Origin of the sequence: Acetobacter senegalensis (assembly GCF_001580995.1) — a bacterium.
Taxonomy (GTDB): domain Bacteria; phylum Pseudomonadota; class Alphaproteobacteria; order Acetobacterales; family Acetobacteraceae; genus Acetobacter; species Acetobacter senegalensis.
On record NZ_LHZU01000119.1, the window covers coordinates 1 to 46,667 of the forward strand.

Consider the following 46,667-nt stretch of genomic DNA (forward strand, 5'->3'; position numbering starts at 1 on the left):
AAGCCAAAGCCAAAGCCAAAGCCAAAGCCAAAGCCAAAGCCCATCGCGCCATTTACGGCCTGTTACGCTCACGGCCTGTCACAGAGCAGCCGCCTCCTGCACTGTCGCAACATCATCGCGCTCAATTTCTTCCGCCAGAGCTTCCAGCATGATGCAACTTTCCTTCACGGCCAGCGGCAGGGTGCCATAGGTCAGCCGCTGTATGATGGGCGTAATAGAACCAGCCGTTTTCCGCAAAAGGTCGCTTATGGCTTCAAGGTCACGGCAATCTTGCTCCGCCTGATCAAGCCTGAACGCCGCACTGCCGGGCAGGGGCATGTGGCGTAAATCATCCTGTAACGGACGCATCTTACTCGTCGGCATTATCAGTCTCGCGTTGCGGCACAAAGGGGGAGGCGCTTCCCCTGTAACGCTGACCACGCCAGCACACACGCATCAGAACAGCCCGGCTTAATCTGCCAAGGAAGGAACCACCGCACACGCTGATCCTCATGTGCGGAATGGCTGATCTGTGTTCTGTTATTCTCGCGCAGTTTCTTTTTCTCTTCTTTCCTAATGCTACTGTGATCTCTGTAATAACAGACCTTCATACAACGCGTATGACGCATCATGCTCTTATAATGAAGAAAAAACATCATCTTTCTAGCGGGTCAAAAAAAATACAACCCGGAGAAGGCCAGATATCATACGAATTTCGACGACAAATTAATGGAGAAAATAAAACAATATTAAAAATATTCTAAATTTTACATCATCATAAATCATACTTATGAATATATACACAATAATTACTGTAATAATTCTGTAACACACATTGCTTTGCTTGATGGCTCTTTATACAGTCCGGCTCAGATACACCACGGATGACGGTTAAGACTGAACATTCCTTCTGCCACGCGTTGACAGTTATGAGCCTGCACGCGGGCCGGGGGATCAGTCCCCATCCTTGGGTCGAACCGTAAGACATAAAGGATGAAAAGACATGAGCGGAAAAAACAAAAAAGCGATCTGTCTCGCCCTGCTCACACTCGCCCTGGCCCCCGCCCTTTCCGGCTGTGCAAACGGAGATATGACCGGCGCAGACGGAAAACTTTCTCTGAACAAGATTGTCTCAAACATCGCGCCAGATGAAGGCACTATTCCAGATCGTGCCCTGTTCTGATTGCACGGTGCTGTTTGAAAAATCAGCAGGAAAGGGCAGGAAGATATATGCGCGGCAGAAAAACGGCTTTGACGGCGCAATACGCAGCCAACGGGGGTAACTCCGCGCAAAGGGCCATCAAAAACTACCTGATCAACTTGACAGATTTTTCAAACAGCTTCCCATTAATTCCCTAAAAAACGCGGAAGGAGACCGATCTTTCTGACACGTGGCGAACGCCCCAGCCCTCTGCCCCTGCCGGGTTCCCGGGGCAGACACATAGGGACAAAGCAGGCACTTTCCTGAGAAAGCAGGATAGAAAGTGCTCCAGATTCCTTTATTTGAAGAGAGACCGCAGGCCACATAGCGTTTCCTGAGGATGTGCGATACGATGCGCTTCCAATATAAAAACAGGAAAGAGCAGCCCATGTCCTGGCATGTGTGGTGGGTGTTTAGCGGTATCGTCTTTTTTCTTTGCGCCGTTCCGGGGCCTAACATGCTGCATGTGCTCAACCGTAGCGCACAGGTCGGGATCAAACGGTGCACCATGACCATGGCTGGCTGCCTGAGCGCATTGGTGGTGGTGCTCAGCCTCTCCGCCGCCGGGTTAGGGGCCGCACTGGCCGCAGCCCCCCGTTTGTTTGGTGTGCTGCGTGTGGCTGGCGCGCTTTATCTGATCTATCTGGGCATCAAGGCGTGGCGCGGGGCAGGGGCCGTGCCGGAAGCAGCATCCCCCTCCATGCAAGATGGCAACGGGGTGGCAGACAATACGGGTGTCTCTCTGGTGCCGGGCGAGCATGGCACCCATAGCGGCGCAGAAACACTCTCTGCCGCCATGGCCAACCCTCATCTGTCCCTGCGTGTTCTGTGGCGTGATGGGTTTTTTGTGGGGCTTAGCAATCCCAAACTGTTACTGTTCGCAACAGCATTTTTCCCACAGTTCATTTCCCCGCATGAGGCTCGGGTGCCACAGTTTCTGGTGCTCATCCTGACCTTTCTCGCGTTGGAACTGTTCTGGTACAGCCTCTACGCTTTTGGCGGAACCAGCCTCTCCCGCATGTTGCAACGGCCTGATCTGCGGAAACTGTTTGATCGCGTCACAGGCGTTGTGTTCATGGGGTTCGGCGGCGTTCTGCTGCGTGGTCGGCTGTGACATCCCGTTCTGCCCACCGTGAAGGGTGGGCAGGCAGGCTCAGGCGCAGCGGGCAGCCTCGCCATGTTCGGCCCTGTCCACCAGATACGGGCCTGCCGCAACAGTTTCCAGTATCAGAAGTGTCAGGCCATTCCGCGCGGAACCGTTTTCCGCAAGCTCGGGCAACGGTAAGTCCGCATTCCCGCCGGTCCAGCGCATCTGCTCGTTTTCCAGACCATGCCAGCCAGACAGATCACTGACTGTCAGATGCTCCCGCACACTGTGCCGGTTTTGCCCGTTCAGCAGCGTAATCTCGCCAATCAGCACACCCAACTGGCGACGATCATCCACAAACGGCCCGATCACATCTGCCGGACGGCTGGTGCGGGAGAGGATACGCACAGCGTGCGTGCCCGGCGGCAGCAGAAAAACCGAACGCCCGTTCTGCGCGCGCAGGGAGCGCACAACGGTGCCTGTGTTGGTCAGCAGGTGCAGGTCAGCATCATGCACCACAGCAGGAGCATCCGCCGAAGTCAGACCGGCCCGCGCGGCAAGAGCGTGGAAAAGCGGCTCCACCCAGGCGCGTGAGACCTCCAGCGGCGCAGCCGCATGCTCAGCCCAGTTCAGGGTGCGGCTACCAAGGCGCGCGACGATGCCTTCCTGCTGAAAGCTCATGCGGTTGCCCGTGTCCAGATAGCTTTCCGTCAACATGCCATCCGCCAGAATGACCGAGTGTTCATCCGTCTCGATATGATAGTAATCGTAAGAAAGGATGCTCCGGTCATAAAAAATGGAGGTGCCATTTACCAGCATCCGCACCGGCACAAACCGGCCGTCAAAAAACAGGCAATGGTCGGGCGTGATCAGCATGTCCTTGTAAGGCACGCCCTCTGCAATGGCATCCTGCTTCACCCTTACCGGGTATCCGGCTTCATCATCCGGCAGATGCGCCCGCACGGTGGCGCGCTTGCACCCCGCCCAGACCACCGGGCGCCCCACGGCTTCCCCGTTGATGTAAGCCACAACCTCATCCCCCACACGGATGTCTTCAACCGCCACATCACCCGTCGGGGTCCGGATCATGCTGCCCGCCAGAAAGCAGACCACAGTGGTGTTGGCGCTATCGGTTGTGACCGTGAAGTCGCTTGGGGTGAGATTGCCCGCCAGCGTTACGGAACTGGAGATCACAAAAGTCTTGTTGCCCCAAGCCGGAATGGTTCCGGTAAGAGAATACGTCCCGTCTCCGTTAGCGGTCATGCTCAGCGTCACGGCGGTAGAGCCGGTTCCGGCAATAACAATCTTGTCGTAGGTGCTCAGATTCTGAATGGAGGGAATCTGGTTCGCTGTGCCACCGTTGAAATCAATGGTCAGCGTGTTGCCCAGAACGGCCCCTGTCGCATCCGTGTTCTGCTTGAAGATAACGGTAGAAGCGATCTCCGATCCGTTAGAACTCTTCAGCGAAGCCCCGTTTTCCAGGGTGATGGTGCCTGTTCCCTTGGCTCCGCCACCAAAAGTGGCAGAAACGCCATTCAGTGTCAGATTACTGCCGGAAGCAAAGGAGGCAGAGCCAAAGCTAAGGCTGCTGCCACTGTCCGCACTATTGAATGTGGCGTCGCCGTTAACAGTCAACGTGCCTGATGAAGAATAGGATGCAGGCAGATCAACAACGGCATCGTTATTGACTGTGATCCCTTCCCATGTGGTCGGAACGCCAGAATTGCCGCCACCGAGATCTGTCCAGTTTTCGCTATTTGACCAGCTTTTGTTGACTGTAGTGCTTGTGCCAATCCAGATTGCCATACGCGTCAATACTTTCCTAACAAACAGTTCGTGCATCACCAATATCAAATAAACGTGAGAAACAGGAGTAATTTGGTCCTTAAATATATTTAATTTTTCCAAACGCAAAAAAGTCGCATTTGCGCGGCAGGCTTTATCGTCCCCGAAAAGGAAAGAATGCTTCTGTCATCAGGAAGAAATGCTGCCGCTGTTTCGCACCACGCACTGTTTCGGGTGAAAGGCCACCCGGAAAAATCAGAAACCGCTCCCCTGAAGCGGCTGTTTTAAGGCCACTCCGTTCCTCCTGCCTGCGGTGGTCAGGGCGCTGAAAGGGCGGGCTGCTGCGGCGGCAAAACCATCATAAAATTGAAATACGCCCCCCCCCTCCCGCCAGTGTTACAGACGCTGAAGCCGGGGAGGGGATAATGCGCTGGATCAAAACACTTAAGATCGGGCTGTTTCTGGCCGCAACAGGCTTTGCAAGCCCCGCCCTGGCGGAAGACGGTGTGGTGCAGGCAACCCTTCCCAACGGATTACGTGTGGTGATTGTGCGCGATGCACTGGCCCCTATGGTGGCCACGCGGCTGGTCTATCTGGCAGGCTCCACAGCCGCCTCAGCCGATTTCCCCGGCACGGCGCACGCGCTGGAACACATGATGTTCCGTGGTACGTCCACCCTTAACAATGATCAGTTAAGCCGTATTTTTCAGGCCACCGGCAGCCGTGCCAACGTCTTCACCGCTTACGAGCAGACGCAATATGTGTTTGATATCGCCCCGGTTGATCTCGGCGTCATGCTGCATATCGAGGCCGACCGGATGCAGAACCTCTCGCTTGATCCAGCCCAATGGGCGCGCGAACGCGGGGCTATTGAGCAGGAAGTCTCGCGCGATCGCTCCAGCTCCGTGATGCGGGCAAGGGAGCAGTTTGACGAAGCCTTGTTTGAGGGCACTCCTTTTGCGTGGAGCGCCCTTGGCACACGCCAGTCTTTTGATGCCACAACACCAGAACGCCTGCGCCAGTTCTATCAGGCATGGTATGCGCCCAATAACGCCATCCTGTTTGTTGTGGGGGATGTTCAGCCCAAAGCCACGCTGAAACTGGTGCAGCAGGCTTTCGGCACAATACCCTCCCGCCCCCTTCCGGCGCGCCCGACAGTTCCCCTCACACAGCCCACCGCCCGCACGCTCACCGCCCCCACGGATGCCGCGGTCGGGCGAATCACCATCGGGTGGCGCGTGCCCGGCCTGCATCAGTCTGATGCCCCCGCACTGGCCATTCTGGCAGATGCCATCTCAAACAGCCGCAGCAAGCTCGGTGTGCTGGGGCTGGATGGCAAAAGTCTCGGAACATCATTCTTTTACGCCGGAACAGCCAATAACGCCGCTCTTACAGCCTCCATTTCTTTCCCCCGTGGGCAGGATCCTGCCTCTTATCAGGCGAATCTGAACGCAGTTCTTGCTGAGTACCGCGCCCACGGTATTCCGGCTGATCTGGTGGAGGCCGCCAAGCGGGCGCGCCTTAAAGGGGCCGAGTTTGAACGCAACAGCATTGCCGGCCTGACCCACGCCTGGACCATGGCCGTGGCGGAATGGGGCGTCAGCAGCCCGGAGGCCCTTACAAAAGCCTATGCGTCCGTCACGCCAGAACAGGTAAACGCGCTTGCGGTTCGCTATCTGGACCCAGATCACGCCATTACCCAGATCTCGCTCCCGCAGGGCAACATTCCTCCCACGCAGGATAAAGGGTTCGGCGGTGCGGAATCGTTTGGGGATAAACCAGTGGGCGCGGTTCCGCTGCCAGACTGGGCGCAATCCGTGCTGACTATGCCACCCGCGCCGCAATGGCCTCTGCCGCGCTCCGTTTCCACCCTGCCAAACGGGCTGCGGCTGATCGTCCGACCTTACCACGCGTCCCATACCATTCAGGTCTTCGGGATGGTCCGCATCAACTCGGCGCTGGAAGAACCCGCTGGCAAGGATGGTGTTGCCTCCCTCACGTCTCAACTTCTGCTCTACGGCACCCCTGAGCATGATCGGCTGAGTATTGTAAAACGATCAGATGATATCGGCAGTTCGCTCTGGATTGGTTCTAGGTTCGGGGCCGCGGCCCAGACGCAGGATTTTCCCGCCACTCTGGCCCTGCTTGCAGACACCCAACTGAATCCCGCTTTCCGTGAGGCCGATCTTGCCACAGTGCGGGAGAAACTGGCGGTTGCCCGGCAAGGCCTGTTGCAAACCCCGAACCACATGTTCCAGCGCGCAGCACTTGAACGCCTGCTGCCACCCAATGATCCGCAATTACGGCAGGCAACACCCCAGACCATCCGCAGCGTGAACCGGGATGATGTCACGGCATTTTTCCAGAAAGCCTACCGGCCTGATATGACGGTTATTGAAGTGATTGGGGATATCGAACCCGATGCTGCAAAAGCGGCGGTCATGGCCGCGTTCGGAAACTGGCATGCAAGCGGCCCCAAGCCGGATGTGGTTTTTTCCCCGCTTCCCGATATCCCGACTGTCTCCCTCCAGATGGAGGGAGAAGGCCGCACACAGGATATGGTTGAATTCCTCCAGCCGGTTGGGCTCCGGCTGGGGCAGCCGGACACAATGGTGTTTTCTCTGGGGAACCAGATCCTGAGCCTCGGTTTTCCCTCCCGCTTCTATCAGGCGCTGCGGGTTAAGACCGGATATGTCTATGGCGTGCGCAGTGCGACCTCCGTGGATGAAACCCGAGGCACCTTTCAGGTCTCGTTCGGGGCCGATCCCGCCAAGGTGCCGCTGGCAGAAACCCTGACGCGGTCTTTGCTGAAGGATATGCAGACAACCCCCGTCAGCACCGCAGAACTGGCGCGGGTCAAAGGGGGCTATCTTCGCACCCAGCCTTTCGGAACAGCTTCACTCAACAGCATTGCCAGTCGCGATCTTTTCCTCATCAGCCACGATCTGCCTCTTGATCAACCCAATCGTGACATCTCAACCGTGGCCGCCGCCACGCCGGAACAGATCCGCGCCGTGTTTGAGCGGGAGGTTCACCCAGATGCCCTCTCCACCTTCATTTATGGGCCCAGGCCGCCCGAACCAGCACCCGCTATAGCCGCCGGGCAAACCACACCACACGGCCAATGATCTGCACCATCTCGGCCGGAACTTCATAAGGAGAAAAGCGCGGATTTTCAGATTTAATGCGGATCATGGGTTCGGTGGCCTCATGGGCCCGCTCCACCCATTTGCACACCACGCCATCGCCATCAAACAGCACAAAAATGCCGGGCTCTATAATGGACACCTTGCGGGTATCCACCAGCACCATGTCTCCATTCTTGAGCATCGGCTCCATGGACTGGCCTTCAACTTCTATCACCCGCAAATCCGCCGGGTGGGCGCGCAGGGTGCCGCGCACAAACTCTTCCTCAAAAAACTTGGGGCGCCCCAGAAGCTGATCTTCCACATACCCGCCGCCACCCATGCCCGCACGCAGTGAAATGAACGGCACCGCCACATAACCGGGCGGGTTCAGTTCCACACACACGCTGGGCATATCCGATGGCGGGGTATAACGGGCGGGCTTATCCTGTTCGGCCACCCCGCGCGCATGGGCAGGAAACAGCAGGTCCCGCGCCGTGCAGCCCAGAATGGCCGCAATCCGCTCAAGCTTCTCGCCCCCCGGATTGCGGGATTTCCCCTTCAGAATATCGCGCACGTAGGTATCGCCCACGCCAGCATTGCGGGCCAGAGCCTTCTGGGTCAGGCCCAGCAGCGCCATGCGCCGTTCAAGTTCATCAGCAACAGGGGAGCGTATCATAGGGGGAGGTATCCCATAAGAACGAAGCAAGATCAAAAAGGGATATATCACACCATTTCTGCTTGACCAAGAGGGACTGGTCACACTAGCGTTCCCCTTAAGCCTCCCACCTCAAGGCCGGGGGCTCCTGACCAGCTTTCATAACGGAAAAGCCTCCATGCCTGTTCTTCAGCCTGTGCGTGAAACACCTCTCTATCATATTGATATGTCTTCCATAAATCCGCGTTCTGCTTCAGTGTCATCACGACCAATGGCGCAACCGCGCGGCACTGCTTCGTCCACGCACGGCCTCCCCCGTCAACAGGCATCGGCAGCCTCTTCCACCACGGAGGATATGATGCGTCACACCCGCTCTCTCATGCCGTCAAGTGGGTGTGATTTATCCCTCTCCGAATCGCCTCATCCCACCGCTGCGGCAGATGTCGCGTGTCAGGCCGCAGCCCGTCCGGGCACCAGCGTCACCCTGCTTGAGCAAATGGTCGCCCTGCGGCGCGCCGGGCGTTCCCTGCGTCAGATCGGCCGCCACACAGGCCGCTGCATGGAAAGCGTGCGTCAGGCGCTCATGCGGTACGAACACGCCCGCCTTGCCTCCGCCCCCTCTGCAACAGATGAGGACGAATGGAACGAACCCCTGCGGGATGCCGAACCCCTTCCTCCCGGCCACCCCATCGCCCTGCGTGGCCTGTGGCGTGGGCTGGAACACTGGCAAACAGATGAACCGCCCCCCACAAACGCCAGCCCCGCATCCGGCCACCAGACCGCCATGCGCCACAGAAAGACGCACCACACAGATGCGTGTCCGGGCAATGAGAGCCTGACCCCAACCGGTCACAGCGTGTCCAGATGCCCCAACGCCATGCTTCACAACACGCGTGCGCATAACGGCACTTTTCCTGAAAAGGCACAGGCATGAGCAAGCGTCTCTGGTCCAAATTCTGGTGGCAGGATTATGAACGAGACCCGGCACTCCGCCTGTGCTCGCTGGCCGCGCAGGGGCTGTGGATGCGCCTGCTGTGCCTGATGCATGAGGGCGAACCCTACGGCCATCTATGCGTCAATCACCGGCCCCTGCATTCGCGCCAGCTTGCGCTTATGCTGGGTGTGGCAGAACGGCAGATCGCGCGCCTGATGGCAGAACTGCGGGACGCCGGGGTGTTCAGCACCACGCCTGAAGGCTGTATCTACAGTCGTCGCCTGTTGCGCGATAAAGCAGTGTCAGACCAAGGGGCTGCATGGGGCCGCACGGGCGGTAATCCCAGCCTGAAAGCCGCCAGCCAAACACCTGCATCTTCACCGCCTTCCACACAGCCCGCGGGTGTGGGGGAGGGGTTAAGCCCGCCCCATAAACACCAAGAAGCAGAGGCAGAGTCAGAAGCAGACTGTACCCTCACTGCGTTCGGGCCGAACGATGATGTGCGTTTGCATCTTTTTAAACACGGGCTAAGTTTTTTGCAGAAAGCAACAGGGCGGCCAGAGCGCTCAACCCGTGCCCTTCTCGGGAAATGGCTGAAAATGCTGCATGATGATGCCGCCTGCCTGCTGGCAGTGCTAGCCGAATGTGCGGCATTCAACCCGGCAGAACCTGTTTCATGGATAGAAGCCAAGGTGCGTGCCCGCGTGGCCGAACTGGCCCAGCCCATGGCTCATCCCGCTTCTGCCTCACCCCATGCTCAGCGGCTGGCCGCATGGCAGAACGTGCCCGATATGGAAGGCGTGTGATCATGCTGCATTTCTTCGCCGCACAGTCGGAAAACGCCGGAGCCTGCTTGCCAAATGCCAGCACCCCAGCGGCTACGTCGCACGCTGGAACACGCAATGCGCCGTGCGCTGCCAGAGCGCCATGGATGGATCAGTCAGAAAACGCAGAAAATACTTTGTTACAAGCATCTTTTTCCGGAACACCCCACACATCTCCGGCACTCCAACCCACCCGCTATACGCCTGCCACACCTGCCCTGCGTGCCGTATTTGCGGCACGGGCTGCTGGCGTACCGCTCACAGTGCGCGATGTTTCGCCGGACATGATGGAGGCCATACGGCAGCAATGGGGGCTCGTGCAGCACGCGCTCCAGCCTGTTACAGAACTGCATGTTGCTGCGTGGCTGAAAAAACTCAGTCAGCTTGTCACCAACCCGCCGGGGGCTGAAACCGCCGCCAGCCAATGCCGCGCCATTTTTGAGGTGTGTGGTGATATCCCGTCAGGCGCATGGGGGCGGGACGCCCGCCTTGCATGGGCACGGCAACCACCCCGCAACGGCTACCCCACCGGCGCCCGCTGGCCCAGCCCCAACGAACTCCGCACCCTGCTGCTGCCCTTTGCTGAAACCATCAGGCGGGATGCAGAAGGATGCCGCGCTCTGCTCCGCCTGCACTCCCAGAGTGACGCCACACTCCAAAGCACCATATCCCAGACCACAGCACCCCAAACCCACGCCACGCCGCCCATCCATTAATTAGGCCTGCATCTGCACTCAACGCCCTCCATCCTTCACTCCAAAACCAAAACCAAAACCAAAACCAAAACCAGAGCCAGCATCACAGAACCAGCATCCCATGCCTTTTCCAGCACACCCGGCATCGCAGCCGTCATCTCTCATAACCAAAACCCGCGATCAGCACCCACTGGTTCGTATTCCACATTTTGCCCGGTGCGACACACCACTAACCTGCCAGCCAAACCATGTCTCTCAGCCGGAAGCACAGAAGCACCATTCCATAATCAGCCTCACAGCACGCACCAGATAACCGGACCACACACCCCTCTACCTCCTCGTAGCGCGACCTCTGCACCAGCCAATCCGAACATTACTCTCCACAAAGAGAGTGAAAACAAACAGATGAGAAAGGATTTTTCATGACACTCAGGAAAAACCGCACCACTGCCTCTTCCCTGCGGTCCGCCACACCACCGTCTGTCATGGAAGTGGCACCCACACCAGAACGGCTGACCCATTCTGAATTTGTGGGCACGCACCCCATGCGTGTGCGCCGTACCGTGCAGGCGCTTCTGAACGCGGGGGATATCACCCAATCCGCCGCCGATTCCGCTGAACGCTGGTATCAGGATTATGTGTTTGGTTATTGTGATTATAAGGAGTTTTCACAGGACCACCGCCCAAGCACTCTTACAAAACATGATGCAGTTTCCTGGCAGATGGTGCGGGGCAAAGCTGTTGCGCGTATTACAAGCGTGCGGGAAGCGCTTGGCCTGTGCGCCCACCAACGCTTACGCATGATGCTGGTAGATGAACTCTCTTTCCGCGCCATGGGGGCAGCCCTGTTTCCGCAACTCTCCGCCAGTTCCGCCCAACGCAAGATTGCCGCCCAGTGCGCCCTGTTGCTTGAGCAACTGGAAGCGTTTGAAGAAAACGCCCGCAAAGCCGCAAAACAAGCCCGCATGGCGCGCAAGGCAGCCGCGCCTGCCACCACTTTGCCCTCGCCGTAGCACAGCGCAAGCGCTCGTCTGGCCCAAGGCTTTTCATGTCGTGAAAGGGGGACATATGTCTCGCTTCGCAGTGCTTTCTGCTCTGGCGTTCTTATGCGCAGCACAGGCGCACGCAGCAGCAACATCATGCCCGGGTACCAACACGATTGAGATGAACCAGTGCGAGGGCGATGCACTGGCGCAGGACGAAGCAACGCATCAGAAATATGCCAAGGCCGCACTTGCGTTTCTTCAGAAACAGATCACCGATACAAAAGATGATGACACAGTAAAGGTTCTGAAAGAGAGCCAGAAAGCCTTCCAGCACTCAGAAACCGCATGGAAGGCTTATCGGGACGCTGAATGCGGCGCCGTATTTACAAACTGGCAGCAGGGTACACTCCGGGTCATGATGCAACTGGGGTGTGAAAGACGCCTGACCCGCCAGCGCACATACACCATATGGCAGAACTGGCTGACGTTTCAGGACAGCACCCCACCCGTGTTGCCCAGCCCAGAGACCGACCTTCCGGGTGATAATACTCACAACAGATGAAACGTCAGTCCAGTCCGGCTGGCGGAGCTTCTTGTGGAGCCATACGTTGGATTTTTCTCTCCACGCCTTCCGACCTCAGAAGGGAGGCTTCAAATTTACGGTTTCACCCTTAAAAAACGCCTGACTCCACCTCAAGTAAGGGCCTAGCCAACGCGCCTCTTTTTTACTCACGGAGAATCCTCATGCCCTGGACACCTGATGACGCCCAACACCACACGCACAAGGCCACAACGGAAATGCTCCAGTCCCTATGGGCAAAGGTTGCCAATGAGTGTCTGGAGCGCACGGGGGATGAAGGCCGTGCAGTGCGGGAGGCCAACGCTGTTGTCGCCCGCACCGCTGCCCGCCACCCGGAGGATGATTAAGGCTGCATCTGTGGCTGGGGTTCCGGGGCGGCAGCCTGCTGCGGTTGAGGCTGTTCCGGCACACCGGCTACCCGCCACACGGCATTGCCCACATCATCCGCCACCAGCAGCGCGCCGGTGTGGTCCAGTGCCAACCCAACCGGGCGGCCATGGGCATGTTTTTTATCCGCGGTCAAAAAGCCCGTCAGAACATCCACCGGCGGCCCATTGGGTGCACCGCTTTGAAACGGCACAAATATTACCTTGTAGCCACTTTTCGGCCTGCGGTTCCATGATCCGTGCTGGGCAACAAACAGCCCATTCCGCCAGATTTCCGGTAAGGTGCTGTTCTGTCCGAACGCAATGCCCAGGCTGGCTGTATGCGCGCCTACCGCATAATCCGGCACAACCGCCTTGCTGACCAGATCATGGTTCTGTGGCTGCACGCGTTCATCCACATGGCCACCGTAATAGCTGTAGGGCCAGCCGTAAAAAGCGCCTTCCTTTACAGCCGTTATGTAATCGGGCACCAGATCGCTGCCAATTTCGTCACGCTCGTTCACCACGGCCCACAGCGCACCGCTTTGCGGGTCCCACGCCAGACCGTTCGGGTTACGCAGCCCGGTGGCGTACGGTGTCATCTCACCCGTGGCAAGCGTCAGCCGGTTAATGCGCGCACGGCCTTCTTCCGCTGGCAGCCCGTTTTCCCCCACATTGCTGTTAGACCCCACCGTTACGTAAAGATACTGTCCATCCGGGCTGGCCAGAATGTTCTTGGTCCAGTGGTGATTATAGCCTGAAGGCAGATCCACCACCTTTTTCCCCGCAGCCGTGATGGATTTTTCACCGTCCTGATACGGAAAACGCCAGATGGCATTGGCGTTGGCCACATAAAAACTGTCTCCCACAAGCGCCATGCCAAAGGGCGAATAAAGCTTGTCCAGAAACACGGTGCGCTCATCCGCCACACCATCTCCATCCGTGTCGCGCAGCAGCATAATCCGGTTGGGGCTGGGCGTATCCGCGCCCGCCATACCCTGTATCAGCCCCGCAATCCGCTTTTTCAGGCCGGGTGCATCCGTGCCGGGGCTGTTGGTTTCCGCCACCAGAACATCCCCATTGGGCAGGGTGTAAAGCCAGCGCGGGTGGTTCAGCCCTCTGGCAAACGCCTTGACCGCAAGCCCCGTGGTGGGGTGGGGGGCTTCATCCTCTTTCCACCCAACGGGGCGGGCAATGTTCACCGTGGGCACCAGGGTGGCATTGGGCTGCGGCAGTTTGGGGCGGGAACCCATGCTCTCGCTTATGGGCAGTCTGGCCCGTTCCGGCCGCATCACCACGGCATATGTGGCTGTTCCCAAAGCCAGAACAACAAGTCCTGCCGCCAGAAGATACCGGCTTGTTCGGTTCATGATGGTGTATCCTTTGCAGGGTGCCGTGTCAGGCTGCCTCCGCTATCCCCTGAATGAAAGGGGATGGGCGCCTGCGGGCCTTATGGAGCAGAGAAAGAAAAACTTTAGGGCATAAACGGTGTTTCTTTCATTGCGTTCCACATGGCCGTTGCAAAAAAGCCCACGCCAGGCCACGACTGCGTCTTCAAGGGGAAAGACGGAATGCAGCGTGGCCTGGAGCCGTTACACTGGCGCGCCTGCAGAAGGAGGGAGAGCCAACGCGCCAGTGTAAAGCCGGGAAGTGACTGCCGGGCAGGGGCTAAACCCGGCATGCCTGTGGGAGAGACAGGCAGGGAGTGGGCTTCAGATCCTGTGGTTGATCCACAGCGTTGTTGTGTCAGACACCCTCTTGTGCGGGGCTTGAGGTCATTATGTGGATTTATCTAAAAAACGCATATCACTTATCTGTGTAATAACATGAGAACGCACCATCCTCCCCGCACAAACCGAAATGAAATGTGCCCTAACAGCCAGAAAAAACACAAAAACCCGTTTTCTCTTCACAGGTCTGTTAGGCTCAGCCCCGCTTTGATCCACGCCTGAAAAACGCAGAATCCATCCCGCCAAAAGGCGTTTGCCAGCGCGCGTGGTCAGGCTTAGAGAACGGTCATCCTCACAAAAAAGCCGCCCGGAGCCCTCCCGCTCCACTTGCCCCGCTCTCTGTTTTTTCAGGAGTTTGCATGCCTGTGTCTGCATCCCCTGCGGCCCTTGCGTGTGGAGACGTTGTGCGAACCTCCCACACACGCTGGGTTATCATGCATCATCAGGGCACGCACCTGTTGCTCTGTCCTCTCCAGCCCGCGGGGGCTCCCCGTCACCGCGCGGATGTCCCCCTTCCATGGCAGGATGGCCTGCACCTCGGCTGCATGGGGGACTATGTCGTGCAATGCCGCCCGGTACGCCGCCTCGCAGGGCAGGGGATGCAGAAAATAGGCACTCTCAGCCGTTCCTGCTTCCGCCACGCCCGCGCCGCTCTGGCAACGGAACTGCTCCAGCGCCGTACGGAAACACCGCATAAACCGCCCTACGCTCTGGCAGCCTCCCATATCCGGTTGCCCCGGCATCCGCTCCATATCGTGTTTTCCTGACTGTTCATGGCCTTATCACGGAAAAACCCGGACCCCTCCGTTTTGCAGGAAGATCCCCCAGCCCGTCCGGCAACCCTTTCACCACAGCCGCCCGCCATGCAGACAAGGGAAGACACATCTCTTTTCCCCCACGGCGCACCTGCCACACAACTTCCCACCAAAAAGCCAGCCCCTCGCAAACGGCGAACAACCCGTTCCACCACCTCGGCCCACTCTGTTGCAGCCACGCCCGCTTTCACAGCGACAGGCGCACCACAACCCCGCGATGCCGGTCCTGATCTCTCCTTATCCCCTCAACCAGCACCTTCCGAACCCAGTTCACTTGTTCCGCCAAGCAAGGGCTCGTCTCTACTCTTGCCTCTGCTGCCCGATACCCCCACCATTCCCTCAGCCTCAGCCTCAGCCTCAGCCTCAGCCTCAGCCCGCGCCTCCGCGCCACTCTCCACCCGGCCCACAGAAAACGCTTCCCGCCAGCCGTCCTCACGCACCCAAGCATCGGAACCAGCGCCACCCACTCCACAACCATCCACGCAGACCGTCGCTCCACCACCACAACCGCCTGCCGCTGAACCATCCGCTCCCTTCGCGTCTTCTCCTGCACCTCTTCCGTCGGCTGCACCGCCCGTCACGCCGCTGGAAATTTTCACCCGTGTCATGCAGGGGGACGAGACCATAACGGACCGACAGTTCGATGCCGCAAAGGTGGCAGCCCCTTACCTGCACCCCAAACTTGCGGGCCTGTCCATGAACGCGGTTGTGCGCAAAGGTCTTGAAGATTTCACGGATGATGAACTCAATGCCCTTGCACAGGCAGGTCAGTCAGAACGCACAGGCTGAACTGAAAAATCGCAGTCATGCACGCCAGAATCTGCTGGATTTCACCCGCTACACCATGCCCGGCTACCAGTCTGGAGCTCACCACCACCTGCTCTGTCAGAAACTGGATGCAGTGGAACGTGGCACCATCACACGTCTGATGGTATTCATGCCCCCACGGCATGGAAAATCCGAGCTTGTCAGCAGGCGTTTTCCGGCATGGTATCTTGGTCGTCACCCCCATAAACAGGTCATATCCGCATCCTATGGAGCCACGTTGGCGCAGGATTTCGGGCGTGATGTGCGTAATCTTGTGGCCTCCCGCCGCTTCCACGCTCTGTTCCCTTCTGTCACGCTGGCGGCAGATAGCGCCGCGCGTGATGTCTGGCATACCAACGCGGGCGGCGTTTATGCCGCAATGGGCATTGGCGGCGGCTTGACAGGCAAGGGCGCGCACCTCGCCATTGTGGATGATCCCATAAAAGACCGGCAGGAAGCGGAAAGCCCAACCCGCCGCGCCGCCGTGTGGGACTGGTATCGCGCCGTGCTGCGCACCCGCCTTATGCCCGGCGGTGCCATCGTGCTGGTCATGACCCGCTGGTCCCCGGATGATCTCGCAGGCCGCCTGCTGGATGACATGCAGAATAACACCGGCGAGGCATGGGATGTCCTCTCTCTTCCTGCCCTCGCTGGCCCGCAGGATGCCTTGGGTCGTCCCATTGGCGCGTCTCTGTGGCCGCAGGCCTTCCCGGCAGAAGACCTCGCCCACATCCGCCTGGCCATCGGCGCGCGGGAGTGGAGCGCGCTCTATCAGCAAAACCCCACGCCAGCAGAAGGCGCTTTGTTCAAAACAGCTTTCATTTCCGTGGTGGATGCCATTCCAATAGGGTCTTTCCCCACCCAATCTGACCCCACTCATCCGGCCCGCCCTTTCACGACTGATCGCGCACCGACCCCCATGTCTGGCAAAGCCACCGTTCGCCGGTGGGATCTGGCCGCCACGCGCGCCAGCACGCGCCCCAATGCGGACTGGACGGTGGGCGTCAAAATGATGCGGCTGTCAGATGGCCGCTTCTGCGTGGCGGATGTCGCCCGTCTGCGCGGAGACCCCGCACAGGTTGAAGCCGCCATCCTCGCCACCGCCGCGCAGGACGGCCCGCAAACCGAGATCATCCTGCCCCAGGACCCCGGACAGGCAGGCGTGGCGCAGGCCCGTTACCTCACCGGTAGACTAGCGGGCTACCGTGTCCGCACCGTGCGCGAAAGTGGAGACAAAGCCACCCGCGCAGCACCTTTTGCAGCACAGGTCAATGCCGGGAATGTCCTCGCTTTGCGTGCCGCATGGACCCCGGCTTTTCTGGAAGAACTCGCAGCCTTCCCCGCCGCCGCACATGATGATCAGGTCGATGCCGCCGCCGGAGCCTTCACAGCGCTCACAGAAACCACACCACTCCCCACCTTCAACCGCACTTTTCTGGCCCGAATTTGAGAAGGAAAATAGGAAACCTCTTTGTCACAAAATTGGAAATCAAGAACTCTTGTTTCCTCTTCCATGGCTGTGGCATTTAGAGAAACGGAATCAAAGCCAGGAGGGCGCGTGCGTGATTGTGGTTGTGGAAGGAATGAGTGCCGCAGGAAAAACCACATGGTGCTGTCAGGCTGCGGGTGACACCCTCTTGCCAGAAACCTTCCCGGCGGACCGGCACAACCAGCCGCTGGAGGGGCCAGAGGTCGCTGCATATTGGGTAGAGTGGAACACCCAGCGTTGGCGTAACGCTCTTACTCTTGAAGCCTCCAAAGGCATGGCTGTTTGCGATACAGATCCGTTGAAGCTCCATTATAGTTGGGGCCTGTGGCAGCTTGGTGAAAAACAGGAGGCAGACTGGCAATTCTCTTTGCAGGAAACCCGGCGCGCCATTGCGCAACACCAGCTTGGCTTTGCTGATATGGTCCTTGTCAAACCCATTGATGCCTCTACCGCACGGCATCAAATGGAAACGGATACCACCCGCACACGCTCCCGGTTCGACCTCCATCTCCGCCTGCAAAGGTTTCTTATCGAGTGGTATAGCGCCCTTGAGGCAGTCTTTCCCACGCGCGTAAAATGGGCGCTCCCCGAGGATTTCAAAATCCCGCCTGTTACTGTGAACCCAGGCCGGTATGATCTCAAAGCGTTCGACGCCTTCATCGCCTCGCTGCCCAAACCGCTGTCGTCCTAAAAAACAGACCAACCCGGCAGGAAAAAGTTTTCCCTTGCATTCGTCCGAACATAGGCGCATCAAAGGTGCAGCGGGTGCTTTTATCCGAGTTATTGACGCATGTTGCGTTTCTCTTTCTCCTTAAAAGTTATGATTTCGTGTGTGTTTTGTGCACGACCGCTATTGTTTAAGAAGGAGCCTTGTTATGGCAACAGGCACCGTAAAATGGTTTAACCCCACAAAGGGTTTCGGTTTCATTCAGCCCGACAGCGGGGGGCAGGATGCGTTCGTTCACATCTCTGAACTTGAGCGCGCTGGTATGCACACCCTGACCGAAGGACAGCAGGTCTCTTACGAGCTCGAAGCTGGCCGTAACGGCAAAACATCTGCAGTGAGCATCAAAGCAGCGTAACGCTGCTTTTACTCACACGCGTGATGTGAAGAAAGCCGCCCTTCGGGGCGGCTTTTTTTTATGTCTGCTTTCTTAAAAAAACGGGCTATGCGGCCTTCCGCAGGAAACGTTGGGCACACAGCTTGGCGTCTCCCGGCAGACCATCAACGCCATAGAGGCCGGGCGCTATGACCCAAGCCTGCCTCTTGCCTTCCGGTTTGCCCGCTTTTTCGGCACCTCAATCGAGGCGTTGTTTGACTATGATGGGGAAGATGCGTAGGCGTTGTTACTCCTGCAAGCGGGCAAGCGCCATGTCCCGCAGCATGTTCTGGCGTTCAATTTCCGCGTCCCGTTCGCGGCGTTTGCGCTCACGGATTGCGTCCATTTCCGCACCCAGATGCGCTTCGCCACGCTCGGCGGCCAGTTTGGCCTGCCGTTCCCGCTCGGCATAACGGGCGCGCTGCTTTTCATCCCGCTCATCGTAACAATGCGGGCAGCTTACCCCATGCTCATACTTGGGTGAGGCCATTTCTTCCGCCGTCAGCGGCGTGCGGCAGGCATGGCACTGTTCCAGAGAACCCGGCTCCAGCCCGTGCTTGACCGTCACCCGCTGGTCAAACACAAAACATTCACCACGCCACAGGCTCTTTTCTTCCGGCACAGTTTCCAGATATTTCAGAATGCCGCCCTGAAGGTGATACACCTCATCCAGCCCTTCAGCCTTCACAAAGGCCGTGGCTTTCTCACACCGGATTCCCCCGGTGCAGAACATGGCAATACGCGGTGTGCGGCCCTTGGCCAGCAGTTCCTCGCGGTGGGCGCGGAACCAGTCTGGAAATTCGCGGAAGGTCTTTGTCTTGGGGTCAATCGCCCCAACAAACGTGCCGGTTGCCACTTCATAGTCATTGCGCGTGTCAATCAGAATGGTGTCCGGGTCTTCCAGCAGGGCATTCCACTCCTCGGGCGGCACGTAATGGCCGACGTCAGACCGAGGGTCCAGCCCCGACACACCCATGGTCACGATCTCTTTCTTCAGCCGCACCTTCATGCGCAAAAACGGCATGGCGGGCGCACGGGAGAATTTAACCTCAATCTCCGCACAGCCCGGCATGGCGCGCACATGGGCAAGCACTGCGGCAATGCCCTCATCCGTGCCAGCAATGGTGCCGTTTATGCCTTCATGCGCCAGCAGCAACGTGCCCTTTACGCCGTTGGCCACGCACACATCCTGCAAGGGCTCGCGTAATGCGGGCAGATCCTCAAAGGGGGTGAAGCGATACAGCGCCGCTACACAGAAGGGCAGATCGTGCTCGCCAGCGTGATCACCTTGCGCCGCGTGTGCTGTTCCGTTCCGTTCGTTACCATCCGGCGTCACGTCAGATACCGCAGCCGCCACACCAGTGCTGCTGGCAGGCGTCCGCGCAGCAGGGCCAGCCGCCGGTGTGGTCGCGGTTCCACAGGCAGGGTCGGCATGGGGGGCGTTCTTGGGGTCAGTCACGGCAACAACTATCCACTGGTAGGATTGCAGGCCACTCCGGGCGCGGCACATGCCGGCCCCTGCTGCAATCAGGGTCACGTCAGGCCATCAAAAGGCACCCCAGACTTACTCCTCCGCCCATGGGCAGGACAAGAGGCAACAGCCGCCCAAACGCCACAAAAAGCCAGCCCGCGCCCTGTTTGCACCCCCGCCTGCAACGCCGCGTGCCGGCCTGCGTTGTCACCATCTTGTCATGAAGCTCTTTTCTTTTTCGCGGCATGCTTCATATGGAGAAGAGCAGTGTCAGAAAGGACCGACCATGCAAGATACCGATGAAGTTGTCGTAGGCTACCTGATCCAGCGCGAAGACAATGATGGGGAAATCACCTTCTGGGACCCCACCAATGAATGGCTGGAAGACCCCAACGAAGCCAAACTGTACGAAAAACAGGAAGAAGCTGAAGCCGACGCAAAGTCCCTTCAGGATGGCGACACCACCGGCACTGTCACCGTCGAACTCGTGTTCGAAGCAGGCGATGATGATGACTGGGATGATGAAGAAGACGAAGAAGAAGAAAACAAGAAGGCCTGAACCGGCTCTCCTTTTTCTCGCCACGTCAGCCTCTCAGGCGTGGCGCACGGGGGGCAACCCCCGTGTCCGGTTCTGTCACCGGCCCAGCAGCCGGGAGACAAAACTGCTCCGCCTGATGGTATGGGGCACAATGGGCGATGTATGGCGGATAATCCTGTCAGCACTCTCCCGCATGGTAATGCCCGCAAAACTATGTCCAATCACCCACGCCCCGACAGAGGCCGTAACGCCCTGAATGCTGTGGTCCGCAAACGCCTGATAGACTTTGGGGTAAGCCCCGTAAGTGCCGCCTTCCGCACACAAAATCCGATCCGCCTTTAGCAGCCGCACGTTCTCGCCCCCACGGGCATGGATCGGCTTTTCCACATACCAGCCTCCGGGCCGATGCGCCGTTACGGCCGCAGGGTCAAACCCTGCTGGCAACAGGTTGGGGTGCTCCGGGTAACGCTGCCACAACACAGGCAACAATGCCTTGTTGGAGAGCAGGGCCGTCCAGGGCGGATTCAGAAAAACGCACCCACACTGCGCCAGATGCCGCGCGCCAGGGTCACGAAACATCAGCTCCCACGGATACATCCGTAACATGCTACGCACCACGCGGCCCTTGTGCAGCAGGTGGCCACGGGTGCTGATCTCAAGATCCCGCAACTCGCACTGCACGGCCTCCAATCCGGCCTGCTGCGCCCAGTCCCGGTAATAACGGGCATGCACCGCATCTTCCGTATTGTCAGGGTAGGGCACAATATGCAGCGTCTGGCTCACGCGCGCTTCGGCCCGCAACTGGAGCAGCCGCGCCACAACGCGCCCGGCATCAAGCGGCATCTGCTCCGCCTGCGGCGCAACCTCTGCCCGCCACAGGCTCTGCATGCGGGTGCTTTCCGGCACTGTGGCCGGGGTGTCTGCATTATATTCAATCAGCTTGGGCTGACCATCGCACCAGGCAAAATCAAACCGCCCCAACAGAAACGGCTCATCCCGCCGCCAGGATGCCCGCACAACATCCTGCACCAGCGGCGGAATATGAAACACATCCAGCCCGCCCGGTGTGCTGATCGCGTCGTCCACCACACGCAGGCATAATGTGTGCAGGTCTTCCGTTACCCGGCGCAAAGTCTGCACCGCCTGGGAGCTGAAGTCGTAACGCACATCTTCCCGCCAGGCAGGGCTACCGTCTTCATTGCGAAAATACGTATAGCCAATCTGCCGTGCGCGGGCCTGCCAGTCCGGTCGCGGGGCGGAGGGAAGGCGGCGCAGAGTACCCATCAGGTCAGGTTACTCTCCGCCTCCCGCATGGCCCGCGGCCCCTTCGCCAAATCCCGCATGGCCAGCAGACTCCTCGCCAGCACCGCCACCACGTCGGCCTTCTCCCTCATCACCCTCGTCGGCCCCATCATGTCCATAACGGCGGGAAGAAACAAACACCCCATGGCCACCGCCTCCATGCTGTTCAGTGTCGTCACAATCCTCAGGCCGTCGGGCCGGGTCCGCCTGAGCGCAGGCTTCCGCATGCTGCCGTTGCGCGGCCTCTCTGCTGCGCTGAAAATTCCCAAACCCGATCACCCCGATTGAACCCACCAGCGCACCCAGCACCACCGTCCAGCCCAGCACACGTCTTGAAAGAGGGTCTTTCTCCACCTTATGTCTCTCCGTTACGGCGTACCGTGAAGTCAAACACAACCGCCTTGGCCAGATAAGGGGCGGCAAACGCCTTGAAGGCATCATGGGCGGGGTCATAATGGCCGTGACCCTGCACAATAGGGCGGCCCACATAATAATTCCTGTCCCCTTCTGATCGGAACGTGACCAGATACCCGTAATCCAGCCCCAGATCCGCATTTTCCCCACTGGTCTGCGGCCCAGCTTCCAATGCCTGAATGACAGCGCTGCCATCAGGGCGGCGGGAAGCCTGAGCCAGCGCCAGAAAACGGCGCGTCACCTCCTGCCGCTGTGCCTGCGTGGTCTCTGGTCTGAACTGAAACATCACCATATGCCGCACCACACCGGGCCGAAAATCCGGTGCTGTAAAGCGGTCTTCCCCAACCTGCCGCACAAGAGCCTGCACAGCCTGCGCGGCTTTATCCAGCGTGGGCACAGCAGCAGCGCGCGCCATATGCGGGGCCACTACGGGCACACCTGTTATCAGAGCCCCAACCATCAGGGAAGAAAGTGCAAACATGCGAGAACAGCGCATCATCAAAACGGAAAAACCTTACGTGTTGCAGAGAAACCGGAGCACAGCTTAAAGGCTGTTTCAAAACGTACCTAGCGCAATCGGGTCTTCCTTTTTAAGGCACGGTTTTAAAAATCAGCAGGTCAGAGCAGGCGTGGCGGTTTCCACCTGAAAGTCTTATCTGTCTGCTCCACTATCCCCGTTTCATGGGGGCCAAGCGCTCTTTATCAGCCACAGAACACCCACGCCTTTTTCACCGCCAGATTTTTTTTGGAAGCAGCGTCTCAGGCGTATTTCTTGCCACCGTCCTGCCTTTGCCGAGAAAGATGCCCTGACCCTGTCTTCCACCGGCATACGCCATCCCACGCCTTACGGTGCTTTTTTGATAAAGCCCGCAATCGAGTCCACCACGCCGGGGGCCAATGGCAGGTTGGGGTCTGCATAGGTCGCAAGATTTTCGCGCGGAATATCGGAAGAAACCGTTTTCAGCACATGGTTTGTGTCCGGCAGCAAAACCAGCTTGGCTGCCGGGTCTGCCGCCTTGAGCTTCTGCGCATCCTCCACACCCACCTGCAAATCACGCTCGCCCTGTATAATCATCACCGGCAACTTGATTTTTGCAATCAGGTCCGTAGGGTCATATGAAAACGCGCTTATCCAGAACCCTTGTATGCTTGGCCGGAACATTGCGCGCAGGCGCGGGGGCTCCGTGCTCACATCCACCTGCTGCCCACTGGCCAGAGCATCAACAATCCGGTTAACCTGAGAAGACAAAGGCGTTTTAGCCATCTGGGCTTTTAACAGGTCATTGGCACGCCTGCCGCTGGTTGCCACCAGCACAACACCGCAAATCTGTGCCGGGTTGTCCGCTGCCGTGGCCAGCGCAATCAGCCCGCCTTCACTATGGCCCATCAGCCAGACACAATGCGCGCCCGTCTGTTTCTGAATACTTGTCATCCAGTTGCGCGTGTCCTGAACGTAATTGTCAACGGTCACACTGTCTCCGTTGGCAACGGCGGCCAGGCTCGCAAACAATCCCCGCTTGTCCACACGCACGCTGGAGATACCCTGCGCCGCCAGCCCTTCCGCCAGCAGCTTATAGGTGGCAGCTTTTACCCCCAGCGGATTATTGCCATCGCGGTCTGTCGGGCCGGAACCGGGCAGTATCAACATCACGGGGGCATTGTTCCCCGCGCGGGTCAGGGTGCCTTTCAGCAGCCCAAGCGGGCCGGGGGCGGAAATATCCTCATCTGTCGCCGCGTGGGCCAAGCCGGATGCCCCCATCAACGCCCCAGCCATCAGGGCACCCACCACACGCGTTCTCAGCTTCACGCCATCTCTCCCAATCGTCACGCCGCCAGTGCTGGAGTATCACCCGGTTTTTCACAAAAACGAAACCAAAAAATACGTGGTCTCATATCTGTCACACATCAGCATGTGCCCGATGAGCACACAATAACATTCAAAAAACACCCACGCTTGGCTTAACGAGCGGACCATTGCTGCCTCCACAGGGCACCCAGCACTGTCTCCCATAGCGCTTTTCGGCACACGCAAAATTGCTGCATTTCTTCCTGCCAAGCCCCGGGGAGAAAACCGCTCAGTCGGCTCTCCGCCTCCGCCTCGTTATCCGCTTTCCGTCCATGCCATTCCATCACGCAAGAGGGCACATGCCGCCATTTTTTCCAGCCTGTCCTGCCAGCCCGCAGCAGCCTGACCCAGAAAAAAGTCTGCCCGAAGCACAGTCGGAAAACAGGCTGCCTCAAACAACAGGACCATTCAAAAGCTTTTTCAAACGGCTTTCACACGCCTTGCCGCACACACGCACGTTTCAGCCAGACCGACGGGAACCCACGTTCACGCCCCCTCTTGGCCAGCACCTACGCAAACCTGCTGCAAATGGCGTTTTGCCAAACGGTATGGCAGATGCCTTGCGTTCTTCCAACGCACCATCTCCTCCGCAGGCGCAGTTTCGCCCCTATCAGCCCCCCAAAGGCGTGCGCGGCGATAACCGCACTCATCTGGCGTTTGATAGCGCCGCCAGCAGCCAGCCCACCACACTGGCCTGGCTGCGCAACGCCGCAGGGGAGGGAACGGTTTTTCCCGGTTATCCGCATCTGGCTGAACTGGCCCAGCGGGCGGAATACCGGCACATGGTGGAAGTGATCGCCACGGAGGCCACGCGCGAATGGATTGTGTTCCGCACGCGGGGCGCAACCACCAAACAGGCCCGCATTGCCGAAATCGAGGCTGAATTCACCCGCCTGAACGTGCGTGATGTGCTGCGCCGCATGGCGGAGTATGATGGCTATTACGGCATGGGCCTGCTGTATGTTGATACCGGCCTCAGCCAGACAACCGGCGGGCGTGAAACCCCGTTGCTTCTCAAGCCGGAAACCGTGCGCAAGGGCACCCTGCGCGCCCTTGTGCCCATAGACCCCGTATGGACCACGCCAGACAGTTACGGCACGGCAGATCCCCTCAGCCCGGATTTCTACCAGCCGACCCACTGGTGGGTGCAGGGCAGTCTGATCCACAGTACACGCCTTCTGCGCTTTGTCTCGCGTGATGTGCCGGACATTCTTAAACCGGCTTATAATTTCGGCGGTTTGTCCCTCAGCCAGATGGCCCAGCCCTATGTCAATAACTGGCTGCGCACCCGTCAGTCCGTGTCTGATCTGCTCAACGCCTTTTCCATCGTCGCGCTCTCAACGGATATGGCCGCCTACGCGCAAGACCCAGAGGGCCTGCTCAGCCGAGTGGAAGCCTTCAACCGCTTCCGGTCCAACCGCGGCACGTTCGTTCTGGATAAGGAGCGTGAAAAACTGGACCTTCTGGCAGCACCGCTCTCCGGGCTGGACCGCTTGCAGGCCCAGGCGCAGGAACAGATGTGCAGCGTTGCGCAGGAGCCGCTGGTCAAGTTCACGGGCATTACCCCCAGCGGGCTCAACGCCTCGGCAGAAGGTGAAATCCGCGTTTTTTATGATCGCATCCACGCCTTTCAGGAAAACGTCTTCCGCACCCCGCTTACCACCATCCTGCACCTGATCATGCTCAACCTGTGGGGCGAGATTGACCCGGATATCACCTTCAGCTTTGCCTCCCTGTGGCAGATGGATGAGGCCACACAGGCTAACGTGCAGAAAACCCGCACGGAAATTGATGCCCAGAACATCCGCGCCGGCATCGTCACCCCTCAGGAAGCCCGCAGCCGCACCGCCCATGATCTGCACAGCCCCTATGATGGCATCCCCGCAAACAGAACGCCCCATTTCTAAACGTTCCGACGATACTTTTTTGTCACGCTTACCCTTTTTTCAAAATGCAGCTTCAGAAGCAGGCTCTGCCATATCGGCACGGCAGTTCCTTCCGGTTTCCCGCTCCTTCCTCCGGTACCTTGCATGACCTTTCAGTCCCATGTCCCATCTCTATCCGCGTCAACGCCAGCTCCTCTTGCTTCCCCACAGTTAGCGCGGCCATTCACATCGATTACCACCAGTCCCGCTGCCTCCACTCAGCCGCAAACCGCAGAAGCCCCGGGGCCGCCGTACGGCACAGTCGAGTTTGCGCTGGACCGGTCCGTGCGGCGCATAGATGCAGATGGCCACCTGCATATTGCGGCCTGCATCCTTTCCGCGGCCACGGTCTGCCCCTATTACGGGCACGAAATCCCGAACGCCGCAGCCCTCGGCCTTGATCCGAATGCGCTATATCAGGTGTATCGGGACCCAACAGCGCTACAGGCCGCAGCGGCCAGCATGGCGGGCAAACCCATCCTCATGCGGCACCAGCCGGTTTCCGCGCAGGCCCACCCCAGCATGCTGACAGTCGGCGCAGTGGGCAGTGATGTTCACTTCACCCCGCCCAATCTGATCGGCAGCCTGACCATCTGGCAAAGCGCTGCCATTGCCGCCATTCAGAGCGGCCAGCAGAAAGCCGTCTCCGCCGGATACCGCTACTGCGCTGTCTCGCAAACGGGCACGCATGACGGCACGCCCTACACCCTTGTCATGGCGGATATCGTCTTTAATCACCTCGCCCTTGTCACGGAACCTCGTGTCAAAACCGCCATCATTGGTGATGCGTCTCCCGCCAATTCGTCACGCGCAAACGGCAAAAGGCCCCACACCGGCGCACCGGGCTCCGGTCCGTCGTCCATGGCTGGCGCGCGTGCTCCGGCCATCCAGCCATCCTCGGCCTCTGTTCCCTCGTTCATCGCCGCATCAGGCGGCACGGACCCGTCCAGTCCATCGCAGCCCTGCCTGCAACAGGGCGCCCTCACATCCAACAGCACAAGGCAGGCCATGCCCACACACGCACACGCCACCTCTCACGCCCATCCGGCCGCATCTTCCTCCGTGCAGACAGACGCTTCAGCCATTCCGGCTGCTGCACACACGTCCACGGCTACACCGTCTGAAGCCACCGCCAGAACCGTATCTTCCCTGCCAGCAGCAGCACCATTGGCAGGTTCAGGAGGTACCCAACCGCACTCTACCACCATACCGTCCTGCACGGCGGCTCAGCCCGCCCTCAGCATGGATGCCGCCATCGCGCAGGCCGTTCAGCAGGCCGAGGCCGGGGCCATGCGCCGCATGGAAGCCCTGCATACGGCCCGCGCCGCAGTGCGCCCGTTTGTGGGGGATGTCACAATGGACAGTGCCGCCGCTGTCTATGGTTTTGCCCTGCGTGAAAACGGAGTGGACACCACCGCTCTGCCAGAAGCCGCGCTTCAGCCGCTGTTCCAGCAGTTCGCGCGCCTGCATGCGCAAACGCAGGCAGCAGGGCAGGGCGCTGCACTGGGAATGGATTCCTCAAAAACCGTTTCCTTCCGTGAAGAATTCGGTCTCAACCGTATTACGGTGAAAGCATAACTCATGGCGTTTCAGACACAGATCACCAGCCAGCCCGCGCCTGCCGTGCCGGGAGATTTCGCCTCTCTCAACCCCACCGCCACCTTCCCGGCAGGCGATGGCGCTCTGGTGGCCGCCAGCGGCGGTTGTGCAGTAGGCGCGTTCGGGTGGGTGCAGAGTGATGGCCGCAGCGTGGCCAACACCCCGCCCAACGGCACCACCACCGCGCCAGATGGTTTTGTGCATCGTGACCTTACGGGCCAGGTCACCAGTTTTTCTGATGAAGCCAGCCTGATCATTCCGGAAGGCTTTCCCGTAACCCTGTTCACGGCGGGGGATTTCTGGGCCACCAGCACCACTGCCGCCACACCGGGGCAGGCAGTGTTCGCCTCCACCACCAACGGCAGTATTGCCACCGGCACGGCGGGCAGCACAGTGCCAGATGCCGTGCAAACGTCTTTTGTCACCGCCTCCACCTGTAGCGCGGGTGAACTTGTCAAACTCTCCACATGGAGCCACGCAGTATGAGCCTCTTCCCTTCAGAACTGGCGGAACTCAACCGCCTTGGCTTCATCATGCCGCAGGCCCGCGGCATGATCGCCAACGCGCTGCTGGCAACAGATGCCATGGCGCTGGATGCCCAGCCTACCCTGTCCACCAGTGCCAATGCCGGTATTCCGGCTTTCATGAGCGCATGGGTTGATCCGGCCCTCATCAAGGTGGCCTTCGCCCCCATGCGCGCGGCAGAACTGCTGGGCGAGGTCCGCAAGGGCGATTGGGTTACCCGCACCGCCATTTTCCCCATGCTTGAAACCACTGGTGAAATCAGCAGTTATGGGGACTGGAACGCAAACGGGCAGGTCAGCCTCAACCCTTCCTACCCTGAACGTCAGTCCTACCATTATCAAGTCTTCCTCTTCTGGGGGGAAATGGAACTGGCGCTGGCAGGGCAGGCGCGCCTGCAATGGGTGGCCAGCCTGCGTGAAGCCGCAGCCCTCAAGCTCAACAAGTTCCAGAACCAGACTTACTTTTTTGGTGTCAGTGGCCTGCGCCTGTATGGCTACCTGAATGATCCACGCCTACCCGCCGCCATTACGCCCGCCATCAAGGCCGCAGGCGGTACAACGTGGGATACCGCCACGCCGGAAGAACGGCAGGATGATGTGATCGCCCTCATCAACCAGCTCCGTAAACAGACCGCCGGGCTGGTGGATACGGAAACCCCCATGGTGCTGGGCCTCTCCCCCACGCGCATGGGTCTGCTCACCCGCCGTAACAGCTTTGGTCTTTCTGCGGCGTCTCTGCTGAAAGATACCTACCCCAATCTGCGTTTTGTGCAGGCTGTCGAGTATGGAGATGTAACCGGAAGCACCGTGCAGACCATGCAGATCATGGCCGAACATGTGGACGCCCAGAAAACGGCGGAAACCGCCTTTACGGAAAAACTGCGCGCCCACGCCGTGGTGACAGATGCCTCCGCCTGGAAGCAGAAACTCTCGCAGGGCACATGGGGCGCCATCATCTACATGCCCGCTGGCATTGCCACCATGACAGGCCTGTAAACCACACGCCCACAAGGGGATGTTTTACACAGAGCTTTCACAATCCCTCTGAAAAAAAACATCTCCTTCCCTAAAACTTTCCCGAACAGACGGATCTTCCCTATGGCATCACCCGCAACCGTTACCATCGGCTGCAAACTGCCCAATGGCCTTGTTCTGGCATTGGATGAAACCCGCCACACACTGGCTGGCACACGCGCTTCCGCCGTGGTGGGTGGCTACGGCCTTACCCCTGTCCCGGCAGATTTCTGGGCAGCGTGGTCCCGCCAGTATGCAGCGTTTCCGCCCTTGCAGCAGGGGCTGATTTTTGCACAGCCCACGGTGGATAAAGCCGCAGCGCAGGCGCGCGAACACGCCGCCCTTCGCACCGGTCTGGAACCCATCAACCCGCAAACTCCGGCCCCCGGCATCATCCCCGCCTGAATAAACCTGCCAGAACGGATACGTCATAATGCCCAGTGCCCCTTTTTGCCTCACCCTCTGGCAGCAGAGATACCCGGCCCTGTTCGCCAGTGTGGGGGCGGAAGGCGCACAGGCCTGTTTCAGTCTCGCCAGCCTGTTTCTCCCCAATGATGATACGTCTCCCGTGCGCAATCTCACCCAGCGGGCGGAATTGCTCGGGCTGATTACCGCCCATCTGGCCCAGTTAGGGCTTGGCTCAAGCGCCGCTCCCACACTGTCTTGCCCTGCCAGCCCTCTTTCACAGGCCAACGGAACACCTTCGGCAGGATGGTCGCAGGCCACCGCATCCGGTGGTCCGCAAATAGTGGAAACACCGCAAAGCCAGCCCACACTCGTGGGCCGCATCACGTCCGCGCGCATGGGCAGTATCGAGGTTCAGGCCGATGCAGGCCCGGTATCAGGCTCTCAGGGATGGTGGATGCAAACGCCTTATGGTGCTGTCTATTGGGCGGCCACCGCCTTCCTCCGCACAGCCCGTTATGTGCCGGGATAATATAAATTCGCGCTATTACATTTTACAGAAACAGGTTTTGTAAAATGGTCAAGGACAGGACTTTATAGTCCTTTTGCACCGCAGAGCCCTTTGGTCTCTGGATCAGATACCTGCCCATCAGGATGCAAAACCTGTTTCCACCCATCAAAATTGCGCTCCCTTTTGCGTAGTGGGCCTCTCATCCACCGCTCCCAAAACCCCTGCGGGTGCTCCGCCAGCGTTTTCGTCCGCTATCCCTTAGGTTTTTCACAGACAGGACACCTGCATGATCCTTACGCTGCAAGGCGGAGCACAGGCGCGTACCCTCCTGCGCATGCTGGCCGCCGGATCGTCCCGGCCCGGTGCTGACACGGCTCCCGCCGCGCAGGGGAACCAGCCCTCGTACGCAACAAGTCCCTCGGCTTCAACCGGCACACAGTATGCGGAAATGTCTGGTTCACACACCCAGAATCCCAACCTGTCAAACACGTCATTCCAAAGCACAGCACGCAACCCATCATCCGGTGCAGCGTCCACGTCCTGCACCGCATCAGTAAAAGCAGGGTTTCTACGGGGCAGATCTTACCCGAATGGCACGCCGGTCGCTGCCATTGCTGCCGTGCAGGAATTTGGTGCTGTCATCCGCAAGGCAACATCCCGGAGCGGTGCCGTATCCATCGTTATTCCGCCCCGGCCATTCATGCGGGCGGCCGTGGCGCAGGATGCTCCAAAATGGAAAGAAATCTTCCGTCAGGCTCTTGCTGAAAGCCTCGCAGCGAGCCACCAACCAGAGGCTACACGCCGTATTCTGAACACGCCCACCACTGCCTTGCAGCGCACCGGCCAAGCCATGCAGGCCAGCATCACCCACGCCATTCAGGCCGTCCATACGCCACCCAACAGCCGGGCTACCATCCACCATAAAGGGTCTGATAAACCGCTTGAAGACACAAAAACACTTCTAAACAGCGTCTCTTTTCAGGTGCAGTCATGAATGGCCTGTTCGGCATCGCGGCAGCGGCAACCACGGCTCTGCTGCCATCAATCCTAGCCACCTTGCGGGTGCAGGATGGCACCATCACGCTGCCAGATGGCTCCGTGCAGCCGTGCTATACGGATGTGCTTGTCACTATCAAGGTGCAGGCCGCCACCAGCGCGGATCTCATACAAACGGCTGGGCTCAACCAGAGTTCTGAAAACCGATTGGTCTATCTGCCCGGTCTTATCAAAGGGCTGGACCGTACCCATCAGTTTGGGGGAGACAGTCTGTTTTTTGAAGGCGCGGAATGGCTGGTCACAAGCCAGCCCGAAACATGGGGAGGCGGCCAATGGTCCAAACTTCTCGTCACCCGGCAACTGTCATGACCATCCAGCCCGTTACGGCCAGCATCACCACGGCGCTAAGGGAGTTCCTCCGTGCCGTTTTGCCACTAGGTCTGCCGGTGCAACTGGCACAGCAGAACCGCACCGTCGCCCCCGCAGGCCCGTTCGTTCTGCTTACTCTTCTCACACGCCAGCCACTCGCCACTGTTGCCCAAACAGAAACAGAAGCCATAACGATCCTGAGCGTGCCGGAGGAGGTGAGGGTGCAGGTCAGCATCTTCGGGCCCGGCGCGGGGGATAACGCCCAGAGTATCGCTACCCTGTTCCGCACGGACTGGGCATGCCGTTATTTTGAAAACCTGTTTCAAAATAATAAGGAAGAACAGTCATTAGACGCAGAACCGTCCCTCGGCACAGCCGCAGAGTGGCTGGAAAAATACGCTCCCGTCGCACCAGAACCTCCCGCTGCCGCTCAGTCCCATCCTCTCCCGGGTGAAGCCCCGAAACCGGGCAGTGAACGCCCTCTTACACCCTTATCACGCACGCCCCCTCCCAGCGCGGAGGCGTTTCCTCAAAACGCTCCATGCCAGAATACAGGGCCTTGCAACGCCTTTCCGGCATCGGTGCCGGCACAACCGGGCGCTCCATGCTACGCACCGGCCCGCATTGTCCCACTTTATGCCGGGCCGCCACGGCAGATGCCTTTTGTAAATGGTGAACGCCAGTTTGAAGAACATTGGCTTCTGGACCTGCATTGTCAGGTGCGCACCACTCTTACGCTTCCCACCACCACGGCCAGCGCCGCCAGCCTTGCGCTGATATGCGCAGATACCCTCACGGATGAGCCCCCTGCATGACCCTACCCATCAGTTCCCTTGTTTCCGTCACGCCGGGCGTGATCTCCCCCGGTGGCACCGTCAGTCTGCTGACCGGCATGCTGTTCTCCACACATGCCGCGCTGTCCTCCGGCGTTTCAGTGTTCACCTCGGCGGCGGATGTCGCAACGTTATGTGGCGCTTCCAGCCCGGAAGCCGCCATCGCCAGCGTGTATTTTTCAGCCTATACCAACGCGCAGGATACGCCTGAAAAACTCTATATTTTTCAAATTCCTGCCACCCCGACGGATGCAGAATACGGCACTTACCTCAGCACTGCTGCTGTAACGGTGAGTGACTGGGCACCCTTCCTGTTTGCACAGGAACCCTCAGCCGCTGCAAAAACACAAATCGCTACCTGGATGGCCGCCAACCCCAACCGATACTGGGGTGTTGTGCCAGATGCAGATGCCACGATCCTCAGCCCCAACGCCACCGACAGTTTCGGTTCAACCGTCAAGGCGCAGTCCACGCCCGGCATGACCTGCCTGTGCAATAAGGATGGCACGGGCCTTCTGGCCGGGGCGCTGTGTCTGGGCTGGGCGGCCAGCCTCAACCCGCAACGCACGGGTGGCCGTACCACCCTGATGTTCCGCAACAATGGCGGCGTGACCCCGGCTAACCTCACGCCATCTCAGGCAGAGGCCCTGCTGGCTAACGGCTACAGCTTTTACGGCAGCTATAAAAGCACGGACAGCACATTCAGTTTTCTCAATAACGGGGCGGTCTCCGGTCCGTTCGGTTGGGCAGATAGCTACATCAATCAGATCTGGATGAACGCCAGCTTCCAGTCAGATCTGCTGACCCTGTTCTCCAGCGTTGGTCAAATCCCCTATACCACACAAGGGGATTCCCTGATCGCCACTGCCGTGCAGGGCACCATTGATACCGCTCTGGCGTTCGGGGCCATCCAGCCCAATGTCACCCTTTCCGCGGCGGAGGCACAGGCCGTCAACGCACAGGCAGGCCGCACCATTGATAGCGTGCTCTCTACCCGTGGCTGGTATCTGCTGCCCGGCGCGTCCTCCGCTTCCGCCAGCACCCGCGCCAGCCGTGGCGCCGTGCAGGGGCGCTTCTTCTACACGGATGGAGAGTCCGTGCAGTCCATCACTCTGGCATCGGTAGAGGTTCAGTAATCATGGCCGATTATGATATTACAGCCGCCAACTCGGTTTTTACCATCACGGTTCCGGGTCTGTATAACGCGCCCATAACATTGCAGAACTACGCCGCAGACCGTGCTTTTGAAACAGAAGCGCGTGAACTGGCTGAAACGGCCATGAGCATTGATGGTTACCTCAATGCAGGCTGGGTGCCCAACCCCGTAACGCAGACCATTGCGCTGGCCGCCAGTAGTGAAAGTGCTTTGGTATTTGAAGCCATTGTCATGGCGCAGGACTCCCGCCGAGGTCTGTACCGCATGGGGGCTGAAATCCAGATCCCGGCCATTGGCCGTAAATATACCATGGTGCGTGGCCTGCTGCGGTCTATTGTCAGCATTCCCGGCGCAGGCCGCGTGCTGGAAGCCCGGCATTTTGAAATCACGTGGGAGCGTGTTCTGCCCGCCGCCATTTAAGCGGCAGAAAGGAAGAGCCCATGAAAACCATTGATTACACACATAGCAAACCCGGTGCCGATCACGGCAAACGCTTCTGCCTGACCCGCATGGATGCCTTCGCTGCAGATCAGTGGGCGCGGCACGCTCTTCAGGCTGCCATACGCGGTGGCGCACGCATTGGGGCTGATCTGGCAGAGGCCGGTGTGGCCGGACTAGCCAGTCTGGGGATAGAGATTTTCGGGTTCATGGAAGAAGCCGATCTTGATAAAGCCCTCAACCGCCTGATGCAGTGCGTCACCATCCGCCCCGACCCCGCCAACCCGGATCTGACCCGCGCCGTTATTGCCGCCGATTTTGAAGAACCGGAAACACTGGGCATGGTGCGTTCTGAAGTGTTCCGTCTGCATGTGGGTTTTTTACTGGCCGCCGCACACCAGCTTTTCCCCGTTGTGGCGGCCCTGCTGGGAGAAACAACGCCCCGCCCGTCCACTGCGTAAACATCTCTTCTGCGCTGGCCATGGTTCTGTCCTCCGGCCTGGCGACCCTGCGGGACCTCAAAACGGTTTATGACAGTGAAGACCTTTATACCCTTCTTGAAGTGGCCTCCGTCACGAACTGGAACACGGCGCAGGCCCGCAATACGCCCTAAAGCCACATGGCCTCCTTCTCTGGCGGCTGGTAGACCAGTTTTAAAACATCTAGCAAGGAACACCCATAATGTCTGAAACCGTGCTGGATGAACTGGTCATCCGTCTTGGGCTGGATACCTCTTCCCTTCAGTCAGATGCCAGACAGGCAGTGGGCGTTCTGGATACCCTGACCCAGAAAACGCAAACGATCACCAGCCAGAGTGAAAAAGCCAGCAAGCAGGCAGCCTCCTCTTTCAGCCAGACGCGAAAGGAAGCACTGGGCCTGCTGGGTGTCTTATCCGGCGGCCGAGGGCTTGCAAGTCTCCTGAAACAGATGCAGGGAGCCTCTCAAAAAACAACTCTTAGCGGCTCTTCACAACAGGGAGGAGGAGCAGGGCAGTCCTCCCGTTCCGGTTTTGCACGTGGAATTAACCGTTTTTCACACGCACCACATACCATGCACGCGCCGGCTTCATCCCGTGCCAGCAGGTCAAAAGGTCCACTGCTTCCGCTGCAGAGAATGCAGCAACAGCCGTCAGCATTTTTTACACCCAGCCCTCTTTCCGTTCCCGAGCGACATTTCCAAGTGCAGGCTCCGTCAAGGCCTTCACAACAGGCTCCCGCTTTTTTATCGTCTCATGATCGGTCTCTATCCACCACCAGCGCCCTTGTACGGCCAGCGTCCCTGTCCTCCCGTGTCACCCTCCAGCACACGACAGTTCTAACGCAACCTACTTCGGTTTCAGGTAGGGCGTATAACGGCGTTCTCCCAACAAAGAGTCTGACAGAAGCTCTGCGTAGTACGGTAAGCGCGGCTATGGCCTTATACCGACCTCAGAGCCTCCGCACGCCCCGTCCTCTCTTTACGGCCTTCTCCGTCATCCGGCAGGCAAACCCCAAAAGCCGTGGAGAAACTTCCCCTCTTTCCTTCAACAGAATGCAGAATCCGGTAAGCTCTTTTCCAAACGCTGCCGGGTTGATGCCACCTACCACAAAACAGCAGACTGACTGGCGCAGACGACAGCCTTCCCACAATGGAATACCGCCCAATTCCGTCAGAGGATTATCATACAGCAAGGCTGCATCCCCTTTCGAGACTTTCGGGAAAAACCATCGCCCACTAAGCGGGAAGTCTCCATCCAGTCGTACTAACCATCTTTACAGATACCAAAATCACACCTTAGCCATGCAGCACGTGCCCATGGTGCCCTCGGTGCCAGAACAGCGGCTCTCGGCTCAGGCACGTCGGCAATTTTCCCTGTTAGAGCCATCGTCTTCCAGTCGGACAAATTTCCCGCCAGCACCGAATGCACGCCTTGCACCAGTCTCTCCCATGCTGGAAAATAATCTGCTGCATCAGGGCGTTTTCCTGTCCTCTGATGCACTAAAACTCATGCAGCCATTTCTGCCCGGCTCACCTATGCTGCGTGCAGCCAGCAGCGCGGCAGCAAGCGTGCCCGCACCGCAGGCGCCCGTGCAGAACACCACGCATATCGGGTCTGTCACCATCAGCGTGCCATCCGGCAACCCGCAGAAGATCGCACAGGCGCTGCGTGGCCTTGGTGGTGGAGACAGCCATACGCTGACCAGCCTCGCTACATACGGGGCCGTATAATGTCTTTTCCGTTTTTATAAAGGATTTTCCTACATGCCCATGGTGCCGGTTACGCTGCCATCCGTCTGGACTGTGCCGGTGGCAGCAGGCGTGCCGCTTCTGCTGGGGCAATCTGTTACGCATGGGGTGCAGGCGGCGGCGTCTGTCAGTATCGGCACGGTGCTGGATGATCTGCTCATCAGTCAGGCGGCAGGGCAGTGGGGCATTTTCAACAGTGCGGGCCAAAGTGTGCTCTCCGCCGCGCGCGTGCTCTCCGTGGCAGGGGAGAGTGAACACCATATTGCCACAGCCCCTTTGGAAGACGGCAGTTTTCTGTCCTACAGCAAGGTTGCTACGCCCCGAACGCACAGGGTGCTGATGGTGTGCGATGGTTCGGAAACAGGCTTGGACTCTCAGGCTCTTTCAGCGTTGCTGCCTCAGGCAGCCTCATCGCTTGCCGGAGCAGAGGGATTATATGTGCGCAAGGCGTTCTTCGCGACTCTTGCCGCGTTGGAGGCCGACCTGTCACTTTATTCCGTCATTACGCCAGAGCGGAAATATGAGAATGTCAACATTACCGGCCACCGCTGGCTGCGCGATGCGCGGCACGGTATTACCATGCCAGTTGTGGAAATCACTCTTCAGGAAGTACGCGTGTCTGCCACGCAGAGTTTCACAACAACTCAGCAGCCGCAAGGGCAGCGCATGCTCTGCGGTGGCGTTGTGCCCTCCCAGTCATCCCCTACGCTAACATCCAGCAATAGCCTCTATGAGAGCGTGGTAACAGACGAGACGTCTCAAAACATAACCGGCTGGGCCAACCTTGCAGGATCTCCGCTATGAGCACGTCTTCTTCCTCGTCTGGCAGCACCGCAGATCTGGTAATGATCCCCCTTGCCAGCACCGCCGCCCAGATGCTCCGGGTCACACTTTCCGGCCAGAATATTCAGATCGCCGTGCGTCAACGTTCCACAGGGCTGTATGCAGATTTCTGGCTTGCCAACACCCGATTGCTCTCGGGCGTGTTGTGTCAGGACCGCACATGGCTTGTGCGTGATGAAGCCATTGGCCTGCCGGGAGATTTCACATTTGCTGATACCCAGGGCACGCAGGACCCCACCTATGATGGTCTGGGCAGCCGCTACCTTCTCCTCTACCGTGCGGGATGGACGTAGCAGCAAGTTCCGATAAGCCTATTTCCGTTTGCGCGCGCCTGTTTGATCAGTGCTCTCTTGTGCACGGACCACCGTCTGGCGCGTGCGGCATAGTCTCATGATATATGGCGCGTTTCACGTCTTGCCGTCTCTTCCTATTTTCCCCACATTGTCGTGCCGTCGTGCGGAGAGTATGCGGTGCCGCGCCTCAGGCCGCTTCAACCGGCGGGGCCCCCACCCACACAGCCTATGCGCTCCTCCAGTGCCGTCTGCTTCATGCGTGATGCAAAGCCTCTGCGCGTCCGGCTTCTTCAAACACGGTTGGCATATTCATGGCCCAGTCAGGCTCTTTTACGTCACGCGCGTTGCGCATCACTTTCCGTCTGCTGACAAATGCCTTTGGCCCAAGCGGCGCAGATACCGTCACGCTTACCGGCCTGCGGGTAACGGCAGATATCACACAGGCGCAGTTTCCAACAGGAGAGATTGCAACCTTGCGGATTGAAGGTCTCTCGCCCGATCTGATGAACCGCCTCAGTCTTGCAGCACCTGACCCAACCAGCCAGAGTGCGAGTGAAGTGCTGGTGGAAACGGAGGAGGGGACCTCTCCCGCCGCACTGGTGTTTCAGGGCGGTGTCACACTGGCCTATGCGGACTACACCAACGCACCGGATGTCGCCTTTATGGTGCAGGCATTTTCAACAGCATTGCCCAATGCCATGGCGGCCACCCCAACCAGTTTTCGTGGCGCGGTGCCTGTTGCGACCGTACTGGCAACCGTTGCCCGGAAAGCCGGGCTGACACTCTCCTGCAACGGGGTTGGCGGCACGTTCCATAACCCGTATCTGGATGGCAGCCCCGGCCAGCAACTGGCTTACTGTATGGATATGCTGCCCATGCGGGTCAGCCTCGGGCGCGGGCAACTGGCAGTCTGGCCCGCGCGCATGGCGGGAAACGCCCCGCTGGCAGATCTACAAGCAGAAGGTTCAGGTGCTCTGTCAGCCTCAGAAACAAGCGTTGTACAACAGGCTGTTTCTGTATCATCCGAAACGGGCCTTATTGGATACCCGTCCTGGTCCGCAGGCGGGCTGGCTGTGCGGATGTTGTTTAATCCTCAGGTCAGTTTCAATAGTGTGATCAGCCTGCAAAGCCGCTATCAGCCTGCCGGGTGGGGGGCGCAGTCTGGGCCCGTTACCACCGGCCTTTGGGTCGTCACGCAGGTTCGCCACAGCCTGCAAAGTGAAACCCCACACGGGGCCTGGTTTACAGACATCGTGGCACAGGCGTTTCAGGAGCACACGGCATAATGCCTCTTACTGCCAGCACATATCCCGTTCTTAACCGGGCGGATGCCGCAGCGTCTGACTTCAATGCACTGAACCGGGTTGTGGCACGGCTATTGTCCGCGCGGCGCACAGTGGTTGTGGTGCAGGTCAAGGCTGTTTCCGGTAGCGGGCTGAACCCCGTTGGTTTTGTGGATGTCCAGCCCATGGTGCACCAGCAGAACGCGGCAGGCGCGGTTACGCCGCATGGGGTGCTGTATCAGGTGCCCTATTTTCGGTTGCAGGGTGGCAGCCGCGCCGTGATTGTGGACCCCGCCGTGGGGGATATCGGGCTGGCCCTTGTGGCGGACCGCGATATCTTCAATGTCAAAACGGCCCGAACCCCGGCGGCTCCAGGTTCCTTCCGCCAGCAGAATATGGCGGATGCACTCTATCTGGGCGGGTTTCTGAATGGCGCACCACAGACATATGTGTGGCTGCATGATCAGGGCGTCACTGTAAAAACCGCAGGAACGGTGGATATTACAGCCCAGAGCCTGACCCTGAATGGGGACGCCACAATCAACGGGGCGCTGCATGTTTCAAAGGATGTCACGGCTTCAGGCATTTCCCTCACGCAGCATATTCATCCCGGTGTGCAGCCGGGTAGTGGCACAACGGGAACCCCACAAAGCTGAAATCCGGGCACGGTTTCAAAACCGTGCCCGGATCATCACACTCTGTTCTAGCGTTTTAGCTAAACGGTTCTTTAGCCTGTTAACGCGCACCGTAACGTCAAACGGTGCGCAGGAAAATCAGGCGTCAGACTGCATGCACTTTTGCCTCACGCTGCCAGAAGCGCAGGGCGCGGCAGGTTTTGACAAATTCCGGAACCGAGGAGGGTTTTTCCAGCGTAATAACCCCTTCATCCAGCGCATCATCCGTCAGGCCCGCCTTTTTCAGCAGCGGAGCAGCTTCAGGCACATGCGCAATGAATTTTGCATGCGCATAGGCATCCGTCACAAAATCCTTGGCGTCTGCGTCGTTCGCAAGCTGTTTGGCTCCGTCTTCAGAAAGCAGAAGCACAACCGCATCATACAACACAGATGGGCCGCCCGGCACCCGCTGCCCTGCCGGAACATGGCGACCGCTTGATGTCTTGATCCCGCCAATCTGCGGTGCCACCAGTTCCAGATCAACGCCTTCAGCCTTGGCGGTTTTTTCCAACGCTTCCAGAATGGCTTCATCCGCACCGTTGGTAATCAGCACACCAATTTTGCGGCCTTCAAAGGTTTTTGGACCATTTTTCAGAATGCTCAGGGCAGGGGACTCTGGCAGGTCAATCACCTTGCTGGCAGGTGGTGCGGCGTCTGGCAGTTTTTCCAGCCCCAACCCGTCAGCCACGGCCTGTGCCAGTCCCTTGTCAATATTCAACAGGTGAGAGACCACGCGGGCACGAATAGCCGGTGTTTCCACCTTGCTGAGTTCAAAGGTAATGGCCTGCTGAATATGCGTCTGCTCCACCTCGGTCTGGCTTTTGTAGAACTGCCGCGCCTGACTGTAATGGTCCGCAAACTTTTCTGACCGCACACGCTCTTTCCGGCCCTCTACGTCCTGCGGATAAGACGTAAAGCCTTTCTGCGGGTTTTCACGCGGGCCACCGGCTTCTCCGCCCCAGGAGTTGGGCTCATAATTCACCCGCCCTTTAGGGTTATGCATCGCGCCGTGGCCATCCTGCTGAAAATGATGGAACGGGCATTTAGGCGCATTGATGGGAATATGCGTAAAGTTCGGCCCACCCAGCCGCTTCAACTGCGTATCCAGATAGGAGAAATTGCGGCCCTGAAGCAGCGGATCATTGGTAAAATCAATCCCCGGCACCACGTTCTGGGTGCAGAAGGCCACCTGCTCGGTTTCCGCAAAGAAATTATCCACCATGCGGTCCAGCACCAGCCGGCCAACAGGCTGCACGGGCACCAGTTCTTCCGGAATCAGCTTTGTTGCATCCAGAATGTCAAAATCGAACGTGTCAGCAAATTCATCGTCAAAAAGCTGCACACCCAGTTCCCATTCCGGGTAGTTGCCTGCCTGAATGGCGTTCCACAAATCACGACGGTGAAAATCAGGGTCAGCACCGTTTATTTTGACGGCCTCGTTCCACACAACAGATTGCAGCCCCTGTTTGGGCTTCCAGTGGAACTTGGCAAAGGTGGATTTGCCATCCGCCGTGACAAAACGGAACGTGTGAACGGCAAAGCCTTCCATAAAGCGGAAGGACCGCGGAATTCCCCGGTCAGACATCACCCACATGATCATGTTCATGCTCTCAGGGGTGAGGGAAATGAAGTCCCAGAAATTATCATGCGCGGATTGTGCCTGCGGAAAAGCGCGGTCCGGCTCTTCCTTCACGGCATGCACCATGTCCGGAAATTTGATGGCGTCCTGAATGAAGAATACGGGAATGTTGTTGCCAACAAGATCCCAGTTGCCTTCCTTGGTGTACAGCTTGACCGCAAAGCCACGCGCATCACGCGCAAGGTCAAAAGATCCCTTGCTGCCCGCCACGGTGGAAAACCGCACAAACGCGGGCACACGCTCGCCCACACGCTGCAACACATCCGCCCGTGTGATGTCAGACAGGGAATGGGTCAGTTCAAAAAAACCATGCGCGCCATAGCCACGGGCATGCACAACCCGTTCTGGAATACGCTCATGGTCAAAATGGAAAATCTTTTCTCTGAAATGAAAATCTTCCAGAAGGCTTGGGCCGCGTGCGCCTGCTTTCAGTGTGTTCTGATCATCCGCTACAGGCACGCCCTGCTGGGTGGTCAGGGTTGGCACGTCACCGTGGGCGGTCTGGTGTGTTTCGCCACCTGCGCCGCGCTGTACCTTTTCTTCGCCCAATGTTACGGGTTTGCGGTCTGTATCCGTCGTGCTCATATGCCTGCGCCTTCCCTTTAAAATCCTGAAACATGCGGAACCCCACGCAGAACACGGCCCGATGAAGCGGAGTATTCCCCCTCCATCAGTCGTTTTCTGCCGGGTGCAGTCTTCTCCTCTGCGTCGCTCCGGGGTGCCGGGGTGTGATGTGCTGAAATGGGCCCGTCAGCCGTGCGTTATGTCGGGCCTCTAACGCGTGTGTCCTCGTCAGAGTTTCCTCTCTCCCGGCAAAGTCAGCCATGCCCCAGGCGCAAGGCTAAGGCGGCGCATGGCCTTTCTTCCCTCAGAAAACAAAGAGTTTATGTCATGCAAACATTGCTGCTTGACTGCGCAACGTGGGACCTGGCGGTTAATGCCGCCGGAAACATAGCCGTGGCCTCCGCCCCCTATGCCGTGGCGCAGAATGTGGCCTGTGCAGTCCGGGTGTTCCTGGGCGAGTGCTGGTACAACACCAGCCTTGGGCTGCCCTATCTCAGCAATATTCTGGGCCGCACCCAGTCCGCCGCTCTCTTCCGGGCAGATGTGGAGCAGACAGCCCAGAGCGTGCAGGGCGTGGCCCGCGCGGTGTGTGTGCTGACAGCCATCAGCCCCCAGCGCCGTCTCTCCGGCGTTATCCAGCTTATTCTTGCAGACGGGAGCCAGACTGTTGTCAGCCTCTGAAACCGCACAAACCACCAGCACAGGCCAGACCACATCTGGCGGCACAACATCCGTCCCGGCTCCAGTGCTGGATGCCACAGGCTTCATCATGCCGGAGGAGCCGGACATGCTGGCTGGCGTGCTGGCCGATCTGAACGCAGCCTTCGGCAATACCCTCAATACGGATCTTTCCACCCCGCAAGGGCAACTGGCCATGTCGCTCACCGCCATTCTGGGGGATGCGTATGATCAGTTTCTGGCACTTGCCAACGGGGTAGATCCGGCCCGTGCCTCCGGCCGGATGCAGGATGCCATCGGCCGCCTTTATTTCATGTCCCGTCTGCCTGCCACCGCCACGGTTGTCACCTGCCTGTGTACGGGGGTTGCCGGTACTGTTATTCCGCAGGGCGCGCTGGTGCAGGATGCGTCAGGCAACAGTTACGCGGCAGATGCCGCCATCACGCTGGATGCCACAGGCACCGGCAGCGGCACGTTTTCCTGCACGCAGGCGGGCGAGGTTGTTTGCCCGGCGCAAAGCGTTGGCATCAGCCAGTCTCTGGCCGGGTGGGCAACTGTTACCAACCCAGTTGCCGGGGTAACGGGCAGCGCTGTAGAAAGCCGCACTGCGTTTGAAGAAAGACGCCGCGTATCGGTCGCCGCCAACGCCATCGGTCCGCTGGATGCCATATCCGCCGCTGTGCAAGCCGTTCCGGGCGTAACTGATGCGTTTGTCACGGATAACAGCACGGCTTCGGCCACCACGATGGGCGGTGTTACGCTTGCGCCCTATAGCCTGTATGTCTGTGCCAACGGCGGCGCCGATCAGGCCATTGCGCAGGCTATCCTGCGTAAAAAGCCACCAGGGTGCGCTTATACCGGCAGCACGACCGTTACCGTGACAGACCCCAACAGCGCTTATAATACAGCGCCAAGCTATACCGTCAGTTTTCAGCGTGCCACCCCCACACCGCTTTTTGTAAAAGTGACAATGGTGGCGTCTTCCACCGTGCCCTCTACGGCCACAACAGCCGTGCAGGCCGCCATACAGGCCGCATTTTCAGGGGATGACGGGGGCAGCCGCGCGCGTATTGGGGCCACGCTGTATGCCAGCCGCTTTTATGCGAGTATCGCAGCACTGGGCACGTGGGCGCAGATTGCGGATATCACGCTTGGTATGACCGCCACGCCAACCGGGTTCAGCGCGACTTTCGGCATCAGTCAGGTGCCTACGCTTGATCCGGCAAATATCAGTGTGGTGTTTGCCTGATGCAGAATGTGCAGAAAACCGTTCTGTCCCAATATGCATGTTCTCCTACCCTGAATGCCCTGATTGCGGCCTGGAACCAGGCGTTTGATCCCGCTACGCTGATCGAGACGTGGTACCAGCAGATATGGAACCTGGAAACCGCCCAAGGGTACGGTCTGGATGTCTGGGGTCGGATTGTAGGCGTGCAGCGCATTCTGAGCATAACATCAGACACATTCTGCGGGTTTGAAGAAGCGGAAGATCTGACAGAGGACAGTTTCAACAGTGCTCCGTGGTATTCCGGCACTGTCTCAAGCGGCAATTATCGCCTGTCTGATGATGGGTTTCGCCAACTGATCTACGCCAAGGCCATGGCCAATATTACAGATGGCTCCATTACCAGCCTGAACGCCATTCTCATGACACTGTTCGCAGGGCAGGGGGATGCCTGGGTGTCTGATCATGGCGGCATGAGCATGACTTACACGTTCGGTTTTGTGCCATCTGCGGTGCAGATTTCCATTATCCAGAATTCCGGTGTCCTGCCTCGCCCTGCGGGTGTGCGGGTAACCTACGCCATTAAAGGCTGAGCATGAAACAATCTGATTTTCCTGAACGGTTTGCAAAGCCCATTGCGGATTCCGCCAGTGCAGGCAACCTTGCCACCATTCCGGCCACACAGTCCACTGTGGGCGATGGCACGGCGTCTGTCTCCCTTGGCTTTCCGCCAGAAACCTTTATCGGGCGGTCCGCTGGTGGGGTGCCCCCACGCGGGCAGGACATGAACGGTTTTCTGCATCGCCTCTCTGCCGTGTTGCAGGCTTATCAGGCGGGCATGATCGGCCAGTATGATGCCACTTTTGCTTCTGGCATCGGCGGCTATCCTGCCGGAGCCGTGGTGGCAGGTGCAACGCCGGGCACGTTCTGGGTGTCCACCGCAGAAAACAACATGACCATCCCTGGTGCAAATGGGGCGGCGTGGCAAAATCTTTTTGCAAATTATCTGCCTCTTGCCGGGGGCAAGCTGCAAGGCTCCCTTGCCATAGGCAATGCCTATTCCTTTGACGGTGCGGGCGGCTACAGCATGCTGTATCGTCTTTCATCCGTTGCGTCAGATGGTGTGCTGGATGTGTATTCCAACGTGGGGGGCACCCGCGTCAATGTGGCGCGCATCAGCGCGGATGGGTCCATTGCCATATTTGGAGGCGGCCATTTTTCAGAAAATGGGCAACAGGTAGCAACCCAAAGCTGGGCCAACGCACAATTTGCCACCCCCTCCTGGGTCAGTTCACAATTCGCAACATCGGCGTGGGTTTCTGGCCAGTTTGCTACCTCATCATGGGTAAACGGCACCTTTGAACGTGCTGGCGTATGCCTGACACTCTCAAACTACAACAATGATTTTGCCACAAATGATGACCGGATCATCAACCTGCCATACGGGAACATGATGCAATGCTTCAGTGTGGATAACGTTTCTTCCGGGCGAATCACTTTTCCGGTGGCGTTTTCCGCAGCGCCCCAATCCATTCTGGTGCAGGCGGTAACGGGCGGTGTGATCTCGCACTATCATTGCGTGTGGGAACCAGATGCCGCTGGCTTCACCCTGAATCTATATGGCTCCTACAACGCTATTTATGTTGAGGCAAAAGGGAAGAAATAACCATGTCAGATAAGGGGATTTCCAGTTCTTCTCTCTCCGTTGCCGCGCAGGTGCAGGCAGCCTACCCCGCACGCTATTACGCCGGGTATGATGCCACTGCCACACAGCCCGCCCCCGTTACCGCATGGTATGACACATGGAGCATGAGCAGTGTGGAGAGCCTTCCGCCCGCAAGCCAGCTTGTGCCCATCAGCGCGGCAGACTGGGCGAACACCACCGGCTTCCGTCTGCCAGCCGGAAAAGCGGTGCAGAATGGCGGCATTGTGGATTACACTGCTCCGCCGCTCCCTTTGGCCACTCAGGCTGCCAATGCCCTGCAACAGGCAGCCACCACCAGTTGGGCAGCCTATGGCATGTATGGCGAGACGCCGCCCGCCGCCTGGCAGACCTATCTTGCCAGCCTGCGTGTACTGGCCAGCGGGGCAGACACCACCAGCACGCAGCTTCCTGCACAGCCCGCACTGAGCGCCGCCGCCATGCCCGCACCGGGGGTAAGCGTCAGGGCTGTTCAGAAAACACACTCTGAAGGAAACGCTGTTTCGTGTCTTGAACAGGCTCCAGTACCGCACCTGACGCAGCCAATACCGACCACAGCAGGGCAGCACGCATGATTGCTCCCTTGCCTTCCACCGGCTGGCAGCCCGCACCGGCCCGCACCCTGCCTGTGGCTGTGCCTGCCAGCCTGCGCCTGCGTGGACTGCTGGGGCAAACCGTTGCTCTGGCATGGGCCCCAAAAGCGAGTGCCGACACGCTGGATTTTACGCTGGATGCCACTGAATGGCTGCGCGGCACGGGGGATTACCTCGCCAGTGTTGCCGCCAGCGTGCCTACGGCCTCCGGGCAGGAGACGGATATGCGTGTGCTGTGGGCCACTTTGGTCAATGGCATGGCGTGCCTGTTTCTCAGCGGCGGTGCTCCCGGCACGGTGCAAACGGTTCTGGTCAGTGTTACCACACAGCAGGGCCGTAGTCTCAGTCAGCCGGTTTCCATAGCCATTCACTCCACCAGCCCGGCCACACCGGCCGCCACAGCCCCCAGCCTGCCAGATGGCACGGCGGTGCCTCCAAATGCCCTTGCACTTTCCAATACGGTCATTCTGACAACGGAAAGCGGGTGCCCCTATCTTCTAGCCTGAAGGACACAACCCCCAATGTCCGGGTCTTCCACCACGGCGGCCACCCTAAGTGGCACGCCGCTTTCCGCGTTGCCGGTGCAGGCCCAGCCTGCGGCAACTGATCTTGTTTTTGGTATTTTCAACGGGCAGGGGCAGTTTGTGCCCCAGGGCAAGATCTGGTCCGGCGCGGTTGATAAAACAGGCGATACACTCTCCGGTTTGCTGGCCTGTCCAATTGCCCCATCTGCCCCTGCGCATCTGGCCAACAAAGCCTATGTGGATGCCATGAGCGGGCAGGTGCAGGGGGCAGTCTCCACCCTTGTGACACAGGCGCAGGATGCCGCAACACAGGCCGGGCAGGCGGCCTCTGGCGCGGCGGGTGCTGCCGCCACCATTGTAGATGCGCAAAAAGGCACCCCCAACGGGCTTGCGGCACTTTCCGCATCCGGCAACCTGCTTCTGGGTGGGCTGGAATGTCTGGGCGTGCGGAATGGCCATGTGCTGATGACGCTTGAACTCCCCACCACAGACCCCGGCGTAGCGGGCGCATGGTGGAACAATGGCGGCTATATCTGCATCTCTCAGGAAAACACATGAGCATGAAATCTGTTCTTAAAGCCCGTATTCTGCTCAGTGCCTGTTCCGGGCTGCTTTTGGTGGCCTCTGTTCATACAGTTGCCGCCACGCGCCCCAACCATCTGCTACCCCAATACCAGCAGAGCGTTCCCGCAGTGCGGGCAGCCCTCCATGGTCCGTTGCCGTCCGTGCAAACCGCGCCAGTATCGTCGCCAGAAGGACCCGGCACCTCCATCACTGGCACACCTGTAAGCCAGTCACGCAAGGCGATGCTGAAACATGCTGTGGAAACAGCGCCCGGCGTGAAAAAGAGCTTGCAGAAACGGCTTCTTTCCGCACCGATCGCCGCCACAGCCGCCACAGCCGCCACAGCCGCCACAGCCGC

The 46,667-nt window shown here is 58.9% G+C and carries 52 protein-coding genes and 1 pseudogene; 42 read left to right on the forward strand and 11 right to left on the reverse strand.

The features are described 5' to 3' along the window. Positions 1–78: 78 nt before the first annotated feature. Complete coding sequence (locus AD948_RS06155; protein ID WP_156478960.1) at positions 79–363, reverse strand: hypothetical protein; 285 nt, start codon at positions 361–363, stop codon at positions 79–81. 619 nt (positions 364–982) lie between these two features. Here AD948_RS06155 and AD948_RS06160 point away from each other — a divergent pair. Both AD948_RS06160 and AD948_RS06165 read left to right on the forward strand, forming a co-directional pair. Beyond that, complete coding sequence (locus tag AD948_RS06160) at positions 983–1,162, forward strand: hypothetical protein (RefSeq protein WP_058987301.1); 180 nt, start codon at positions 983–985, stop codon at positions 1,160–1,162. A gap of 406 nt (positions 1,163–1,568) precedes the next feature. Next, a complete protein-coding gene (locus tag AD948_RS06165; protein ID WP_061471140.1) occupies positions 1,569–2,294 on the forward strand; it encodes a LysE family translocator in 726 nt (241 codons plus the stop codon). A 39-nt stretch (positions 2,295–2,333) separates the two neighbouring features. Here the strand turns inward: AD948_RS06165 and AD948_RS18635 are convergent, their stop codons facing one another. Then, positions 2,334–4,073 carry a Hint domain-containing protein gene (locus AD948_RS18635; RefSeq protein WP_061471141.1) on the reverse strand — a complete coding sequence of 580 codons (1,740 nt, stop codon included), beginning with the start codon at positions 4,071–4,073 and terminating at the stop codon, positions 2,334–2,336. A gap of 404 nt (positions 4,074–4,477) precedes the next feature. Here AD948_RS18635 and AD948_RS06175 point away from each other — a divergent pair, with 404 nt between their 5' ends. After that, on the forward strand, positions 4,478–7,180 hold the full coding sequence (locus AD948_RS06175) for a M16 family metallopeptidase (RefSeq protein WP_061471142.1): 2,703 nt from the start codon (positions 4,478–4,480) through the stop codon (positions 7,178–7,180). On the opposite strand, the gene AD948_RS06180 is transcribed toward AD948_RS06175, so the two are convergent. Further along, a complete protein-coding gene (locus tag AD948_RS06180) occupies positions 7,143–7,856 on the reverse strand; it encodes a LexA family transcriptional regulator (RefSeq protein WP_006559616.1) in 714 nt (237 codons plus the stop codon). The genes AD948_RS06175 and AD948_RS06180 overlap by 38 nt on opposite strands. Before the next feature lie 157 nt (positions 7,857–8,013). Between AD948_RS06180 and AD948_RS06185 the strand changes: the two genes are divergently transcribed. The 6 genes from AD948_RS06185 to AD948_RS06210 all read left to right on the forward strand — a co-directional run bounded on the left by AD948_RS06185 (position 8,014) and on the right by AD948_RS06210 (position 12,201). Further along, entirely contained in the window at positions 8,014–8,769 is a 756-nt protein-coding gene (locus AD948_RS06185) for a hypothetical protein (RefSeq protein ID WP_061471143.1), read from the forward strand. Then, on the forward strand, positions 8,766–9,575 hold the full coding sequence (locus AD948_RS06190; protein ID WP_061471144.1) for a hypothetical protein: 810 nt from the start codon (positions 8,766–8,768) through the stop codon (positions 9,573–9,575). The genes AD948_RS06185 and AD948_RS06190 overlap by 4 nt, the downstream gene beginning before the upstream one ends. Positions 9,576–9,577: 2 nt before the next feature. Further along, positions 9,578–10,309, forward strand: coding sequence for a hypothetical protein (locus AD948_RS06195; protein WP_061471145.1), 732 nt, complete (start codon positions 9,578–9,580; stop codon positions 10,307–10,309). A gap of 401 nt (positions 10,310–10,710) precedes the next feature. Next, positions 10,711–11,301, forward strand: a complete 591-nt coding sequence (locus AD948_RS06200; protein WP_156478961.1) for a hypothetical protein — start codon at positions 10,711–10,713, stop codon at positions 11,299–11,301. Positions 11,302–11,356: 55 nt separating this feature from the next. Further along, positions 11,357–11,836 (forward strand): lysozyme inhibitor LprI family protein, encoded by a 480-nt coding sequence (locus tag AD948_RS06205; RefSeq protein ID WP_061471146.1) that lies wholly within the window; start codon positions 11,357–11,359, stop codon positions 11,834–11,836. A 182-nt stretch (positions 11,837–12,018) separates the two neighbouring features. Beyond that, positions 12,019–12,201 carry a hypothetical protein gene (locus tag AD948_RS06210; protein WP_006559624.1) on the forward strand — a complete coding sequence of 61 codons (183 nt, stop codon included), beginning with the start codon at positions 12,019–12,021 and terminating at the stop codon, positions 12,199–12,201. Here the strand turns inward: AD948_RS06210 and AD948_RS06215 are convergent. Next, positions 12,198–13,589, reverse strand: coding sequence for a PQQ-dependent sugar dehydrogenase (locus tag AD948_RS06215; protein ID WP_006559625.1), 1,392 nt, complete (start codon positions 13,587–13,589; stop codon positions 12,198–12,200). The two genes, AD948_RS06210 and AD948_RS06215, sit on opposite strands and share 4 nt — an antisense overlap. Positions 13,590–14,308: 719 nt before the next feature. Here AD948_RS06215 and AD948_RS06230 point away from each other — a divergent pair. From AD948_RS06230 to AD948_RS06255, 6 genes and pseudogenes are all read left to right on the forward strand, one after another. Further along, the gene (locus AD948_RS06230) at positions 14,309–14,716 is read left to right on the forward strand and encodes a hypothetical protein (RefSeq protein ID WP_050942382.1); all 408 of its coding nucleotides are present in this window, start codon (positions 14,309–14,311) and stop codon (positions 14,714–14,716) included. 42 nt (positions 14,717–14,758) lie between these two features. Next, complete coding sequence (locus AD948_RS18640; protein WP_248845939.1) at positions 14,759–15,553, forward strand: hypothetical protein; 795 nt, start codon at positions 14,759–14,761, stop codon at positions 15,551–15,553. Continuing rightward, positions 15,501–17,021 carry a phage terminase large subunit gene (gene terL / locus AD948_RS06240; RefSeq protein WP_061471148.1) on the forward strand — a complete coding sequence of 507 codons (1,521 nt, stop codon included), beginning with the start codon at positions 15,501–15,503 and terminating at the stop codon, positions 17,019–17,021. Before AD948_RS18640 ends, terL begins: the two co-directional genes overlap by 53 nt. A gap of 112 nt (positions 17,022–17,133) precedes the next feature. Next, positions 17,134–17,751 (forward strand): hypothetical protein, encoded by a 618-nt coding sequence (locus tag AD948_RS06245; RefSeq protein WP_156478962.1) that lies wholly within the window; start codon positions 17,134–17,136, stop codon positions 17,749–17,751. A 184-nt stretch (positions 17,752–17,935) separates the two neighbouring features. Beyond that, complete coding sequence (locus AD948_RS06250) at positions 17,936–18,142, forward strand: cold-shock protein (RefSeq protein WP_006558930.1); 207 nt, start codon at positions 17,936–17,938, stop codon at positions 18,140–18,142. 100 nt (positions 18,143–18,242) lie between these two features. After that, a pseudogene (locus AD948_RS06255) lies at positions 18,243–18,401 on the forward strand (helix-turn-helix transcriptional regulator); the annotation flags it as partial. Between the two features lie 6 nt (positions 18,402–18,407). On the opposite strand, the gene trhO reads toward AD948_RS06255, so the two are convergent. Then, a complete protein-coding gene (gene trhO / locus AD948_RS06260; protein ID WP_061471177.1) occupies positions 18,408–19,424 on the reverse strand; it encodes an oxygen-dependent tRNA uridine(34) hydroxylase TrhO in 1,017 nt (338 codons plus the stop codon). 274 nt (positions 19,425–19,698) lie between these two features. After that, positions 19,699–19,845 (reverse strand): hypothetical protein, encoded by a 147-nt coding sequence (locus tag AD948_RS18120; RefSeq protein ID WP_156478963.1) that lies wholly within the window; start codon positions 19,843–19,845, stop codon positions 19,699–19,701. Between the two features lie 72 nt (positions 19,846–19,917). On the opposite strand from AD948_RS18120, the gene AD948_RS06265 reads away from it, so the two are divergent. After that, the gene (locus tag AD948_RS06265; protein ID WP_035378501.1) at positions 19,918–20,190 is read left to right on the forward strand and encodes a hypothetical protein; all 273 of its coding nucleotides are present in this window, start codon (positions 19,918–19,920) and stop codon (positions 20,188–20,190) included. Between the two features lie 75 nt (positions 20,191–20,265). Here AD948_RS06265 and AD948_RS06270 read toward each other — a convergent pair whose 3' ends face one another. The 4 genes from AD948_RS06270 to AD948_RS06285 all read right to left on the reverse strand — a co-directional run bounded on the left by AD948_RS06270 (position 20,266) and on the right by AD948_RS06285 (position 23,692). Next, positions 20,266–21,453 (reverse strand): glutathionylspermidine synthase family protein, encoded by a 1,188-nt coding sequence (locus AD948_RS06270; RefSeq protein ID WP_061471150.1) that lies wholly within the window; start codon positions 21,451–21,453, stop codon positions 20,266–20,268. A gap of 9 nt (positions 21,454–21,462) precedes the next feature. After that, positions 21,463–21,825 carry a hypothetical protein gene (locus AD948_RS06275; protein WP_156478964.1) on the reverse strand — a complete coding sequence of 121 codons (363 nt, stop codon included), beginning with the start codon at positions 21,823–21,825 and terminating at the stop codon, positions 21,463–21,465. A 1-nt stretch (position 21,826) separates the two neighbouring features. Beyond that, the gene (locus tag AD948_RS06280; RefSeq protein ID WP_248845940.1) at positions 21,827–22,384 is read right to left on the reverse strand and encodes a Dabb family protein; all 558 of its coding nucleotides are present in this window, start codon (positions 22,382–22,384) and stop codon (positions 21,827–21,829) included. A gap of 345 nt (positions 22,385–22,729) precedes the next feature. Further along, entirely contained in the window at positions 22,730–23,692 is a 963-nt protein-coding gene (locus AD948_RS06285) for an alpha/beta hydrolase (protein WP_248845941.1), read from the reverse strand. Between the two features lie 338 nt (positions 23,693–24,030). Here AD948_RS06285 and AD948_RS06290 point away from each other — a divergent pair, with 338 nt between their 5' ends. The 18 genes from AD948_RS06290 (at position 24,031) to AD948_RS06370 (ending at position 38,802) form a co-directional block, all read left to right on the forward strand. Next, a complete protein-coding gene (locus AD948_RS06290; protein ID WP_248845942.1) occupies positions 24,031–25,638 on the forward strand; it encodes a DUF1073 domain-containing protein in 1,608 nt (535 codons plus the stop codon). Between the two features lie 123 nt (positions 25,639–25,761). Further along, positions 25,762–27,234 carry a DUF2213 domain-containing protein gene (locus tag AD948_RS18645; protein ID WP_248845943.1) on the forward strand — a complete coding sequence of 491 codons (1,473 nt, stop codon included), beginning with the start codon at positions 25,762–25,764 and terminating at the stop codon, positions 27,232–27,234. Positions 27,235–27,237: 3 nt separating this feature from the next. After that, positions 27,238–27,741 (forward strand): structural cement protein Gp24, encoded by a 504-nt coding sequence (locus AD948_RS06300; RefSeq protein ID WP_061471153.1) that lies wholly within the window; start codon positions 27,238–27,240, stop codon positions 27,739–27,741. Then, a complete protein-coding gene (locus AD948_RS06305; protein ID WP_061471154.1) occupies positions 27,738–28,775 on the forward strand; it encodes a major capsid family protein in 1,038 nt (345 codons plus the stop codon). Before AD948_RS06300 ends, AD948_RS06305 begins: the two co-directional genes overlap by 4 nt. Positions 28,776–28,877: 102 nt before the next feature. Further along, positions 28,878–29,198: a hypothetical protein gene (locus AD948_RS06310; RefSeq protein ID WP_061471155.1), complete on the forward strand. Its 321-nt coding sequence runs from the start codon at positions 28,878–28,880 to the stop codon at positions 29,196–29,198. 28 nt (positions 29,199–29,226) lie between these two features. After that, on the forward strand, positions 29,227–29,730 hold the full coding sequence (locus AD948_RS06315) for a DUF4054 domain-containing protein (RefSeq protein WP_061471156.1): 504 nt from the start codon (positions 29,227–29,229) through the stop codon (positions 29,728–29,730). Between the two features lie 265 nt (positions 29,731–29,995). Then, positions 29,996–30,703, forward strand: a complete 708-nt coding sequence (locus AD948_RS06320; RefSeq protein WP_061471157.1) for a hypothetical protein — start codon at positions 29,996–29,998, stop codon at positions 30,701–30,703. Next, positions 30,700–31,074, forward strand: coding sequence for a hypothetical protein (locus tag AD948_RS06325; RefSeq protein WP_061471158.1), 375 nt, complete (start codon positions 30,700–30,702; stop codon positions 31,072–31,074). Before AD948_RS06320 ends, AD948_RS06325 begins: the two co-directional genes overlap by 4 nt. Further along, positions 31,038–31,889 (forward strand): phage neck terminator protein, encoded by an 852-nt coding sequence (locus tag AD948_RS06330; RefSeq protein WP_156478965.1) that lies wholly within the window; start codon positions 31,038–31,040, stop codon positions 31,887–31,889. The genes AD948_RS06325 and AD948_RS06330 overlap by 37 nt, the downstream gene beginning before the upstream one ends. Next, complete coding sequence (locus AD948_RS06335; protein ID WP_061471160.1) at positions 31,886–33,043, forward strand: DUF3383 family protein; 1,158 nt, start codon at positions 31,886–31,888, stop codon at positions 33,041–33,043. Before AD948_RS06330 ends, AD948_RS06335 begins: the two co-directional genes overlap by 4 nt. 2 nt (positions 33,044–33,045) lie before the next feature. Further along, positions 33,046–33,483, forward strand: a complete 438-nt coding sequence (locus AD948_RS06340; protein WP_006558949.1) for a phage tail fiber protein — start codon at positions 33,046–33,048, stop codon at positions 33,481–33,483. 20 nt (positions 33,484–33,503) lie between these two features. After that, positions 33,504–33,962 carry a hypothetical protein gene (locus tag AD948_RS06345; protein ID WP_061471161.1) on the forward strand — a complete coding sequence of 153 codons (459 nt, stop codon included), beginning with the start codon at positions 33,504–33,506 and terminating at the stop codon, positions 33,960–33,962. Positions 33,963–33,982: 20 nt separating this feature from the next. Beyond that, complete coding sequence (locus tag AD948_RS18860) at positions 33,983–34,114, forward strand: hypothetical protein (RefSeq protein WP_006558951.1); 132 nt, start codon at positions 33,983–33,985, stop codon at positions 34,112–34,114. A gap of 68 nt (positions 34,115–34,182) precedes the next feature. Then, on the forward strand, positions 34,183–35,709 hold the full coding sequence (locus AD948_RS06350; RefSeq protein WP_061471162.1) for a hypothetical protein: 1,527 nt from the start codon (positions 34,183–34,185) through the stop codon (positions 35,707–35,709). A gap of 33 nt (positions 35,710–35,742) precedes the next feature. After that, positions 35,743–36,531 (forward strand): phage baseplate protein, encoded by a 789-nt coding sequence (locus tag AD948_RS06355; protein WP_061471163.1) that lies wholly within the window; start codon positions 35,743–35,745, stop codon positions 36,529–36,531. Further along, on the forward strand, positions 36,528–36,863 hold the full coding sequence (locus AD948_RS06360; RefSeq protein ID WP_061471164.1) for a phage baseplate plug family protein: 336 nt from the start codon (positions 36,528–36,530) through the stop codon (positions 36,861–36,863). Before AD948_RS06355 ends, AD948_RS06360 begins: the two co-directional genes overlap by 4 nt. A gap of 311 nt (positions 36,864–37,174) precedes the next feature. After that, positions 37,175–38,149 carry a hypothetical protein gene (locus AD948_RS06365; RefSeq protein WP_061471165.1) on the forward strand — a complete coding sequence of 325 codons (975 nt, stop codon included), beginning with the start codon at positions 37,175–37,177 and terminating at the stop codon, positions 38,147–38,149. After that, complete coding sequence (locus AD948_RS06370) at positions 38,149–38,802, forward strand: Gp138 family membrane-puncturing spike protein (protein ID WP_061471166.1); 654 nt, start codon at positions 38,149–38,151, stop codon at positions 38,800–38,802. Before AD948_RS06365 ends, AD948_RS06370 begins: the two co-directional genes overlap by 1 nt. Positions 38,803–38,926: 124 nt before the next feature. Here AD948_RS06370 and AD948_RS06375 read toward each other — a convergent pair whose 3' ends face one another. Next, positions 38,927–41,044 carry a catalase gene (locus AD948_RS06375; protein ID WP_061471167.1) on the reverse strand — a complete coding sequence of 706 codons (2,118 nt, stop codon included), beginning with the start codon at positions 41,042–41,044 and terminating at the stop codon, positions 38,927–38,929. A 306-nt stretch (positions 41,045–41,350) separates the two neighbouring features. On the opposite strand from AD948_RS06375, the gene AD948_RS06380 reads away from it, so the two are divergent. From AD948_RS06380 to AD948_RS06415, 8 genes are all read left to right on the forward strand, one after another. Then, on the forward strand, positions 41,351–41,704 hold the full coding sequence (locus tag AD948_RS06380) for a hypothetical protein (protein WP_061471168.1): 354 nt from the start codon (positions 41,351–41,353) through the stop codon (positions 41,702–41,704). Positions 41,705–41,792: 88 nt separating this feature from the next. After that, the gene (locus AD948_RS06385) at positions 41,793–42,950 is read left to right on the forward strand and encodes a baseplate J/gp47 family protein (RefSeq protein ID WP_338076676.1); all 1,158 of its coding nucleotides are present in this window, start codon (positions 41,793–41,795) and stop codon (positions 42,948–42,950) included. Then, positions 42,950–43,519 carry a DUF2612 domain-containing protein gene (locus tag AD948_RS06390; RefSeq protein ID WP_061471170.1) on the forward strand — a complete coding sequence of 190 codons (570 nt, stop codon included), beginning with the start codon at positions 42,950–42,952 and terminating at the stop codon, positions 43,517–43,519. The genes AD948_RS06385 and AD948_RS06390 overlap by 1 nt, the downstream gene beginning before the upstream one ends. A 2-nt stretch (positions 43,520–43,521) precedes the next feature. Beyond that, positions 43,522–44,592 carry a hypothetical protein gene (locus tag AD948_RS06395; RefSeq protein WP_061471171.1) on the forward strand — a complete coding sequence of 357 codons (1,071 nt, stop codon included), beginning with the start codon at positions 43,522–43,524 and terminating at the stop codon, positions 44,590–44,592. 2 nt (positions 44,593–44,594) lie between these two features. Further along, positions 44,595–45,203: a hypothetical protein gene (locus tag AD948_RS06400; protein WP_061471172.1), complete on the forward strand. Its 609-nt coding sequence runs from the start codon at positions 44,595–44,597 to the stop codon at positions 45,201–45,203. Then, positions 45,200–45,727, forward strand: coding sequence for a phage fiber-tail adaptor protein (locus tag AD948_RS06405; protein ID WP_061471173.1), 528 nt, complete (start codon positions 45,200–45,202; stop codon positions 45,725–45,727). The genes AD948_RS06400 and AD948_RS06405 overlap by 4 nt, the downstream gene beginning before the upstream one ends. Before the next feature lie 15 nt (positions 45,728–45,742). Continuing rightward, the gene (locus AD948_RS06410; protein ID WP_061471174.1) at positions 45,743–46,303 is read left to right on the forward strand and encodes a hypothetical protein; all 561 of its coding nucleotides are present in this window, start codon (positions 45,743–45,745) and stop codon (positions 46,301–46,303) included. Continuing rightward, the coding region (locus AD948_RS06415) for a hypothetical protein (protein WP_156478966.1) at positions 46,300–46,667 on the forward strand (368 nt) is incomplete at its 3' end. The genes AD948_RS06410 and AD948_RS06415, both read left to right, overlap by 4 nt.

Excerpts from the sequence above, each read along its gene's own strand:
- AD948_RS06155 (WP_156478960.1), bottom strand. The coding sequence starts at position 363 with ATGCCGACGAGTAAGATGCGTCCGTTACAGGATGATTTACGCCACATG.
- AD948_RS06160 (WP_058987301.1), top strand. The coding sequence starts at position 983 with ATGAGCGGAAAAAACAAAAAAGCGATCTGTCTCGCCCTGCTCACACTC.
- AD948_RS06165 (WP_061471140.1), top strand. The coding sequence starts at position 1,569 with ATGTCCTGGCATGTGTGGTGGGTGTTTAGCGGTATCGTCTTTTTTCTT.
- AD948_RS18635 (WP_061471141.1), bottom strand. The coding sequence starts at position 4,073 with ATGGCAATCTGGATTGGCACAAGCACTACAGTCAACAAAAGCTGGTCA.
- AD948_RS06175 (WP_061471142.1), top strand. The coding sequence starts at position 4,478 with ATGCGCTGGATCAAAACACTTAAGATCGGGCTGTTTCTGGCCGCAACA.
- AD948_RS06180 (WP_006559616.1), bottom strand. The coding sequence starts at position 7,856 with ATGATACGCTCCCCTGTTGCTGATGAACTTGAACGGCGCATGGCGCTG.
- AD948_RS06185 (WP_061471143.1), top strand. The coding sequence starts at position 8,014 with ATGCCTGTTCTTCAGCCTGTGCGTGAAACACCTCTCTATCATATTGAT.
- AD948_RS06190 (WP_061471144.1), top strand. The coding sequence starts at position 8,766 with ATGAGCAAGCGTCTCTGGTCCAAATTCTGGTGGCAGGATTATGAACGA.
- AD948_RS06195 (WP_061471145.1), top strand. The coding sequence starts at position 9,578 with ATGCTGCATTTCTTCGCCGCACAGTCGGAAAACGCCGGAGCCTGCTTG.
- AD948_RS06200 (WP_156478961.1), top strand. The coding sequence starts at position 10,711 with ATGACACTCAGGAAAAACCGCACCACTGCCTCTTCCCTGCGGTCCGCC.
- AD948_RS06205 (WP_061471146.1), top strand. The coding sequence starts at position 11,357 with ATGTCTCGCTTCGCAGTGCTTTCTGCTCTGGCGTTCTTATGCGCAGCA.
- AD948_RS06210 (WP_006559624.1), top strand. The coding sequence starts at position 12,019 with ATGCCCTGGACACCTGATGACGCCCAACACCACACGCACAAGGCCACA.
- AD948_RS06215 (WP_006559625.1), bottom strand. The coding sequence starts at position 13,589 with ATGAACCGAACAAGCCGGTATCTTCTGGCGGCAGGACTTGTTGTTCTG.
- AD948_RS06230 (WP_050942382.1), top strand. The coding sequence starts at position 14,309 with ATGCCTGTGTCTGCATCCCCTGCGGCCCTTGCGTGTGGAGACGTTGTG.
- terL (WP_061471148.1), top strand. The coding sequence starts at position 15,501 with ATGATGAACTCAATGCCCTTGCACAGGCAGGTCAGTCAGAACGCACAG.
- AD948_RS06250 (WP_006558930.1), top strand. The coding sequence starts at position 17,936 with ATGGCAACAGGCACCGTAAAATGGTTTAACCCCACAAAGGGTTTCGGT.
- AD948_RS18120 (WP_156478963.1), bottom strand. The coding sequence starts at position 19,845 with ATGGTGACAACGCAGGCCGGCACGCGGCGTTGCAGGCGGGGGTGCAAA.
- AD948_RS06265 (WP_035378501.1), top strand. The coding sequence starts at position 19,918 with ATGCAAGATACCGATGAAGTTGTCGTAGGCTACCTGATCCAGCGCGAA.
- AD948_RS06270 (WP_061471150.1), bottom strand. The coding sequence starts at position 21,453 with ATGGGTACTCTGCGCCGCCTTCCCTCCGCCCCGCGACCGGACTGGCAG.
- AD948_RS06280 (WP_248845940.1), bottom strand. The coding sequence starts at position 22,384 with ATGATGCGCTGTTCTCGCATGTTTGCACTTTCTTCCCTGATGGTTGGG.
- AD948_RS06290 (WP_248845942.1), top strand. The coding sequence starts at position 24,031 with ATGCCGCCATTTTTTCCAGCCTGTCCTGCCAGCCCGCAGCAGCCTGAC.
- AD948_RS18645 (WP_248845943.1), top strand. The coding sequence starts at position 25,762 with ATGACCTTTCAGTCCCATGTCCCATCTCTATCCGCGTCAACGCCAGCT.
- AD948_RS06300 (WP_061471153.1), top strand. The coding sequence starts at position 27,238 with ATGGCGTTTCAGACACAGATCACCAGCCAGCCCGCGCCTGCCGTGCCG.
- AD948_RS06305 (WP_061471154.1), top strand. The coding sequence starts at position 27,738 with ATGAGCCTCTTCCCTTCAGAACTGGCGGAACTCAACCGCCTTGGCTTC.
- AD948_RS06310 (WP_061471155.1), top strand. The coding sequence starts at position 28,878 with ATGGCATCACCCGCAACCGTTACCATCGGCTGCAAACTGCCCAATGGC.
- AD948_RS06315 (WP_061471156.1), top strand. The coding sequence starts at position 29,227 with ATGCCCAGTGCCCCTTTTTGCCTCACCCTCTGGCAGCAGAGATACCCG.
- AD948_RS06320 (WP_061471157.1), top strand. The coding sequence starts at position 29,996 with ATGATCCTTACGCTGCAAGGCGGAGCACAGGCGCGTACCCTCCTGCGC.
- AD948_RS06325 (WP_061471158.1), top strand. The coding sequence starts at position 30,700 with ATGAATGGCCTGTTCGGCATCGCGGCAGCGGCAACCACGGCTCTGCTG.
- AD948_RS06330 (WP_156478965.1), top strand. The coding sequence starts at position 31,038 with ATGGTCCAAACTTCTCGTCACCCGGCAACTGTCATGACCATCCAGCCC.
- AD948_RS06335 (WP_061471160.1), top strand. The coding sequence starts at position 31,886 with ATGACCCTACCCATCAGTTCCCTTGTTTCCGTCACGCCGGGCGTGATC.
- AD948_RS06340 (WP_006558949.1), top strand. The coding sequence starts at position 33,046 with ATGGCCGATTATGATATTACAGCCGCCAACTCGGTTTTTACCATCACG.
- AD948_RS06345 (WP_061471161.1), top strand. The coding sequence starts at position 33,504 with ATGAAAACCATTGATTACACACATAGCAAACCCGGTGCCGATCACGGC.
- AD948_RS18860 (WP_006558951.1), top strand. The coding sequence starts at position 33,983 with ATGGTTCTGTCCTCCGGCCTGGCGACCCTGCGGGACCTCAAAACGGTT.
- AD948_RS06350 (WP_061471162.1), top strand. The coding sequence starts at position 34,183 with ATGTCTGAAACCGTGCTGGATGAACTGGTCATCCGTCTTGGGCTGGAT.
- AD948_RS06355 (WP_061471163.1), top strand. The coding sequence starts at position 35,743 with ATGCCCATGGTGCCGGTTACGCTGCCATCCGTCTGGACTGTGCCGGTG.
- AD948_RS06360 (WP_061471164.1), top strand. The coding sequence starts at position 36,528 with ATGAGCACGTCTTCTTCCTCGTCTGGCAGCACCGCAGATCTGGTAATG.
- AD948_RS06365 (WP_061471165.1), top strand. The coding sequence starts at position 37,175 with ATGGCCCAGTCAGGCTCTTTTACGTCACGCGCGTTGCGCATCACTTTC.
- AD948_RS06370 (WP_061471166.1), top strand. The coding sequence starts at position 38,149 with ATGCCTCTTACTGCCAGCACATATCCCGTTCTTAACCGGGCGGATGCC.
- AD948_RS06375 (WP_061471167.1), bottom strand. The coding sequence starts at position 41,044 with ATGAGCACGACGGATACAGACCGCAAACCCGTAACATTGGGCGAAGAA.
- AD948_RS06380 (WP_061471168.1), top strand. The coding sequence starts at position 41,351 with ATGCAAACATTGCTGCTTGACTGCGCAACGTGGGACCTGGCGGTTAAT.
- AD948_RS06385 (WP_338076676.1), top strand. The coding sequence starts at position 41,793 with ATGCCGGAGGAGCCGGACATGCTGGCTGGCGTGCTGGCCGATCTGAAC.
- AD948_RS06390 (WP_061471170.1), top strand. The coding sequence starts at position 42,950 with ATGCAGAATGTGCAGAAAACCGTTCTGTCCCAATATGCATGTTCTCCT.
- AD948_RS06395 (WP_061471171.1), top strand. The coding sequence starts at position 43,522 with ATGAAACAATCTGATTTTCCTGAACGGTTTGCAAAGCCCATTGCGGAT.
- AD948_RS06400 (WP_061471172.1), top strand. The coding sequence starts at position 44,595 with ATGTCAGATAAGGGGATTTCCAGTTCTTCTCTCTCCGTTGCCGCGCAG.
- AD948_RS06405 (WP_061471173.1), top strand. The coding sequence starts at position 45,200 with ATGATTGCTCCCTTGCCTTCCACCGGCTGGCAGCCCGCACCGGCCCGC.
- AD948_RS06410 (WP_061471174.1), top strand. The coding sequence starts at position 45,743 with ATGTCCGGGTCTTCCACCACGGCGGCCACCCTAAGTGGCACGCCGCTT.